The organism is Paraburkholderia antibiotica (assembly GCF_012927125.1).
Lineage (GTDB): Bacteria > Pseudomonadota > Gammaproteobacteria > Burkholderiales > Burkholderiaceae > Paraburkholderia > Paraburkholderia antibiotica.
In genome coordinates this window covers 1-50427 of sequence record NZ_JABBFZ010000031.1, presented here as the reverse complement: position 1 = coordinate 50427, position 50427 = coordinate 1, and the positions used below count along the sequence as shown (strand labels likewise).

The 50427-nt window shown below is 63.9% G+C and carries 44 protein-coding genes and 1 tRNA gene; 15 read left to right on the top strand and 30 right to left on the bottom strand.

The window, feature by feature from the left end; genetic code table 11:
* A partial coding sequence (locus HHL14_RS30710; protein ID WP_169495559.1) for an IS3 family transposase occupies positions 1-94 on the top strand: 94 nt, incomplete at its 5' end.
* A gap of 104 nt (positions 95-198) precedes the next feature.
* Here HHL14_RS30710 and HHL14_RS30705 read toward each other — a convergent pair.
* Both HHL14_RS30705 and HHL14_RS30700 read right to left on the bottom strand, forming a co-directional pair.
* On the bottom strand, positions 199-798 hold the full coding sequence (locus HHL14_RS30705) for a MarC family protein (RefSeq protein ID WP_169501364.1): 600 nt from the start codon (positions 796-798) through the stop codon (positions 199-201).
* A gap of 12 nt (positions 799-810) precedes the next feature.
* On the bottom strand, positions 811-2547 hold the full coding sequence (locus HHL14_RS30700) for a proline--tRNA ligase (protein ID WP_169501363.1): 1737 nt from the start codon (positions 2545-2547) through the stop codon (positions 811-813).
* Positions 2548-2851: 304 nt separating this feature from the next.
* On the opposite strand from HHL14_RS30700, the gene HHL14_RS30695 reads away from it, so the two are divergent.
* Together HHL14_RS30695 and HHL14_RS30690 are read left to right on the top strand one after the other, a co-directional pair.
* Complete coding sequence (locus tag HHL14_RS30695; protein WP_169501362.1) at positions 2852-3598, top strand: RNA pyrophosphohydrolase; 747 nt, start codon at positions 2852-2854, stop codon at positions 3596-3598.
* A 76-nt stretch (positions 3599-3674) separates the two neighbouring features.
* Positions 3675-4232: a CNP1-like family protein gene (locus tag HHL14_RS30690; RefSeq protein ID WP_169501361.1), complete on the top strand. Its 558-nt coding sequence runs from the start codon at positions 3675-3677 to the stop codon at positions 4230-4232.
* 132 nt (positions 4233-4364) lie between these two features.
* Here the strand turns inward: HHL14_RS30690 and proB are convergent, their stop codons facing one another.
* The 4 genes from proB to rplU all read right to left on the bottom strand — a co-directional run bounded on the left by proB (position 4365) and on the right by rplU (position 7520).
* Entirely contained in the window at positions 4365-5483 is a 1119-nt protein-coding gene (gene proB, locus HHL14_RS30685; RefSeq protein ID WP_169501360.1) for a glutamate 5-kinase, read from the bottom strand.
* A 69-nt stretch (positions 5484-5552) separates the two neighbouring features.
* A complete protein-coding gene (gene cgtA / locus HHL14_RS30680) occupies positions 5553-6674 on the bottom strand; it encodes an Obg family GTPase CgtA (protein ID WP_169501359.1) in 1122 nt (373 codons plus the stop codon).
* Positions 6675-6922: 248 nt separating this feature from the next.
* Positions 6923-7183, bottom strand: coding sequence for a 50S ribosomal protein L27 (gene rpmA, locus HHL14_RS30675; RefSeq protein WP_008923994.1), 261 nt, complete (start codon positions 7181-7183; stop codon positions 6923-6925).
* A gap of 25 nt (positions 7184-7208) precedes the next feature.
* The gene (gene rplU / locus HHL14_RS30670) at positions 7209-7520 is read right to left on the bottom strand and encodes a 50S ribosomal protein L21 (RefSeq protein ID WP_007180329.1); all 312 of its coding nucleotides are present in this window, start codon (positions 7518-7520) and stop codon (positions 7209-7211) included.
* A gap of 283 nt (positions 7521-7803) precedes the next feature.
* Here rplU and HHL14_RS30665 point away from each other — a divergent pair, with 283 nt between their 5' ends.
* From HHL14_RS30665 to yacG, 9 genes are all read left to right on the top strand, one after another.
* Positions 7804-8796, top strand: a complete 993-nt coding sequence (locus tag HHL14_RS30665; protein WP_169501358.1) for a polyprenyl synthetase family protein — start codon at positions 7804-7806, stop codon at positions 8794-8796.
* A gap of 49 nt (positions 8797-8845) precedes the next feature.
* Positions 8846-8922, top strand: a tRNA-Pro gene (locus HHL14_RS30660).
* 214 nt (positions 8923-9136) lie between these two features.
* Positions 9137-10435, top strand: coding sequence for an HlyC/CorC family transporter (locus HHL14_RS30655; RefSeq protein WP_169501357.1), 1299 nt, complete (start codon positions 9137-9139; stop codon positions 10433-10435).
* Positions 10436-10587: 152 nt separating this feature from the next.
* A complete protein-coding gene (locus HHL14_RS30650; protein ID WP_169501356.1) occupies positions 10588-11844 on the top strand; it encodes a GspE/PulE family protein in 1257 nt (418 codons plus the stop codon).
* Positions 11841-13073: a type II secretion system F family protein gene (locus tag HHL14_RS30645; RefSeq protein WP_169501355.1), complete on the top strand. Its 1233-nt coding sequence runs from the start codon at positions 11841-11843 to the stop codon at positions 13071-13073. Before HHL14_RS30650 ends, HHL14_RS30645 begins: the two co-directional genes overlap by 4 nt.
* 27 nt (positions 13074-13100) lie before the next feature.
* A complete protein-coding gene (locus tag HHL14_RS30640; RefSeq protein ID WP_169501354.1) occupies positions 13101-14042 on the top strand; it encodes a prepilin peptidase in 942 nt (313 codons plus the stop codon).
* Between the two features lie 2 nt (positions 14043-14044).
* Positions 14045-14647, top strand: a complete 603-nt coding sequence (gene coaE, locus HHL14_RS30635) for a dephospho-CoA kinase (RefSeq protein ID WP_169501353.1) — start codon at positions 14045-14047, stop codon at positions 14645-14647.
* Between the two features lie 343 nt (positions 14648-14990).
* Positions 14991-15746, top strand: coding sequence for a cell division protein ZapD (zapD, locus tag HHL14_RS30630; protein WP_169501352.1), 756 nt, complete (start codon positions 14991-14993; stop codon positions 15744-15746).
* A gap of 113 nt (positions 15747-15859) precedes the next feature.
* Positions 15860-16063 (top strand): DNA gyrase inhibitor YacG, encoded by a 204-nt coding sequence (gene yacG, locus HHL14_RS30625; protein WP_169501351.1) that lies wholly within the window; start codon positions 15860-15862, stop codon positions 16061-16063.
* 103 nt (positions 16064-16166) lie between these two features.
* Here yacG and HHL14_RS30620 read toward each other — a convergent pair whose 3' ends face one another.
* The 4 genes from HHL14_RS30620 to secA form a co-directional block, all read right to left on the bottom strand.
* The gene (locus HHL14_RS30620; protein WP_169501350.1) at positions 16167-16601 is read right to left on the bottom strand and encodes an NUDIX domain-containing protein; all 435 of its coding nucleotides are present in this window, start codon (positions 16599-16601) and stop codon (positions 16167-16169) included.
* Positions 16598-17467, bottom strand: coding sequence for an ATP-binding protein (locus HHL14_RS30615; protein ID WP_169501349.1), 870 nt, complete (start codon positions 17465-17467; stop codon positions 16598-16600). Before HHL14_RS30615 ends, HHL14_RS30620 begins: the two co-directional genes overlap by 4 nt.
* A 37-nt stretch (positions 17468-17504) precedes the next feature.
* On the bottom strand, positions 17505-18746 hold the full coding sequence (gene argJ, locus HHL14_RS30610) for a bifunctional glutamate N-acetyltransferase/amino-acid acetyltransferase ArgJ (protein WP_169501348.1): 1242 nt from the start codon (positions 18744-18746) through the stop codon (positions 17505-17507).
* Positions 18747-18900: 154 nt separating this feature from the next.
* A complete protein-coding gene (gene secA / locus HHL14_RS30605; RefSeq protein ID WP_169501347.1) occupies positions 18901-21711 on the bottom strand; it encodes a preprotein translocase subunit SecA in 2811 nt (936 codons plus the stop codon).
* Between the two features lie 287 nt (positions 21712-21998).
* Between secA and HHL14_RS30600 the strand changes: the two genes are divergently transcribed.
* Positions 21999-22481 carry a DciA family protein gene (locus HHL14_RS30600; protein WP_169501346.1) on the top strand — a complete coding sequence of 161 codons (483 nt, stop codon included), beginning with the start codon at positions 21999-22001 and terminating at the stop codon, positions 22479-22481.
* A gap of 89 nt (positions 22482-22570) precedes the next feature.
* On the opposite strand, the gene lpxC is transcribed toward HHL14_RS30600, so the two are convergent.
* The 18 genes from lpxC to coq7 all read right to left on the bottom strand — a co-directional run bounded on the left by lpxC (position 22571) and on the right by coq7 (position 43171).
* Positions 22571-23488 carry a UDP-3-O-acyl-N-acetylglucosamine deacetylase gene (lpxC, locus tag HHL14_RS30595; protein ID WP_169501345.1) on the bottom strand — a complete coding sequence of 306 codons (918 nt, stop codon included), beginning with the start codon at positions 23486-23488 and terminating at the stop codon, positions 22571-22573.
* Between the two features lie 289 nt (positions 23489-23777).
* Entirely contained in the window at positions 23778-24281 is a 504-nt protein-coding gene (locus HHL14_RS30590; protein WP_169501344.1) for a peroxiredoxin, read from the bottom strand.
* 263 nt (positions 24282-24544) lie between these two features.
* The gene (gene ftsZ / locus HHL14_RS30585; protein ID WP_169501343.1) at positions 24545-25747 is read right to left on the bottom strand and encodes a cell division protein FtsZ; all 1203 of its coding nucleotides are present in this window, start codon (positions 25745-25747) and stop codon (positions 24545-24547) included.
* 117 nt (positions 25748-25864) lie between these two features.
* Positions 25865-27097 (bottom strand): cell division protein FtsA, encoded by a 1233-nt coding sequence (gene ftsA, locus HHL14_RS30580; protein WP_013340575.1) that lies wholly within the window; start codon positions 27095-27097, stop codon positions 25865-25867.
* Between the two features lie 27 nt (positions 27098-27124).
* Positions 27125-27877 carry a cell division protein FtsQ/DivIB gene (locus HHL14_RS30575; RefSeq protein ID WP_169501342.1) on the bottom strand — a complete coding sequence of 251 codons (753 nt, stop codon included), beginning with the start codon at positions 27875-27877 and terminating at the stop codon, positions 27125-27127.
* 24 nt (positions 27878-27901) lie between these two features.
* Positions 27902-28846: a D-alanine--D-alanine ligase gene (locus HHL14_RS30570; protein WP_169501341.1), complete on the bottom strand. Its 945-nt coding sequence runs from the start codon at positions 28844-28846 to the stop codon at positions 27902-27904.
* Position 28847: 1 nt separating this feature from the next.
* Complete coding sequence (gene murC, locus HHL14_RS30565; RefSeq protein ID WP_169501340.1) at positions 28848-30251, bottom strand: UDP-N-acetylmuramate--L-alanine ligase; 1404 nt, start codon at positions 30249-30251, stop codon at positions 28848-28850.
* Positions 30248-31384 (bottom strand): undecaprenyldiphospho-muramoylpentapeptide beta-N-acetylglucosaminyltransferase, encoded by a 1137-nt coding sequence (gene murG / locus HHL14_RS30560; RefSeq protein WP_169501339.1) that lies wholly within the window; start codon positions 31382-31384, stop codon positions 30248-30250. Before murG ends, murC begins: the two co-directional genes overlap by 4 nt.
* A gap of 121 nt (positions 31385-31505) precedes the next feature.
* Positions 31506-32771 (bottom strand): putative lipid II flippase FtsW, encoded by a 1266-nt coding sequence (ftsW, locus tag HHL14_RS30555; protein WP_169501338.1) that lies wholly within the window; start codon positions 32769-32771, stop codon positions 31506-31508.
* Entirely contained in the window at positions 32768-34282 is a 1515-nt protein-coding gene (murD, locus tag HHL14_RS30550; protein WP_169501337.1) for a UDP-N-acetylmuramoyl-L-alanine--D-glutamate ligase, read from the bottom strand. The genes ftsW and murD overlap by 4 nt, the downstream gene beginning before the upstream one ends.
* Before the next feature lie 31 nt (positions 34283-34313).
* Positions 34314-35483 carry a phospho-N-acetylmuramoyl-pentapeptide-transferase gene (gene mraY / locus HHL14_RS30545; protein WP_169501336.1) on the bottom strand — a complete coding sequence of 390 codons (1170 nt, stop codon included), beginning with the start codon at positions 35481-35483 and terminating at the stop codon, positions 34314-34316.
* Between the two features lie 18 nt (positions 35484-35501).
* A complete protein-coding gene (locus tag HHL14_RS30540; RefSeq protein WP_169501335.1) occupies positions 35502-36914 on the bottom strand; it encodes a UDP-N-acetylmuramoyl-tripeptide--D-alanyl-D-alanine ligase in 1413 nt (470 codons plus the stop codon).
* Positions 36911-38479: a UDP-N-acetylmuramoyl-L-alanyl-D-glutamate--2,6-diaminopimelate ligase gene (locus HHL14_RS30535; protein ID WP_169501334.1), complete on the bottom strand. Its 1569-nt coding sequence runs from the start codon at positions 38477-38479 to the stop codon at positions 36911-36913. Before HHL14_RS30535 ends, HHL14_RS30540 begins: the two co-directional genes overlap by 4 nt.
* On the bottom strand, positions 38476-40341 hold the full coding sequence (locus HHL14_RS30530; RefSeq protein ID WP_169501333.1) for a peptidoglycan D,D-transpeptidase FtsI family protein: 1866 nt from the start codon (positions 40339-40341) through the stop codon (positions 38476-38478). Before HHL14_RS30530 ends, HHL14_RS30535 begins: the two co-directional genes overlap by 4 nt.
* The gene (gene ftsL, locus HHL14_RS30525; protein ID WP_169501332.1) at positions 40338-40685 is read right to left on the bottom strand and encodes a cell division protein FtsL; all 348 of its coding nucleotides are present in this window, start codon (positions 40683-40685) and stop codon (positions 40338-40340) included. The genes HHL14_RS30530 and ftsL overlap by 4 nt, the downstream gene beginning before the upstream one ends.
* The gene (gene rsmH / locus HHL14_RS30520) at positions 40682-41635 is read right to left on the bottom strand and encodes a 16S rRNA (cytosine(1402)-N(4))-methyltransferase RsmH (RefSeq protein ID WP_169501331.1); all 954 of its coding nucleotides are present in this window, start codon (positions 41633-41635) and stop codon (positions 40682-40684) included. Before rsmH ends, ftsL begins: the two co-directional genes overlap by 4 nt.
* A 15-nt stretch (positions 41636-41650) precedes the next feature.
* Complete coding sequence (gene mraZ, locus HHL14_RS30515; RefSeq protein ID WP_013090620.1) at positions 41651-42079, bottom strand: division/cell wall cluster transcriptional repressor MraZ; 429 nt, start codon at positions 42077-42079, stop codon at positions 41651-41653.
* 453 nt (positions 42080-42532) lie between these two features.
* Positions 42533-43171 (bottom strand): 2-polyprenyl-3-methyl-6-methoxy-1,4-benzoquinone monooxygenase, encoded by a 639-nt coding sequence (coq7, locus tag HHL14_RS30510; RefSeq protein WP_169501330.1) that lies wholly within the window; start codon positions 43169-43171, stop codon positions 42533-42535.
* 305 nt (positions 43172-43476) lie between these two features.
* Between coq7 and HHL14_RS30505 the strand changes: the two genes are divergently transcribed.
* Entirely contained in the window at positions 43477-44646 is a 1170-nt protein-coding gene (locus HHL14_RS30505) for a porin (RefSeq protein ID WP_169501329.1), read from the top strand.
* 172 nt (positions 44647-44818) lie between these two features.
* Here HHL14_RS30505 and HHL14_RS30500 read toward each other — a convergent pair whose 3' ends face one another.
* Positions 44819-46492: a long-chain fatty acid--CoA ligase gene (locus HHL14_RS30500; RefSeq protein WP_169501328.1), complete on the bottom strand. Its 1674-nt coding sequence runs from the start codon at positions 46490-46492 to the stop codon at positions 44819-44821.
* A 135-nt stretch (positions 46493-46627) separates the two neighbouring features.
* Entirely contained in the window at positions 46628-48724 is a 2097-nt protein-coding gene (locus HHL14_RS30495; RefSeq protein ID WP_169501327.1) for a molybdopterin-containing oxidoreductase family protein, read from the bottom strand.
* A gap of 194 nt (positions 48725-48918) precedes the next feature.
* Between HHL14_RS30495 and HHL14_RS30490 the strand changes: the two genes are divergently transcribed.
* Positions 48919-50115 carry a M20 aminoacylase family protein gene (locus HHL14_RS30490; RefSeq protein WP_169501326.1) on the top strand — a complete coding sequence of 399 codons (1197 nt, stop codon included), beginning with the start codon at positions 48919-48921 and terminating at the stop codon, positions 50113-50115.
* Positions 50116-50427: the final 312 nt, after the last annotated feature.

Below are 50427 nucleotides of genomic sequence, written 5' to 3'. Positions count from 1 at the left end.
TTATATCCATTACTACAACCACGAACGCATCAGGCTCAAGTTGAAAGGCCTGAGTCCCGTGCAATACAGGACCCAGGCCTCGCGTACCGTTTAATCTCTAACCGTCCAACTTCGCGGGGTCAGTTCATGGATGGCCGCTTTTTTCATGGCTGCGTGGGCAGCGCGTTAATACATGCACCGAGGCAACCGCCGACGCGTTCACAGGTGATGCACGAAAGAGCGGATCCCGCCGAGCATCATCTCGACCGAAATCGCCACCAGCACCAGCCCCATCAGCCGTTCGAACGCCGCCATCACGCGCTCGCCGAGCCACGCCTGAATGCGTTCGGCCAGCATCAGCACGATCGCGCAGACGATCATCGTGACGGTCAGCGCGCCGATCCATTCGAAGGTCTTGCCCGGTGCCTGCGAGCTCAGCAGCATCACCGTCGCCAACGCCGACGGGCCCGCCAGCGCCGGAATCGCGAGCGGCACGATCAGCGGCTCGCCGCCGCGCGCGTCGCCGCCGAACGGGCCGTCAGGATGCGGAAACACCATCCGCAGCGCGATCAGGAACAGCACGATGCCGCCGCCGATCCGCAGCGACTGGTCGCTCAGGCTCATCATCCGCAGAAAGCTCTGCCCGAGCACCATGAACACCAGCAGGATCACAAACGCGATCGCCACCTCGCGCAGGATCACGATCGTGCGCCGCTCGGGCGACACGCCGCGCAGACAGCTGATGAAGATCGGAATATTGCCGAGCGGATCGGTGATCAGGATCAGCAGCACCGTCGCGGACAGGAAGGTGTACTCCACTGCCCGCTCCGCTTAGCGCGCGAGTGCCGCGCGGACTTTGTCGATCACGGCCTGTGCGGCGCTCTCGACCGGCAGCAGCGTCGCTTCGGTGTCGCGACGGCCCTGATACTCGAGCTTGCCGTCCTTCAGACCACGATCGCCGATCACCAGACGATGCGGCACGCCGATCAGCTCCCAGTCGGCGAACATCACGCCCGGACGCTCGCCGCGATCGTCGAGGATCACGTCGATGCCAGCCGCGACGAGTTCCGCGTACAGCTTGTCGGCCTGCTCGCGCACCGCGTCGCTGCGGTCATAGCCCATCGGGCACAGCACGACTTCGAACGGTGCGATCGACTCCGGCCAGATGATGCCCTTGTCGTCGAAATTCTGTTCGATCGCGGCGCCGAGAATACGCGTGACGCCGATGCCGTAGCAGCCCATTTCCATCGGCCGCGGCTTGCCGGTTTCGTCGAGGCAGGTCGCGTTCATCGCTTCGGAGTACTTCGTGCCGAGCTGGAACACGTGGCCGACTTCGATGCCGCGGCAGATGTCGAGCACGCCCTTGCCGTCCGGCGACGGATCGCCCTTCTTCACGTTGCGGACGTCGGCGACGACCGGCTCCGGCAGGTCGCGGCCCCAGTTCACGCCGGTGATGTGATAGTCGACTTCGTTCGCGCCGACCACAAAGTCGCTCATGTTCGCGACCGTGCTGTCCGCGATCACCTTGACCGGCTTCTTCGTGTTGATCGGACCGAGGTAGCCCGGCGGCGTGCCGAACGTCTCGATGATCTCGGCTTCGGTCGCCATGCGGAAGTCGGCGAGACCGGGCAGCTTGCCGACCTTGATCTCGTTCAGATCGTGGTCGCCGCGCAGCATCAGCAGCCAGATGGTCGGCTCGGCGCCTTCGTTTTCAGTGGCGAGAATCACCGACTTGATGGTGCGCTCGAGCGGAATGTTCAGCAGTTCGGCGACGGCCTCGCACTTCGCCTTGCCCGGCGTCGCGGTCTTCTTCATGTCCTCGGTGGGTGCGGCGCGTTGCGCGATCAGCGGCAATGCGTCGGCGGCTTCGACGTTCGCCGCGAAGTCCGAGGTCGGGCAATAGGCGATTGCGTCCTCGCCGGTGTCGGCAATCACGTGGAACTCATGCGAGCCGCTGCCGCCGATCGAACCGTTGTCCGCCGCGACCGCGCGGAATTCGAGGCCGAGGCGCGTGAAGATGCGCACGTACGCGTCGTACATCTTGCGATACGACTCGCGCAGGCCATCCGCGTCCTTGTCGAACGAGTACGCGTCTTTCATGATGAATTCGCGGCCGCGCATCAAGCCGAAACGCGGACGGATCTCGTCGCGGAACTTGGTCTGGATCTGATAGAAGTTGACCGGCAGCTGACGGTAGCTCTTGATCTGGTTGCGCGCGATGTCGGTGACGACTTCCTCGTGCGTCGGGCCCATCACGAAATCGGCCTGCTTGCGGTCCTTGAAGCGCAGCAGCTCGGGACCGTATTTTTCCCAGCGGCCCGATTCCTGCCACAGTTCGGCCGGCTGCACCGCTGGCATCAGCAGTTCGATCCCGCCCGCCCGGTTCATTTCCTCGCGCACGATGGCTTCCACCTTGCGGATCGAACGCAGGCCGACCGGCAGGTAGTTATAGATACCGCCCGCGACGCGACGGATCATGCCCGCGCGCACCATGAGCTTGTGGCTGATGATTTCGGCGTCGGCGGGCGCTTCTTTCAGGGTGCCGATAAAGAAACGGGAGGCTTTCATTCAGATTGTCCAAAAGCGGCGGCTCCGGAGGGACCGCCCGAAAAGGTGAAAACGTTGGGGAAATCGACACAGATCCGTTGCGGGGCCGGCCCGCTTCGCCCGACCGACGGCACGCGCTGCCGCCCACGGCACCGAAACCGCCGCGCAAAGCCTCTCGCGCAAGGAACAGGGCACGGAAAAACCGACAGGCTACCGCAAACACGGGCCTGTTGCGGCGAATCGTTCCATTCTTATGCGATTCGGTGCGTAGGGTTCGTTATCTGTTTATAATCAAAGCAATTTTAAAGGATTCGAAGGTGGTTGTATGCTGGATCGTGAAGGCTTTCGCCCGAACGTCGGCATCATCCTCTTGAACGCGCACAACGAGGTGTTTTGGGGCAAACGGCTCCGTGAACATTCCTGGCAGTTTCCGCAAGGGGGCATCAAATATGGTGAGACCCCTGTGCAAGCGATGTATCGGGAGTTACACGAAGAGACCGGGCTGCACCCCGAGCACGTCAAGGTGATTGGTCGCACGCGCGACTGGTTGCGTTACGAGGTGCCTGACAAGTTCATCAAGCGCGAGGTCCGCGGTCATTATCGCGGCCAGAAGCAAATCTGGTTCTTGCTCCGGATGGTAGGACGCGACTGCGACATCTGCTTGCGCGCCACCGACCACCCTGAGTTCGATGCGTGGCGCTGGAACGAGTACTGGGTGCCGCTCGACTGTGTGATCGAGTTCAAGCGGGATGTGTATCAGTTGGCGCTGACGGAGCTGTCCCGTTTCATGCGCCGGCCTGCGCCGCGTACGGAAAAACCTGGCGGGCATCATGGGCCGCGTTATCCCCGGATAGCGTCGTCGATGCAAAGCCCACCGGATTCAACGGTAAGCACGGTAATCACCACCGTCACGACCGTGAGTTCGGTCAGCGTCGAAACCTCGACGCACGTGCTGATCCTGCCGGATTGCGGTTCCGGCGGCGCAAGCGCGGCGGGTCCTGAGCGCGAACGCGAAACGGCCGACGAGGCCGGCGCCCAGTTCCCTCTGGTCCGACGGGGCGGTCGCGATTAACCATTCCGGGCGGCTGTCCACGCTGCCTCTCTCCGGCGCGGCTTTCAAGCCGCGTCGGTCTTTCGAGGAAATCATATTGAAAGCATTTGCACTCGCCGTGGCGTGCGTCGCCACCGGCGCCCTGCTGGCAGGCTGTTCGAGCGCCGGCAAGCCGACCAATAAAGACGACAGCGCGTTCGTCTACCTGCTGGACCGCAAGGGCAACTGGGTGGAAAACAAAGTGGACACGTTGCCGCCACTGCCCACAGACGCGAATCTGCTGCCGTTCGAAGTGTCCGGCAACACGCCGCTGCAATTTGCGATCGATCCGAAGTCGCTCAGCGTCGGCGACGATGGCGTGGTGCGCTACACCGTGGTCGTCACGAGCCCGAGCGGGGCGCGCAATGTCAGCTACCAGGGCATTCGCTGCGACACCTACGAATGGCGTCAGTACGCGGGCCTGAACGCAGATCACGACGACTGGGACAAGACCGTCGTCAACGAGTTTTCGCGGATCGAAAACGGCGCGCTGAACGCCTATCAGGCGGTGCTGTATCAGGACTATATGTGCGCGAACAAGATGCCGACCGGCAGCGCGAAGCAGATCGTCGAGAACATTCGCTACAAGCGGACGCAGACGTCGCTGATTCACTGAAGCCGGCGCACGGATTCTCGCGGATAAAAGAAAGCCGTTCCAGCCTGGTGCTGGAACGGCTTTTTTCATGAGACTTTTTCGCGGGCTTTTAACGCCCTGTGCACGGTTTCTACCCGTGCTGCCGCCGAAACGTCAAATCAGCACGAGATTATCGCGATGAATCAGCTCCGGCTCGAGCATGTAGCCAAGCACCGATTCGATCTCGCCGCTCGGACGCCGCTGGATCAGCTTGGTTTCCGCGCTGCTGTAGTTCGTCAAACCACGCGCGACCTCGCGCCCCGACGCGCTCACGCAGGCAATCACCTCGCCGCGCACAAACGCGCCCTGCACGCCGACGATACCGATCGGCAGCAGGCTCTTGCCGCCTGCGGTCAGCTTTTCGACCGCGCCATCATCGATCACGACGTGGCCGCGCACCTGCAGGTGATCGGCCATCCACTGTTTGCGTGCGGCCATGCGCGCCGTACGCGCGATCAGTTGCGTGCCGATCGCCTCGCCCGCAGCGAGCCGCAACAGCACGTCCGCCTCGCGCCCGCTCGCGATCACCGTATTGGCGCCGCTATGAGCCGCGCGCTTGGCGGCGAGAATCTTGGTCAGCATCCCGCCGCGACCGAGGCTCGAACCCGCGCCGCCCGCCATCGCTTCGAGCTCCGGCGCGCCGGCATCGGCCTGCTGGACGAGCGTCGCGCTCGGGTCCTTGCGCGGATCGGCGGTGAAGAGGCCCTGCTGGTCCGTGAGAATGATCAGCGCATCGCCTTCGATCAGATTGGCAACCAGCGCGCCGAGCGTGTCGTTGTCGCCGAACTTGATTTCATCGGTGACGACCGTGTCGTTTTCGTTGATGATCGGCACGACGCCGAGGCGCAGTAACGTGAGCAGCGTGGAACGCGCATTCAGATAACGCTCGCGGTCGGCGAGGTCGGCGTGCGTGAGCAGGATCTGCGCGGTCTGGATCGAATGCTCGGCGAAGCGGCTCTCGTACACCTGCGCAAGGCCCATCTGGCCGACGGCCGCGGCCGCCTGCAATTCGTCGATTTCGCGTGGTCGCCTGGTCCAGCCGAGCCGCTGCATGCCCTCGGCGATCGCGCCCGAGCTGACCAGCACCACTTCCTTACCCTGCGCGCGGAGTGCGGCAATCTGCGCGGCCCAACGGCCGATCGCCGCGTGGTCGAGGCCGCGCCCGTCGTTGGTGACGAGGCTCGAGCCGACTTTCACTACCAATCGCCGTGAATCTGCGATGACGGAACGCATTGTGCGCTGTCTCCCAAGATGACGCCTGATGCATGCCGGCAGCCGCCGCTGGCGCCGGCGCTCGAGTTGTTATTCCTGCGGGTCGTTGTTCGCTTCGCCTGCCGCCGCCGAGACCTCCGGTCCGTCGCGGAAACGCACGTCGGCAGCGAGATCTTCGGCTTCGGCCGCGCGCTGCGCGTCGGAGTGCTCGGCGAGATAGTCGAACACCGCGTAGCACAGATTTTCGCAGCCCTGACCGGTCAGTGCCGAGATCTCGAACACCGGGCCGTCCCAGCCGAAGCCTTCGAGGAAGGCCGCCACGCGTGCTTCGCGCTGGTCTTCCGGCACCATGTCGAGCTTGTTCAGCACGAGCCAGCGCGGCTTCTTATAGAGCAGTTCGTCGTATTTGCGCAGCTCGTTGACGATCGCCTTCGCTTCCACGACCGGATCGACCGCGTCGTCGAACGGCGCAATGTCGACGATGTGCAGCAACAGCCCCGTACGCTGCAGGTGGCGCAGGAACTGATGGCCGAGGCCTGCACCTTCCGCCGCGCCTTCGATCAGCCCCGGAATATCGGCGATCACGAAGCTACGGCTCGGCCCGACGCGGACCACGCCGAGATTCGGCGCAAGCGTCGTGAACGGGTAATCGGCGATTTTCGGCTTCGCGTTCGACACCGACGAAATAAACGTCGATTTGCCCGCATTCGGCATGCCGAGCAGACCGACGTCAGCCAACACCTTCAGCTCGAGGCGCACCATGCGACGCTCGCCGGGCTTGCCGTCGGTCTTCTGACGCGGTGCGCGGTTGGTACTGGACTTGAAATGCAGGTTGCCGAGACCGCCCGCGCCACCCTGCGCGATTTGCACGCTCTGGTTGTGCTCGGTCAGATCGGCGATCAGCTCGCCGGTATCCATGTCGGTAATCGTGGTGCCGACCGGCATGCGCAGCGTGATGTCGTCGCCGCCCTTGCCATAGCAGTCCGAGCCGCGGCCGTTTTCGCCGTTGCGCGCCAGATGCTTTTTCGCGTAGCGGTAGTCGATCAACGTATTGATATTGCGATCCGCGACCGCGATCACGCTGCCGCCACGGCCACCGTCGCCGCCGTCCGGGCCGCCGAACGGAACGAATTTCTCGCGGCGCATCGACGCGCTGCCATCCCCTCCGTCGCCGGCGATGACTTCAATCCTCGCTTCGTCAATGAACTTCATGCGTAACTCCGTCCCGTATGTGCTACCTGATTGTGCTGCCGATGTGATGCAGGAATGCTGCCAGATGAATTCTGCTATTTTGCCGCGCGCGCCGCGCGTTGATCAATCGACCATATGGCATAGCTGCCAGTGATGCGTGGCCGGTCCCATCGCCCGAAGCGGCGCGATCAGGAAGGCGCCGCAATAAAAAAGGCCCCGCGAACTTCGCGGGGCCTTTTTCCGGTCCTGAAGCCCGTGCCTGATTAAACTCAGGCTGCCGGGACGACGGAAACGGTGTGCTTCTTCGCCGCGCCCTTGGTCGAGAACTGGACGTGGCCGTCCTTCAGCGCGAACAGGGTGTGATCCTTGCCCATGCCGACGTTCTCACCAGCGTGCATACGCGTACCGCGCTGACGCACGATGATGCCACCAGCGTTGATAGCCTGGCCGCCGTAAACCTTCACGCCGAGGCGCTTCGATTCGGAGTCGCGGCCGTTCCGGGACGATCCGCCTGCCTTTTTGTGTGCCATTTGATTTGCTCCTTAACCGGTGCGCTTACGCGTTGATCGCGTCGATGCGCAGTTCGGTATAGTTCTGGCGGTGGCCGCCATGCTTCTGGTAGTGCTTCCGGCGACGCATCTTGAAGATGGTCACTTTTGCGTGACGACCTTGCGACACGACGGTAGCCTTGACGGAAGCCCCACTGACCAGCGGCGTACCGAACTTAATCGATTCGCCTTCGCCCACTGCGAGAACCTGGTCGAGCGTGATTTCAGCGTCAATGTCTGCCGGTATCTGTTCTACTTTAAGTTTTTCGCCGACGGCAACCTTGTACTGCTTGCCACCGGTTTTTATGACCGCGTACATTGAGAACCTCACTCTGTGTTCATTTTTCCCACGCACCGCGCGCGGAAACTGTCGATTATACATAGAGTTAGCTTCGCGGTCAAAACCCGCATACTAATCCGCCCGCATCCCCCGCTTCGCCTGCCTGGCCCCCGCCGGAGCGGCCACAAACAGCGCCCGACGCCTGCGCAAGCAACCCCGCCGGGCCAGTCCGCGACGCCGCAAACACGGCCGCGCAGCAGCCAAACGACCCGGAACTGCCTCGATCGCCTTATAATTCGCGGCACTACCCAATTCAGCCATCATGTCGTCGACCGCCACCCCCTCCCCCAACGTCGCCAGCCTGCTTGCTCCGATCGCCGAAGACATGCAGCAGGTCAATCGCGTCATCCGGCAACGTCTTGCGTCGGACGTGATGCTGATCAACCAGATTTCCGAGTACATCATCGGTGCCGGCGGCAAGCGGCTGCGTCCCGCGCTGCTGTTGCTGGTGGCCGGCGCTCTGGGCGATACGACGGGGCACCGGCATGAACTGGCGGCGGTCGTCGAATTCATTCACACGGCTACGCTGCTGCATGACGATGTAGTCGACGAATCCGACCTGCGGCGCGGCCGCCAGACCGCCAACGCGCTGTTCGGCAACGCGGCCAGCGTGCTGGTCGGCGACTTCCTCTATTCGCGCTCGTTCCAGATGATGGTCGGCGTGGGCAAGATGCGCGTGATGGAGATTCTGTCGGAGGCGACCAACATCATCTCCGAAGGCGAAGTGCTGCAGTTGCTGAACATGCACGACGCCGACGTCGACGAAGCCCGCTATATGCAGGTGATCCGCTACAAGACCGCCAAGCTGTTCGAAGCCGCAGCCCAGCTCGGCGCAGTGCTGGCGGGCGCCGACGCGAAAATCGAAGCGGCCGCCGCCGAGTACGGTCGCCGCATCGGCACCGCGTTCCAGATCATGGACGACTGGCTCGACTACACGGGCACGGCCGAGTCGATGGGCAAGAATGCCGGCGACGATCTGCGCGAAGGCAAGCCGACGCTGCCGCTCATCTATCTGATCGAGCGCGGTACGCCGGAACAGTCGGCCCTCGCGCGTGAAGCAATCGAGCAGGGCGGCACCGATCGTTTCGACACGATTTTCGAGGCGATCACGCGTTCGGGCGCGCTCGATCACACGCTCGAATGTGCGAAACAGGAAGCGCAGGCAGCCGCAGCAGCGATTTCTTCATTTCCCCATTCCATTTTCAAAGAGAGCCTGCTAGAATTATGTTCTTACTCGACGGCAAGACAGTCTTGAACGAGACTGAAACACCGAATTAGTCTGAATCGAGTCAGCAGTACCTAATCGGGGTGTAGCTTAGCCTGGTAGAGCGCTACGTTCGGGACGTAGAGGCCGGAGGTTCGAATCCTCTCACCCCGACCAGATTCTCCTTGTTAGTTCAAGGTTCAAAAACCGCCTCAGCGATGCTCGGCGGTTTTTTGTTTTGCGCGACAGCTTTTTACATTACTCGCGTACAGCGAGCCTTCGCGAGACGAAGCGAGAAATGGCCAGCGTGCCGCTCGCCCTGCCGTCGGAGCGGTACGCGCATGCCCCTCTGCTATATTCTCTCCATCCTTTCCCTTATTTTTCACGACGCGTGGAACAACTTCCCTTATGGGCGCAGATCGGCGCCGTCCTTCTGCTGCTCATCTGCTCCGCCTTCTTTTCCATTTCCGAGACAGCGATGATGGCGCTCAACCGCCATCGCCTGAAACACCTCGCCAGTAAAAACGCGCTCGGCGCGAAAACGACCCAAGGCCTGCTCGCGCGCACCGATCAACTGCTGAGCGTGATCCTGATCGGCAACAATCTGTTCAACACGATCATTCCGGTGCTGACCACGTCGATCGCGCTGCACACGTTCGGCCGCAATAACCTGGTGCTGTCGATCGCAACCGGCATTGTCGCGTTCCTGATCATCGTGTTTGCGGAAATCACACCGAAGATCGTGGGCGCCACCTTCCCCGAAAAAATCGCGCTGCCGGCGAGTTTGCTGATCGGACCGCTGATGCGCGCCGCGAAGCCGCTCATCTGGTTCGTCAATCTGTTCGCCAACGGCATCCTCCGCGTACTGCACATCAATACGAAAGGCGCGCGCGATCAGCGGCTCTCCACGGAAGAGCTACGCACCATCGTGCTCGAAGCCGGCAGCTTCATGCCGACCAAGCACCGCAGCATCCTGCTGAACCTGTTCGACCTCGAAAACATCTCCGTCGACGACGTGATGATCCCGCGCCGCCGCATCGAGGCGCTCGACTTCGACGCGCCGTTCGAGCAAATCCTGCATCAGCTCGAAACCTGCTACCACAACAAGCTGATCGTCTACCAGGGCGACATCGATCGCGTGCTGGGCGTGCTGCACGTGCGCAAGACACTCGCGGCGCTGCACAACCAGGAGCTCGAACGCGACACCCTGCGCGAACTGCTCGCCGAGCCGTATTTCGTGCCGAGCGGCACGCCGGTATTCCAGCAGTTGCAGTACTTCCAGGAGAGCCGTCAGCGCATCGCGCTCGTCGTCGACGAATACGGCGAGCTGCAGGGTATGGTCACGCCGGAAGACATCATCGAGGAACTGATCGGCGAATTCACCACATCGATTCCGCGCAGCGCGAGTTCGCGCGGCGGCTGGAACGAAGCGGGCGAATGCATCGTCGCGGGCAGCATGCCGTTGCGTGAACTGAACCGCTGGCTGCAACTGACGCTGCCCACCGACGGCCCGAAAACGCTCAACGGCCTGATTCTCGAAATCCTCGAAGACATCCCCGATGGCGACGTCTGCGTGCAGATCGGCGACGTCAAGCTCGAAGTGATGCGCAGCGACGACCAGGCGATCCGCACCGTCAAGCTGTTCAGGCCGCCCTCGCGCGCGAAGGGCAGTAAAGCGCGATCGGCCTGAAGACCGCGCCGTCGCCCGCGTCGCCGAGTCACAGTCAGCATCGCACGCAGTTGCGACGCGCGCCATTAGCCGAACGGCCGAATGGCGTTCAGACGTCCATAGCTGGAAGATGAAGCCGTCACGATTCACAGGCGGCTCATCCCCGGTCTCACATGCAAACGTCTTTTTCAGCTACGGCAACCTCGCCGCGCCCTCTCGCCTTCGACGGTGACCACCACTCCTCCGCTCTCACCGATCCCGACAATGCTCCGGCAGTACGTCTGCTGACCGACACGCTGCAGGAAGCAACACGGCGTAACGCGTCGGATATCCACGTCGAACCGGCAGAGCATGGCTGGCGCCTGCGTCTGCGGATCGACGGCGTGCTGCACGAAATTCCGCGGCCGCCCGCGCATCTGCGCGATGCATTCGTCACGCGCGTGAAAGTGCTCGCGCGCATGGACATCGCCGAACGGCGCGTGCCGCAGGATGGTCGACTCCGTATCGCGACTTCGCCAGGGCGGCTCGAAGACTATCGCGTCAATTCGCTGCCGACGCTGTTCGGCGAAAAACTCGTGCTACGCCGGCTCGACGCGCTGCCCGCCGATCTTTCACTCGACGCGCTCGGTCTCGATCCGCAGCAACGCGACACAGTCGATGCCGCGATTCGCGCTCCCCATGGCCTCATGCTCGTCACCGGCCCGACGGGCAGCGGCAAAACGCTGTCGCTGTATTGCTTTCTGAATCTGCTGAACGGCGAAGCGCGCAACCTCTGCTCGGTCGAGGATCCGGCGGAAATCCAGCTTGCCGGTATCAATCAGGTGAGCGTGCGCGAGAAGGCGGGGCTGACGTTCGCGGTCGCGTTGCGCGCGTTTCTGCGTCAGGATCCGGACGTGATCATGGTCGGCGAAATCCGCGACAACGAAACCGCCGACGTCGCGGTGAAGGCCGCGCAAACCGGCCACCTGGTGCTGTCCACGCTGCATACGAACGACGCCCCCGCAGCGATCGCACGACTGATCGACATCGGCGTCGAGCCGTATAACCTCGCGGCCGCGCTGCGGATGGTGACCGCGCAACGGCTCGTGCGACGGCTTTGCATCGCGTGCCGTGCGCCTGAGCCGCATTCGGCGGCCGCCCTCAAGGCGGCGGGCTTTGCCGAGCCTCAGCTGGAAGGCTGGCAGCCCTACGCGGCGACCGGTTGCGCGGCCTGCCACGGCATCGGCTACCGGGGACGCGTCGGCATCCATCAGGTCATGCCGGTCTCCGATGCAATGCGCGAGATGATCGTCGCGGGCGCGGGCGCGCATGAACTGGCCCGGCTCGCGCAAACCGAACAGGTCGCGACGTTGCGCGACGCCGCGCTTGCGCGGGTGCGCGACGGCACCACGAGTCTCGCCGAGGCGCTCGCCGCCACCGAGGTCGCATGAGCACCGCCACGCTCCCGCCACCAGTTGCGACCGACCTGCGCTTCAGATGGCGCGGCGTCAACGCCGACGGCACACGTCAAAGCGGCACGCTGATCGCGCCGGATGCGAGCACCGCACGCACGCTGCTCAAACGCGACAACCTGTTCATCGTCGAACTCGCAACACAAGGGCCCGCGCCGCGACCGAAGACTCGCGCGGCGGACGTCACGCTGTTCACGCGCCAACTTGCGAGCCTGTTGCGCGCCGGCTTGCCGCTCGCCCCGGCGCTCGAACTGCTCGCGCAAGCGCCTGCATCGAACCAACGCCAGGGGATGCCGCGTATCGTCGGTACGATCGCACGCGACATCACCGCCGGCCTGCGATTCTCGGCGGCCTTGCAGCGGCATCCCGCGCAATTCAATGCGCTCTACTGTCAGCTCGTCGAAGTCGGCGAAGCAGCGGGCGCTCTCGCTACGGTACTCGCCCGTCTCGCCGACGATCGCGAACGCGCCGCCGCGCAGCGCGCGAAGGTGCGTGCGGCCCTCACCTATCCGGTCGCGATCCTGCTGCTCGCCGTCGCGATTACCGCGGCGCTGCTCGTGTGGGTGGTCCCGACCTTCAAACAGATCTTCGACGGCTTCGGCGCGAAGCTGCCCGCGCCGACGCAGTTCGTGCTGGCGTTATCGGCCGGCGCGGCGCGCTGGAGCGTGCCGGTGTTCGTACTGATGTGCGCGGCGAGTTCAGCGCTGACGTTCGTGTTGCGGCGCTCTGCCAGCGCACGCATTCGCTTCTCGCACGCGTCGCTCAACCTGCCGGTGGCCGGTCCGCTGCTGCGCACGCTGTGCGCGGCGCGCTGGAGCCGCGCGCTCGGCACGCTGCTGTCGGCCGGCACGCCGCTCGCGGACGCGTTCGACTCGCTCACCCATGCGACCGGCAACGCCTTCTTCGATAGCGCGACCGCCAGTATCGCGACGAGACTACGGCGCGGCGAACGGCTCGCCGCGGCGATGCGCGCGGCCCGCTGCTTTCCGCCCGAGGTCGTGCAGCCCGTCGCGGTCGCCGAGGAATCGGGCGCGCTCGACAGCATGCTGCTCGACGTCGCGTCGCTCGCCGATCGTCAGGTCGACGAAAAGATCGGCACACTGTCGAGCCTGTGTGAACCGCTCGTGATCGTCGTGCTCGGCACGCTGGTCGGCGGCCTCGTGATCGCGATGTATCTCCCCATTATTCAACTCGGCAACGTGGTGTAGCATCGCAGCCGAATCCATTCCATCACCATGCAGAGTCCCGTTCCGCTCGTGTCAGAAACTTCTTCCAGCCTGTTTGCGGGCGTCTTGTCGGGCCGCTTTGCCAGCGGTTTCGGCTTCGCGTTCGCCAGCCTGCCCAGCGGCGTGCAGATCGCGTTTGCGGTCGTGTTCGGCCTCGTGATCGGCAGCTTCCTGAACGTGGTCGTGCATCGGCTACCGATCATGCTCGAGCGCGCATGGCGTGCCGAAGTCAGCGAAGCCGCCGACGAACCGCCGCCCGACGACGGACTGCCGGCGCACTATAACCTGTGGGTGCCGCGCAGTGCATGCCCGCATTGCGGCCACGTGCTGCGCGCGTGGGAAAACCTGCCGGTTCTGAGCTACCTGCTGTTGCGCGGACGTTGCTCCGCCTGCGGCACACGCGTGAGCCTGCGCTACCCGTTGCTCGAAATCGCCAGCGCCGCGTTGGCGACCGGCGCGCTCGTCGTGTTCGGTCCGACCTCAATGGCGCTCGCCGCATTCGGCCTGTGCGCAGCCCTGCTCGCGATGAGCGCCATCGACATCGACACGCACCTGCTGCCCGATTCGCTGACACTGCCGCTGCTGTGGGCCGGTCTCATCGTCAATTTCAACGGCCTGTTCGCGAGCCTGCACGACGCAGTGCTCGGCGCGATCTTCGGCTATCTGTCGCTGTGGGCCGTGCATTGGCTGTTCCGGCTCGTACGCGGCGTCGAGGGGATGGGCTATGGCGACTTCAAGCTGCTGGCCGCGCTCGGCGCGTGGCTCGGCTGGGCCGCGCTGCCGCAGATCGTGCTGATCGCCGCGGTGTCCGGTGCGGTGATCGGCCTCGCAGCCACGTGGCGCGGTCGCATGCGCTTCGAAGAGCCGCTGCCGTTCGGACCGTTTCTCGCGGCGGGCGGAGCGCTCACGCTGTTTGTCGGCACGCCGCTTTATCTGGCATTGGGAGGCTGAATATGTTCGTTGTGGGACTGACCGGCGGCATCGGCAGCGGTAAATCGACCGTGGCCAATCTGTTCGCCATGCGCGGCGTGCCGCTCATCGACACCGACCTGATCGCGCATCGCATCACCGCACCGCGGGGCATCGCGATGCCGCACATCGCCGCCGAATTCGGCGAAGAGTTCGTCGCTGCCGACGGCTCGCTCGACCGCGCGCGCATGCGCTCGCTCGTATTCAGCGACGAAGCCGCGCGCAAGCGTCTCGAAGGCATCACGCATCCGCTGATTCGCGCGGAAACCGAGCGCGAGCAGCACGAAGCGCATGGGCCGTACGTGATGGTCGTCGTACCGCTGCTGGTCGAGTCGGGCACGTGGAAGGAACGCGTGAATCGCGTGCTCACCGTCGATTGCACCGTCGAAACGCAGATCGCGCGCGTGATGAATCGCAACGGCTTCAGCCGCGAACAGGTGCTGGCGATCATCGCGCGCCAGGCCACGCGTGAAGCGCGCCTCGCCGCCGCCGACGACGTGATCTTCAACGACAATGTGCCGCTCGAAGAACTCGAGATGCAAGTGGATGCGACGCATCACGCCTACCTGGCCGACGCAATGAAATGACGCCGAAGCCGAGCCCCCGCCTCGGCCGGGGCGTGAAGCACACGCCCACCGCGCGCACGAAGCACGAAGTACAAGTGCACAACACAAACGCGTAGCACTGACGCAAAGCGCCGACGCTAAGCACGGATGAAGCGCAACCGCACCCCGCACACGTACATGTACACGCACCACTCAGCGACGCATTGAACTTTGCGCGCACGCACGAGCCGAAGCGCTCAGAACACCGTGAACTCACGAAAAAAGTTGCGAAAGCGCGCTGAAAAAGTGCGTGATTGCTTGGGTAGTCCCACGGCATTAGAATGTTTTGCATTCCTGTCACCGACCACGCCCGAGGCGACCCCGCTTGATCCTTTACGAGTACCCCTTCAATGAGCGAATCCGGACGCTGCTGCGCCTCGAAGATCTGTTCGAGCGCTTCACGTTCTTTCTGACTCAGGAAGACGCGCGGGAACATCACGTCGCACTGACAACGTTGTTCGAAATCTCCGAAGTCGCGGGTCGTGCGGATCTGAAATCGGATCTGATGAAAGAGCTCGAACGGCAGCGGCAAACGCTCGCGCCGTTTCGCGGTAATCCGGGCATCGAGCAGAACGCGCTCGAAGCCGTGCTCGGCGAAATCGAACAGACGCTCGCGGGGCTCGCGCAGATGCAAGGCAAAACCGGCCAGCATCTTGCAGACAACGAATGGCTCGCGAGCATTCGCAGCCGCGCAATCATCCCCGGCGGTACCTGTAAATTCGATCTGCCGTCGTATTACGCGTGGCAACAGTTGCATCCCGATCAGCGCCGTCAGGACATCGCCAAATGGGTGACGCCGCTGCTGCCGCTGCGCGACGCGGCCACGATCGTACTGCGCCTCGCGCGCGAGTCGGGTCAGGCGTCGAAAGTAATGGCAATGCAAGGCAGCTATCAGCAGATGCTGTCGGGCCGCTCGTATCAATTGATGCAGGTTCGTGTGGCACCGGAATTGCGCGTGATCCCCGAAGCGAGCGCCAACAAATACATGCTGTGGGTGCGCTTCACGGTGCAGGACGGCGATTTGCGGCCGCGCGCGGTCGACATCGAAGTGCCGTTCCAGCTCACGCTCTGCAGCCTGTAAGTCACCGCTGCATCGGGCGGCCCACCTCGTATTTCGGGGATCGCGCCTTTGAAGCGGCGCGAAATCGCCCTATATTCGTTACTTGTTCCGTTTTCGATTAAGCATCCGACCGTATGTCTACCGTCGTCAAATGTCCCACCTGTGGTAAAGATGTCCGCTGGACTCCCGAGAACCGCTTCCGCCCTTTCTGCTCTGAGCGCTGCAAACAGATCGATCTCGGCGCATGGGCCGCCGAGAAATACAAGATCGGCGGCAACGAACAGGAAGGCGCGTCATCGGACGAGGAAACGCCGCGCGGCGATTACAACCCGCATTGAGCGCGGCGCGCCGGCAACGCAGGCGTCATCCCCAAAAAACACGCGGTAGCGCTCGCTGCCAACACAGCGCCCGCTACCGCGTGTCCTGTTCGAGCACTGCGTATTAGTTCTTTTCGGCCGCCAGCCACTCCAGCACCGGAATCGTTGCCGGCAGCAACGGCGATACGTCAGCGGGCAGGCTCTGCCACACGAACGCCTGACCTTCCCGTCCATGCGGCTCGCCCGACCACTGCGTCACCTTGCAGAAAAAGAGACGCACATACGCGTGCGGATAATCGTGTTCGAGCGTATGCCACAGATGGCTCGCCTCGACCTCGATTCCCAGCTCCTCGTGCAGCTCGCGCGCGAGCGCGGCTTCGACCGATTCACCCGTCTCCAGCTTGCCGCCCGGAAACTCCCAGTAGCCCTCGTACGGCTTGCCCGCGGGGCGCTGGGCGAGCAGATAGCGGCCGTCCGGCTGCACCAGCACGCCGACCGCGACCTCGGTGACTGGCCGGCCGGCTGCATTGCCGGCCGCGTTTTTGCTTGCGTCGCTCATGCCGAGGTCTTGCGGCCCGACCAGTCGCGCGCGAACTGCCATGCGACCCGTCCCGAGCGCGATCCGCGTTCGAGTGCCCACACCAGCGCATCGCCGCGCGCGGCTTCGATTTCGGCGTCGTCGCAGCCGAAATGGCGCAGCCAGTGCGCGATGATGGTCAGATAGTCGTCCTGCTTGAACGGATAGAAGCTGACCCACAGCCCGAAACGCTCGGACAGCGAAATCTTTTCCTCCACCAGTTCGCCCGGATGAATCTCACCGTCCGACGTGTGCTTGTACGTCTCGTTGTCGCTCATGTACTCGGGCAACAGATGGCGGCGATTCGACGTCGCGTAGATCAGCACGTTGTCCGACTGCGCGGCGACCGAGCCGTCGAGCGCGACCTTCAGCGCCTTGTAGCCCGACTCGCCGTCTTCGAACGAGAGGTCGTCGCAAAACACGATGAAGCGCTCAGGGCGCTGCGCGATCAGATCGACGATATCGCCGAGATCGTGCAGATCATCCTTGTCCACTTCGATCAGACGTAGGCCGTCCTGCGCGAACGCGTTCAGGCACGCCTTGATCAGCGACGACTTGCCGGTGCCGCGCGCGCCCGTCAGCAGCACGTTGTTGGCCGGCTGCTTGCGCACGAACTGGCGCGTGTTCTGTTCGATCAGCCCTTTCTGGCGATCGATGTTCTGCAGGTCGTCGAGCGTGATCGACGAAATGGCGGGCACCGGCTGCAGGTAGCCGCGCCCCTGGCGCTTGCGCCAGCGAAAGGCGACCGCGGCCGACCAGTCGATTTCCGGTGCGGCGGGCGGAAGCATCGCTTCCAGGCGGCCGAGCACGGCTTCGGCCCGGGTCAGAAACTGTTCGAGTTTGTCCATGATAAGTAGGCGGCCCGAGGCCGCGCATTGACCCTGATTACGAGCGATAGTCGGCGTTGATGCTGACGTAGTCGTGCGACAGATCGCAGGTCCAGATCGTGGCTTGCGCATTGCCGCGGCCGAGCACGACGCGAATGCCGATCTCGCTCTTTTTCATCACGCGCTGGCCGTCTTCTTCACGGTAGGCCGGATTGCGGCCACCGGCGGTCGCGACCAGCACGTCGTCGAGGTACAGATCGATCTTGCCGACGTCGAGATCGTCGATGCCGGCGTAGCCGATCGCCGCCAGAATGCGGCCGAGGTTCGGGTCCGATGCATAGAAGGCCGTCTTCACGAGCGGCGAGTGGCCGATCGCATACGCGATCTGGCGGCATTCGCCGACGCTCGAACCGCCTTCGACCTGCACGGTCATGAATTTGGTCGCGCCTTCGCCGTCGCGCACGATCAGTTGCGCGAGGGTCTGGGCGACTTCGGTCACCGCGTCGCGCAGCGCTGCATAAGCGGGCGAGTCGGTGGACGTGATCGCCGGCAGGCTCGATTTGCCCGACGCGATCAGGATGAACGAATCGTTGGTCGACGTATCGCCATCGATCGTGATGCAGTTGAACGAGCGGTCCGCGACGTGCTTGACCAGTTCGTCGAGCACCGGCTGCGCGACGTTCGCGTCGAACGCGAGGAAGCCGAGCATGGTCGCCATGTTCGGCTTGATCATGCCGGCGCCCTTGCTGATGCCGGTCAGCGTGACCGTGTGACCGTCGATCGTGACCTGGCGCGAGGTGGCCTTCGGCAGCGTGTCGGTCGTCATGATCGCCTGCGCGGCGTCGTACCAGTTCGCTTCCTTGCGGTTCGCGAGCGCAGCCGGCAAACCGGCCTTCAGACGATCGACCGGCAGCGGCTCGAGAATCACGCCGGTCGAGAACGGCAGCACCTGCTCGGGCGCGAGGTCGGTCAGACGCGCGAGCTCCGCGCAGGTTTCGCGGGTCGCCGCGAGGCCCGGCTCGCCGGTGCCCGCGTTCGCGTTGCCGGTGTTGATCACCAGCGCGCGAATCGGCTTGCCGCCCGCGCGCATGCGCTGCAGGTTCTCGCGACACACAGTGACAGGCGCCGCGCAGAAGCGGTTCTGCGTGAACACGCCGCCGACCGTCGCGCCTTCGTCGACGGAAATGACCAGCACGTCCTTGCGGTTCGGCTTGCGGATATTCGCTTCCGCCCAGCCGAGCGTGACGCCGGCGATCGGGTGGAGTTGAGCGGGATCGATCGAGGGAAAGTTGACAGCCATGGTCGCGACCTGTCGAAGAAAATGCCGGCGGGCGCCGGCATTAGGGGAAACGGAACGGGTGATCCGGGCGTGCTGCCGGGTCACCTACGAAATCAACACGGCAAGGCGGCGCTCAGAAACGACGCGGCGCGCCCGGAAGCGCGCCGCGTCGGCATCAGGCGATCTTGCCGTGGCACTGCTTGTACTTCTTGCCGCTGCCGCATGGGCACGGGTCGTTGCGACCGACCTTCGGCACGTTGTCGGTATTGACGTGCACCGCTGCCTGCGGGGTCGCGCTGTGGCCGTGGTTCATCGCGTCGCCGATCATCGCGGCGGCGGCCGCTTCGGCCGCGACCGGCGCGGCGGCTTCCGCGAACTCGGCATGACGGAACTCGACGTTCTCGAGATGACCGCCCTGCTCTTCCATCTGCTCGGCGGCCGCTTCGAGCTGCTCCGGCGACTGGATCTGCACGTTCATCACGATGCGCGTGACTTCGAGCTTCACGGCGTCGAGCATCGCGGCGAACAGTTCGAACGCCTCGCGCTTATATTCCTGTTTCGGGTTCTTCTGCGCATAGCCGCGCAGATGGATGCCCTGACGCAGATGGTCGAGCGCGGCCAGATGTTCGCGCCACGCGCGGTCGAGCGTCTGCAGCATGATCGAGCGTTCGAAGCCGCTGAACGATTCGCGACCGACCAGTTCGACCTTCGCTTCGTAGGCCTCGTCCGCGGCGGCTTCGACCGCTTCGAGAATCTCTTCGGCGTTGATCGAGTTCGACTCGTTGATCATTTCCTGGATCGCGAGGTCGAGCTGCCAGTCGTTGCGCAGCAATTCCTCCAGCTCGGGCACGTCCCACTGTTCCTCGATGCTGCCCACCGGCACGAACTGATGCACGATGTCGGCGATCACGCCGTGACGCATCGCGGAGATGGTCTCGGTGATGTCGTTCGCTTCGAGCAATTCGTTGCGCTGCTGGTAGATCACCTTGCGCTGATCGTTCGACACATCGTCGTATTCGAGCAATTGCTTACGAATATCGAAGTTGCGCGCCTCGACCTTGCGCTGCGCCGATTCGATCGAGCGCGACACGATGCCCGCTTCGATCGCCTCGCCTTCCGGCATCTTCAGGCGGTCCATGATCGCGCGCACGCGGTCGCCCGCGAAAATGCGCAGCAGCGGATCTTCCAGCGACAGATAGAAGCGCGACGAACCCGGGTCGCCCTGACGGCCGGCACGGCCGCGCAGCTGATTGTCGATCCGGCGCGACTCGTGACGCTCGGTACCGATGATGTGCAGACCGCCCGAGGCCTTCACCTGATCGTGCAGCGTCTGCCATTCGTCGTGCAGCTTCTGGATGCGACGCTGCTTTTCGTCGTCGGACAGCGTTTCGTCCTGCTCGATGAACGACGCCTGCTTCTCCGCATTGCCGCCGAGCACGATGTCGGTACCGCGGCCGGCCATGTTGGTTGCGATCGTGATGCGCTGCGGACGGCCCGCCTCCGCGACGATCGCCGCTTCGCGCGCGTGCTGCTTCGCGTTCAGCACTTCGTGCGGCAAATCGGCCTGCTTCAGCAGATGCGACAGCAGTTCCGAGTTTTCGATCGAGGTCGTGCCGACCAGCACCGGCTGACCGCGTTCATAACATTCGCGGATGTCGCGGATCACCGCGTCATAGCGTTCCTTCGCGGTCTTGTAGATCTGATCCTGCTTGTCGATCCGCTTGGGCTGACGGTTGGTCGGGATCACAACCGTTTCGAGACCGTAGATCTCGTTGAATTCGTACGCTTCGGTGTCGGCCGTGCCGGTCATGCCGGCCAGCTTCGCGTACATGCGGAAGTAGTTCTGGAACGTGATCGAGGCGAGCGTCTGGTTCTCGCTCTGGATCTTCACATGCTCCTTCGCCTCGACCGCCTGATGCAGGCCATCCGACCAGCGGCGGCCGGCCATCAGACGACCGGTGAATTCGTCGACGATGATCACTTCGCCGTTCTGCACGACGTAGTGCTGATCCTTGAAGAACAGCGTGTGCGCACGCAGCGCCGCGTACACGTGGTGCATCAGCGTGATGTTCTGCGGCGCGTACAGGCTCTCGCCCTCGCCGATCAGGCCCCACTCGGCGAGCAGACGCTCGGCCTTTTCGTGGCCCGACTCGGTCAGGAACACCTGACGGCCTTTTTCGTCCAGCGTGTAGTCGCCCGGCTTCTCGACGCCGGTGCCGTCCGCCTTCTCCTCGCCGATCTGGCGCTCGAGCAGCGGCGGCAGCGCGTTCATGCGCACGTAGAGTTCGGTGTGGTCTTCAGCCTGACCGGAGATGATCAGCGGCGTACGCGCTTCGTCGATCAGGATCGAGTCGACCTCGTCGACGACCGCGAAGTTGAGCGCTCGCTGCACGCGCGCGTCGGTCTCGTAGACCATGTTGTCGCGCAGGTAGTCAAAGCCGAATTCGTTGTTGGTGCCGTAGGTGATGTCCGAAGCGTAGGCGGCCTGCTTCGACTCATGATCCATCTGCGACAGGTTGATACCGACCGACAGACCGAGGAAGTTGTACAGGCGCGCCATCCATTCGGCGTCGCGCTGGGCGAGGTAGTCGTTGACCGTGACCACGTGGACGCCGCGGCCCGACAGCGCGTTCAGGTACACCGGCAGCGTGGCGACGAGCGTCTTGCCTTCGCCCGTGCGCATTTCGCTGATCTTGCCGTAGTGCAGTGCCATACCGCCGATCAGCTGCACGTCGAAGTGCCGCATCTTCAGCACCCGCTTGCTGGCCTCGCGGCAAACCGCGAATGCTTCGGGCAGGATCTTGTCGAGCGATTCGCCGCTCGCGACGCGCTGGCGGAATTCACCCGTTTTGGCGCGCAGTTGCTCATCCGTCAATTGCTCGATCTGCGGTTCGAGCGCATTGATCGCCGCGACGGTCTTTTGATATTGCTTGACTAGCCGCTGATTGCGGCTGCCAAAAATCTTCTGTAGAAAACCGGTGGTCATCGGATCGGTGTCTGCGTCGCGGCTTCGGCTGGCTCGCGGTGTGCGCTTCGCGCATACCGCACCTTGGTCGGAAAGTCCTCGGCGGCTTAGTCCAAGAGTGAATTCGAATCGGGCATTTTAGCACGCGCCTCCGGCTGCGCTCGTGTCGGCGGCGTGACGGCACAAGCCGCTCCCAGCCTGCCCGCCAAGCGCCGGCGACGCGCCGCCGGGCGGTTCCGCGCCCTGCCCGCGGGGTACAATCGCGACGTGAACGCACATCGGGTGCACTCACGTCGTCTATCCCAAACATGAGCCGTTTTCCATCCTTTTCAAGGCAGCCGAAGCAGTTCGATCTGCGCCGCCCACAGCCGCTCGCCGAGGTGCTCGGGCGCACGGATGCGTTCGCCGCGTTGCGCGCGGGCGTCGAGCAGATCGCCGCGCTCGAGAAGGATCTGCGCGCGTTGCTGCCCGATTACCTGGCGACGAGCGTCGAGCCCGGCTTCATCAAGGAAGGTGTGCTGGCCCTTTTTGCCGCGCATAACGCGCTCGCGGCGCGCCTGCGGCATCTTGAACCACGGCTGCTGTCGGACTTGCAGCAGCGCGGCTGGCCGGTTCACGCGCTGAGGATTCGCGTGCGGCCGCAGCCGCTCAAGGAGCCGCCGCCCGTCAAGCAGGCGCGCATGACCCCGGCCGGCGCCGCCGCGTTGCAGGCCTTGAGCGAATCGCTCGAGCCATCGCCGTTGCAGGAAGCACTCGCGCGCATGGCGGCCCGACACCGGCGTAATCGCTGAAACGCGCGCTGAACGCGCTGAACGAAAAAAAAACGGCCCGAATGGGCCGTTTTTGCTGGTTTTCCTATCCGCGCCATCCGGCGCGAACGTTAGGCGAACGCCGTCTGCGTTTCGTACGCGAAGCCGCGCGGCGCCTTCTGCGTGTCGTCGAAAGTGACGATTTCGTACGAGTCTTCGTGCGCAAGCAGTTCGCGCAGCAGCGCGTTGTTCAGGCCGTGGCCCGACTTGTACGCGGTGTACGAAGCCAGCAGCGGATGGCCGACCACATACAGGTCGCCGATCGCGTCGAGCATCTTGTGCTTGACGAACTCGTCGTCGTAACGCAGGCCGTCGTTGTTGAGGATGCGGTACTCGTCGAGCACGATCGCGTTGTCCATGCTGCCGCCGCGCGCGAGGCCCAGCTCGCGCATCATTTCCACTTCGTGCGCGAAGCCGAACGTACGCGCACGCGCGATTTCGCGCACATACGACGTGTTGGCGAAATCCACTTCCAGCGCCTGACCGGTTTTGTCCACAGCCGGGTGACGGAAGTCGATCGTGAACTTGAGCTTGAAGCCGAAGAACGGATCGAGACGCGCGAACTTGTCGCCGTCGCGGATTTCGACCGGCTTCGTGACCTTGATGAATTTCTTCGGCGCGTTCTGCTCTTCGATGCCGGCCGACTGGATCAGGAACACGAACGAACCCGCGCTGCCGTCCATGATCGGGATTTCCTCGGCGGTGACGTCGACATACAGATTGTCGATGCCGAGACCGGCGCAGGCGGACATCAGGTGCTCGACGGTCGATACGCGCGCGCCGTCCTTCTGCAACACCGAAGCCAGACGCGTATCGCCAATCGCCATCGCCGACGCAGGAATGTCCACCGGCGTGGGCAGATCCACGCGCGAAAATACGATGCCAGTGCCCGGCGCCGCCGGACGGAGCGTCAGGTCGACCTTGCGGCCCGAGTGCAGGCCGATGCCGACAGTCTTGACGATCGATTTGATTGTGCGCTGCTTCAACATGGTGATCTTCTATTCGATTGAAAATCCCAATCGGGACTTTTTATTCCATAGCCCGAATTATACTCCACTCCCCAGACAAGCGTCTTTACAGGGAACGTATCAATCTGTTTCGCTGCATTACCCTCGGGGCCTCGCGAGGGAAAGCGTGACGGGCCGATGCACCGGAACGGAGGCGTTCCCGGTCATCGGCCCGCGTAACGGCCTGTCACAAAAGCGTCGTAATCGCCGTTGCCGTATCGCTACGCGACATAAGCGCGCAGGGTCATGGGCGAAGGCGAGACGCCAGCAACTAGCTCAACGTCGCGAGAATACTCGCTGCATCGCTGACTTCGAATTTGCCGGCAGCTTCGACGTTCAGCGTCTTGACCACGCCGTCGTCGACCACCATCGCATAGCGCAGGGAACGGATCCCCATGCCACGCGCCGACAGATCCTGCTCCAGACCAAGCGCCCGCGTGAAAGCCGCACTACCGTCCGCCATCATGCGCACCTTGCCCGAGGTGTGCTGATCGCGTCCCCACGCGCCCATGACGAACGCGTCGTTGACGGACACGCACCAGATTTCGTCGATACCGGCAGCGCGCAACTGCTCGGCATGTTCGACATAGCCCGGCACATGTTTGGCCGAACAGGTCGGCGTGAAGGCGCCGGGCAATCCGAAGATCACCACGCGCTTGCCCGCCGTCTGCCCGTGCACGTCGAAACTGTTCGGTCCGATCGTGCAGCCCGCCCGGTCGTCTTCGACATACTCGAAGAGCGTCGCGTCGGGCAGCTTGTCACCTGCCTTGATCATGCTCAGTCCTTTGCATCGATGCGAAGCACGCCCGCACGTTTTCGTGTCGCAGTGAAATCCGGCATGAGCCAATTCACTCCAGGCCCAGCCATCCGGCGACGATCCCTCCGCCCGCCTCGCGAAATCGCAGAGGGCAGTTGCCCCTGCCGCGAATCAGACGATACGCGACCTCGTTGCCGTTCACCCGCCACGCTCGTGCATTCGTCCGCCAGCGCTGCACTGCGAACATCTTTCGCAGCGCGGCAACGAAAGCCTGCCCGCGCTCAGTCCGCCTGCTTGCGCAGGAACGCCGGAATGTCGTACGTATCGACGCCCTTTTCCTGCAGCGCCTGCACGTGCGATGCCGCCGTGTCGCGCGAGGTGCGCCACACCGCCGGCGTGTCCAGCGCGCCGTAGTCGGCCGTGCTCGCCTGCGCCGCCGACGGTGCGTACGCAGCATGCTGCATCGTGCCGATCGGCTGGTTGTCGGTGCCGGTACGCAACAGCGTCATCGGTGCCGACTGCTGCTTCTTCGCCGCGCGGCCCAGCCCCGTTGCCACGACCGTCACGCGCAGCGCGTCGCCCATCGCATCGTCGTACACCGCGCCGAAGATCACGGTGGCGTCTTCCGCAGCATAGCTCTTGATCGTGTTCATCACTTCGCGCGTTTCCGACAGACGCAGCGAACGGCTCGACGTGATGTTGACCAGCACGCCACGCGCGCCCGACAGATCGACGCCTTCCAGCAGCGGGCTCGCAACAGCCTGTTCGGCCGCGAGACGCGCGCGATCGACGCCGGCGACCGTCGCCGTGCCCATCATCGCCTTGCCCTGCTCGCCCATCACGGTCTTCACGTCTTCGAAGTCGACGTTCACCAGACCGTCGACGTTGATGATTTCCGCAATGCCCGCAACCGCGTTGTTCAGAACGTCGTCAGCGCACTGGAAGCACTTGTCCATCTCGGCGTCGTCGCCCATCACCTCGAACAGCTTGTCGTTCAGCACGACGATCAGCGAGTCGACGTGATCCTCCAGTTGCTGCGAGCCGGCTTCCGCGACGCGCATGCGCTTGCCGCCTTCGAACTCGAACGGCTTGCTGACCACACCGACGGTCAGAATGCCCATTTCCTTGGCGATCTGCGCGACCACCGGTGCCGCGCCCGTGCCGGTGCCGCCACCCATGCCCGCGGTGATGAACACCATGTGCGCGCCGCGCAGTGCGTCGGCGATGCGCTCGCGTGCTTCTTCAGCGGCAGCGCGGCCCATTTCCGGCTTAGCTCCTGCGCCCAGACCCGTGTTACCGAGCTGGATTACGGCGGTCGCGCGCGAACGCGAGAGCGCTTGCGCGTCCGTGTTCATCACGATGAAGTCGACGCCTTGCACGCCTTTGTTGATCATGTGCTGAACGGCATTGCCGCCAGCGCCACCGACTCCGACGACCTTGATGATGGTGCCGTTCGTTTCGGTTTCCAGCATCTGGAATTCCATGTTGCCTCCGTCAAGATAAAAAAGTACCGCTACTCGGCCGTTATCCGGCAGGAGATCGGGCAACCCCCTGTCGCGCGCCAGCCGCCGGCACCAGCGCGAATTACTCGAAACCTGTCATCAGAAGTTGCCGAGGAACCAGTCCTTCATGCGCGTGAACACCTGGCCCATCGACCCCGACTGCACCGCAACCTTGCGCCCGCGCATGCGCTGCGAGCGTCCTTCGACGAGCAGGCCCATCGCCGTCGAATAGCGCGGATTGCGCACGACGTCGGCGAGACCGCCCGCATACTCCGGCACGCCGATGCGCACCGGCTTCAGGAAAATGTCCTCGCCGAGCTCGACCATGCCGAGCATCATCGACGCGCCGCCCGTCAGCACGACGCCGGAGCTCAGCAGTTCTTCGTAACCCGACTCGCGCACCACCTGCTGCACGAGCGAAAACAGTTCTTCGACGCGCGGCTCGATCACCGCCGCCAGCGCCTGGCGCGACAGCGTGCGCGGACCGCGCTCGCCGAGCCCCGGCACTTCGATCATCTCGTCCGGATCGGCGAGCGCCTGCTTGGCGATGCCGTAGTCGACCTTGATGTCTTCGGCGTCCGGCGTCGGCGTGCGCAGCGCCATCGCGATGTCGCTGGTGATCTGGTCGCCGGCGATCGGAATCACGGCCGTGTGGCGGATCGCGCCTTCGCTGAAGATCGCGATGTCCGTCGTGCCGCCGCCGATGTCGACCAGCACCACGCCCAGTTCCTTCTCGTCTTCCGTCAGCACCGCGAGCGACGACGCGAGCGGCTGCAGGATCAGATCGTTCACTTCGAGGCCGCAGCGACGCACGCACTTGACGATGTTCTGCGCCGCGCTGACCGCGCCGGTGACGATATGCACCTTCACTTCGAGGCGGATGCCGCTCATGCCGATCGGCTCGCGCACATCCTCCTGACCGTCGATGATGAATTCCTGCGTGAGGATATGCAGCACCTGCTGGTCGGTCGGGATGTTGATCGCCTTGGCCGTTTCGATCACGCGCGCCACATCCGCCTGCGTGACTTCCTTCTCCTTGATCGCGACCATGCCGCTCGAATTGAAGCTGCGGATATGGCTGCCGGCGATGCCGGTGAATACGTTCGTGATCTTGCAGTCGGCCATCAGCTCGGCTTCCTCGAGCGCGCGCTGAATCGACTGCACGGTGGCTTCGATGTTCACCACCACGCCCTTCTTGAGCCCCTTCGATTCGCTCTGACCGAGACCGATCACCTCGTAGTGCCCCTCGCCCTTCAACTCGGCGACGATGGCCACGACCTTCGACGTTCCAATGTCGAGGGCGACCAGCAGATCCTTATAGTCTTTACTCATAGCGTGCTCAGTGCGTGTGATGTCCGTTTACTTCTTGCCCTTGTCGGGTTCGCTGATGAAACGCATGCCAGCGGCACGAATCGCGAAACCGTTCGGATAGCGCAAGTCCGCATACTCGATATCCTTTCCCCAACGTTGCGTCACCGCGCTCCATGCCGCAGTCAGGCGTTTGCTGCGATCGGCCAGCGTGTCCTGATTGCGCTCGCGCCCCAGCTCCACCTGCGTACCGTTCGACAACTTCACCGTCCATGCGTAGCGCGGCGACAGCGTGACTTCCTCGGGCGTCGCGTTGATCGCCCCGAACCACTTCTGGAAGTCGTGATAACGCGCGACGACTTCCTTCGCCGTGCCGTCCGGACCGTCGAACGCCGGCAGCTCTTCGTCGAGTTCGCCCTGGTTCGCGGTGAACAGCTCGCCGTCGACGCTCACCAGCTGATCGCTGCCCCACGTCCCCAGCGGTTTGTACTCCTCGAGCGTGACAGCCAGCGCGTTCGGCCAGACGCGCCGCACGCTAGCGTGACGCACCCACGGCATCTGCTCGAACGCCTGCCGCGCGACGTCGAGATCGACCGTGAAGAAGTTGCCCTTCAACTTGCCGACCACGCCCGCGCGCACCGTCGGCGAATTGATGTGCTCGGTATCGCCGTCGATCTGGATTTCGCGCAACGCGAAATTCGGGCGCTGGATCAGCCAGTAACCGCCCGCCGCCAGCAGCACGAGCACCAGCAACGCGTGCAGCGCGTTGGTGGCGAGATTGAGCTGGCGAACGTTGTTCCACATGGTGTTGCTTTGCGCTTGCCTTGGTTAATCCTGCAGCGTCAGCGCCAACACGCCGACGACCAGTTCCTGATAGCTGATGCCCACCGCGCGCGCCGCTTTCGGCGGCAGCGAGTGATCGGTCATGCCAGGCGCCGTGTTCACTTCGAGGAAGTACGGCTTGCCTTCGCCATCGAGCATGAAGTCCGCGCGGCCCCAGTCGGTGCAGCCGAGCACGTCGAACGCGCGGCGCGCGAGCACCTTCAGGCGCGCTTCCTCTTCGGCGGCAAGACCGCACGGAATCAGATACTGCGTGTCGTTGGCGATGTACTTCGCGTGGTAGTCGTAGAACTCGCCAGCCGGCACGATGCGGATCACCGGCAGGTCCAGCTTGCCAGCGATGCACGCGGTGTACTCGCCGCCGCCTTCGATGCTCTTCTCGACCACGACGATGCGGTCGTACTTCACCGCTTCGACGAGTGCCGCCGGCAACGCGTCCGCGCTCTTCACCTTGATCACCGCGACGCTCGAGCCTTCGCTCGCCGGCTTCACGAACAGCGGCAGACCGAGCTTCGCGACGATCTCTTTCGCGCGCGCCTCGTAGTCGTCGCCGCGCAGCACCGCTTCGAACGGCGGCGTCGGAATGCCGAGCTGCTGCCACACGAGCTTGGTGCGGAACTTGTCGAGACCGAGCGCCGAGCCGAGCACGCCGCTGCCGGTGTACTTGATGCCGTAGAAGTCGAGCGCGCCCTGGATCTGGCCGTTCTCGCCGTAGCCGCCATGCAGCGCGTTGAACGCGCGCACGAAGCCTTCGTCCTTCAACGCGGACAGCGGACGCTCGGCCGGGTCGAACGGATGCGCGTCGACGCCCGCATCGCGCAGACCCTGCAACACGAGGCGCCCCGAATTGAGCGACACTTCGCGCTCGGCGGAATGACCGCCGAGCAGCACGGCCACCTTGCCGAATTTTTTCGGATCGATACTGCTGCTCATCTCACACCTTCAGTTCCTGAGCGAGGCGACCCGGCACACCGCCGATCGAGCCCGCGCCCATCGTAATCACCACATCGCCGTCGCGCACCACCGTAGAGAGAGCGTCCGGCACTTCATCCACCGTATCGACGAACACCGGCTCGACCTTGCCCGCGACCCGCAGCGCGCGCGCCAACGCGCGGCCATCCGCCGCGACGATCGGCGCTTCGCCGGCCGCATAGACTTCGGTCAGCACGAGCGCGTCGACAGTCGACAGCACCTTCACGAAATCCTCGAAGCAATCGCGCGTGCGCGTGAAGCGGTGCGGCTGGAATGCCAGCACCAGACGCCGGCCCGGAAAGGCGCCGCGCGCCGCCGCCACCGTGGCGGCCATTTCGACCGGGTGATGACCGTAGTCGTCCACCAGCGTGTAGGCGCCCGCGGCCTCGCCGTTGCTGATCACCGGCACTTCGCCATAGCGCTGGAAGCGTCGGCCGACGCCGTTGAAATCCGCCAGCGCTCGCTGGATATCGGCATCTTTCACTTCAAGTTCAGTCGCAATTGCAATGGCGGCCAGTGCGTTCTGCACGTTGTGCTCGCCCGGCAGGTTCAGCACGATGTCGAGCGGCGCCGCGTCTTCGCGCATCGCGGTGAAATGCATGCGACCTTCGCGCGCCTCGACGTTGACCGCGCGCACCTGCGCATCGGCCGCGAAACCGTAGCGGATGATCGGCTTCGACACGAACGGCAGGATCTCCTTCACGTTCGGATCGTCGACGCACAGCACCGCGATGCCGTAGAACGGCAGACGGTGCGTGAACTCGATGAATGCCTGCTTCAGACGCGCGAAGTCGTGACCATAGGTGTCCATATGATCGGCGTCGATGTTCGTGATGACTTCGATCACCGGGAACAGGTTCAGGAACGACGCGTCCGATTCGTCCGCCTCGGCGACGATGAAGTCGCCAGTGCCCAGACGCGCATTCGCGCCCGCGCTGATCAGCCGGCCGCCGATCACGAAGGTGGGGTCGAGCCCGCCCGCGGCGAGCACGCTCGCGACCAGCGACGTGGTCGTGGTCTTGCCGTGCGTGCCGGCAATCGCGATGCCCTGCTTCAGCCGCATCAGTTCTGCGAGCATCACCGCGCGCGGCACGATCGGAATCCGGCGATGACGCGCCTCGAGCACTTCGGGGTTATCGCTGCGCACCGCGGTCGACACGACCACCGCGTTCGCGCCTTCGATGTTCTCCGCCGCATGGCCGATCGAGATACGCGCGCCGAGTTTGGCGAGACGTTCGGTCACCGCGTTGCCCGACAGGTCCGAGCCGCTCACCTGATAGCCGAGGTTGACCAGCACCTCGGCGATGCCGCTCATGCCGACGCCGCCGATGCCGACAAAATGAATGTGTTTGACGATGTGTTTCATTGCTTTCCTTCTGGGCTCACGCCCGCCGTCGAACCCGCACCCGCCACCGTCGCGCAGATCTGCGCGACCTGTTCGGTGGCATCCGGTTTCGCGAGCGAGCGCGAACGCTCCGCCATGTCCGCGAGACTTTCCCGCGTCTGGCTGCGCAACCAGTCGGCGAGCTTTTGCGCCGACAGATCGCGTTGTTGCACGACCAGCGCCGCGCCGTTGCCGGCGAGAAACGCTGCATTAGTAGTCTGGTGATCGTCGACCGCGTACGGGAACGGCACGAACAGCGCGGCGACGCCGACCGCCGAAATCTCCGACACCGTCATCGCGCCCGAGCGGCAGATCACCAGATCGGCTGCTTCGTACGCGCTCGTCATGTCGTCGATGAACGGCACGAGCGACACGTCCGGGTGCTCACCGTTATCGGCCTGCAAACCCGCGGCCGCGTAGTTCTCGCGCAGCGCGTCGATATGCTTCGCGCCCGCCTGATGCACGATGCGCGGCCGCTCGTCGGTGCCGAGCAGCGCGACCGCGCGCGGCACGACTTCGTTCAACGCCGCGGCGCCGAGACTGCCGCCCACCACCAACACGTTCAACGGACCGCTGCGTTGCGCGTAGCGTGCTTTGGGTGCATTCGCGCGCGCAAGTTCCTCACGGATCGGATTGCCGGTCCACTCGGCGTGCGGCAGCGCATTCGGAAACGCGACGAGTACGCGCTTCGCGAGTTTCGCGAGCACCTTGTTCGCGAGACCGGCGATCGAATTCTGTTCGTGCAGCACCAGCGGCCGGCCGCTCAATGCGGTCATCAAGCCGGCCGGAAACGTGATGTAGCCGCCCATGCCGAGCACGACGTCGGGCTTCACGCGACGCAGCACACTCAAGCTCTGCGTGCAGGCGCGCAGCAGGTTCACCGGCAGCATCAGCTTGGTCTTGATGCCCTTGCCGCGCACGCCGCCGAAGCGCACGTACTCCATCGGGATCCCATGCTTCGGCACCAGTGTCGCTTCCATGCCCGCCGGGTTGCCGAGCCACACGACGTTCCAGCCCCACGCCTGCATCCGATGCGCGACCGCGAGCCCCGGGAACACGTGTCCCCCGGTGCCGCCGGCCATCACCATCAGCGTGGGTTGACGCGCGAGGGTCATACCTTGCCTCCGCGCATCAGCAAGAAAAACGAGACGTTCTGGCTACGGCCGCTTCGCTTAACTTCGCGCGCGTTGCGCACGAAGTTAGCCTGCGCCGAAATCGTGTGCTGCTGCATGGGGGTCATACCTTCCCCCCACGCATCAGCACACGATTTTCATAGTCCACCCGCATCAACACCGCGATCGCCACACAGTTCAGCAAAATGCCCGACCCACCGTAGCTGACGAGCGGCAGCGTGAGACCCTTGGTCGGCAGCAGGCCGAGATTCACGCCCATGTTGATGAAGGTCTGCGCGCCGAACCAGATGCCGACGCCCTTCGCGACCAGACCCGCGAACGTGCGATCGAGCGCGAGCGCCTGACGGCCGATCTCGAACGAACGGCGCACGATCCAGTAGAACATCAGGATCACGACCAGCACGCCGACGAAACCGAGCTCTTCGCCGATCACCGCGAGAATGAAGTCGGTATGCGCTTCCGGCAGATAGTTGAGCTTCTCGACGCTGCCGCCGAGGCCCACGCCGAACCACTCGCCGCGCCCGAACGCGATCAGCGAGTGCGTCAACTGATAGGCCTTGCCCTGCGCGTAGCGGTCGTCCCACGGATCGAGGTAGGCGAAGATCCGCTCGCGCCGCCACGGGGACGCCCACACCAGCAGCGTGAACGTGCCCACCGCGGTCGCCACGAGGCCGCCGAACAGCTTGCCGTTCACGCCGCCGAGGAACAGCACGCCCATCGCGATCGCCGCGATCACCATGAACGCGCCCATGTCCGGCTCGAGCAGCAGCAGCATGCCGACGAGGCCGACCGCGACCGCCATCGGCAGAAAGCCCTTGGCGAAGCTGTGCATGTATTCCTGCTTGCGCACCGTGTAGTTCGCCGCGTAGATCGTCACCGCGAGCTTCATGATTTCCGACGGCTGCATGTTCGTGATGCCGAGCGGAATCCAGCGACGCGCGCCGTTCACGCCCTTGCCGACGTGCGGAATCAGCACGATCACGAGCGCGACGAGCGAGATCAGGAAGAGCTTCGGCGCGTACTTGTCCCACGTCGAAATCGGCACGCGGAACGACGCCACGCCGATCGCCGCGCCCAGCACGACGAAAATGATCTGGCGCACGAGGAACGCCCAGTCGCGATACGACGAGTACTTCGGCGAGTCAGGCATCGCGATCGACGCCGAATACACCATCACGATCCCGAGCCCGAGCAGCGCGACGACCACCCACAGCAGCGAGTGATCGTAGTCGAGCATGCGCGAGCGCAACGGCCGTACGCCGTTGACCGCGCTCGCGAGACCGCTGCCGCCCGTGCGGGTCGACGTGCGGGTGGCGGTGCCGTTGCTGCCGCCCGCTTCGCGCGAGCCGAAACGTTCCGACCAGCTCATATCATCGTCCCCCGTTCGGCCGCGATGTCTTCGACCGTGCCGCGAAATACCGCCGCACGGTGCGCGTAACCCTTGAACATGTCGAAGCTGGCGCACGCGGGCGACAGCAGCACCACGTCGCCGGGCTGCGCGAGCGCAGTGGCCGCGCGCGTCGCGTCTTCCAGCGTGGCGTGATCGGTCATCGCGACGCCGCTATGTTCGAGCGCCGCGCGAATCTGCGGCGCGTCCCGCCCGATCAGCATCACCGCGCGGCACCAGCGCATCACGGGTGCTGCGAGCGGCTCGAATTCCTGGCCCTTGCCGTCGCCGCCGGCGATCAGCACGACGCGCTGCGCGAGGCCATCGAGCGCGGCAACCGTCGCGCCGACGTTGGTACCCTTGCTGTCGTCGACGTAGTCAATGCCGTCGATCGACGCGATCAGCTCCACCCGATGCGGCTCGCCGCGATACTCGCGCAGACCGTGCAGCAGCGGCGCGCCGGGCAGGCCGCTCGCGCGCGCGAGCGCATACGCGGCCAGCGCGTTCGCGGCGTTGTGCAGACCGCGGATACGCAGTGCGTCGGCGGGCATCAGGCGCTTCAGCGCGAGGTCCGGCGTCGCGGCAGCTTCGTTCTTGCGACGGCGCTTCGGCGCGGGTTCGTCGGTTGCGTCGCGATCGTGCGCTTCGACCAGCCACACCATGCCGTTGTCGCGCAGCAAGCCGTAGTCGCCGGGGTTCTTCGGTTCGGTGACGCCGAACGTGATCACGTCCGCTTCGCTCGAGCCGGAAGGCGCGAGCGACATCACGCGCGCGTCGTCGCGATTCAGCACGCGCACCGTCTGTGTACCGAAGATGCGACCCTTCGCGGCCGCGTAGGCATCGAGGCCGCCGTGCCAGTCCAGGTGATCCTGCGTGATATTCAGCACCACCGCCGCATCCGGCGAGAACGTGTGCGAGGTCTCCAGCTGGAAGCTCGACAGTTCGAGCACCCACACGTCGGGCAGCGCGGTCTGGTCGATCGCTTCGGACAGCTTGTCGAGCAGCGACGGGCTGATGTTGCCCGCCACCGCGACCCTCTTGCCCGCGCGTTCGCACAGCAGGCCGGTCAGGCTCGTGGTCGTGGTCTTGCCGTTGGTGCCGGTGATCGCGATCACCTTCGGCGCGTAGCCGGACTCGCCGAGCGTGCGCAGCGCCTGCGAAAACAGTTCGAGCTCGCCCCACACCGGAATGCCCTGCTCGCGCGCGGCCGTGATCAGCGGCAGCAGTTCGGCGGCAAGCGGCGACAGGCCCGGACTGATCGCGACCAGTTCGACGCCGTCGAGCAGCGCCGAACCGAACGGACCGCCGACGAAATCGGCATCGACGCCATGCGCTTCGAGCGCCGACAGGTTCGGCGGCACCTCGCGCGTATCCGCCACGCGCAGCCGACAGCCGTGCCTGGCGCACCAACGCGCCATCGCGAGACCGGATTCACCCAGTCCCAGCACGAGCACCATCGGCTTTTGCCGATCCCGAAACTTCTCGCCGAACATCGCCTTCCTTTTCCTTAACTTCGCGCGCCGCTTAACGCAGCTTGAGTGTGGACAAACCGAACAGACACAACATCAACGTGATGATCCAGAAACGCACGACCACCTGCGTTTCCTTCCAGCCCGACAATTCGAAATGGTGATGCAGCGGCGCCATCTTGAAGAAGCGCCGCCCTTCGCCGAACCGGCGCTTGGTGTATTTGAACCACGTGACCTGCAGCATCACTGACAGCGTTTCCGCGACGAAAATGCCGCCCATGATGAACAGCACGATTTCCTGACGCACGATCACCGCGACCGTGCCGAGCGCACCGCCGAGTGCGAGCGCGCCGACATCGCCCATGAACATCTGCGCCGGGTGCGTGTTGAACCACAGGAACGCCAGACCCGCGCCCCCCATCGCCGAACAGAAGATCAGCAATTCACCCGCGCCGGGAATGTGCGGAAACAGCAGGTACTTCGAATAGACCGAGCTGCCCATCACGTATGCGAACACGCCGAGCGAGGCGCCGACCAGCACGACCGGCATGATCACGAGGCCGTCGAGGCCGTCGGTCAGGTTCACCGCGTTGCTCGCGCCGACGATCACCAGATACGTGAGCACGATGAAGCCCCACACGCCGAGCGGATAGGTGATCGACTTGAAGAACGGCACCAGCAGGTCGGCGCGCGCGGGCAGGCCCATCGACAGGCCGCTGCGCACCCATGCCATGAACAGGTCGAACACCCGCACGTTGCTCGCCTCGGAAACGCTGAACGCGAGATAAACCGCCGCGAACAGACCGATCACCGATTGCCAGAAATACTTCTCGCGCGACGACATGCCGCGCGGGTCCTTGTAGACGACCTTGCGGTAATCGTCGACCCAGCCGATCACGCCGAAGCCGAACGTGACGAGTATCACGATCCAGATGAAGCGGTTGGTCAGATCGGCCCACAGCAGCGTGGCCACGCCGATGCCGAGCAGGATCAGCACGCCGCCCATCGTCGGCGTGCCGGATTTGACGAGGTGGGTTTGCGGACCGTCCTTGCGGACGGCCTGGCCGACCTTCATCGCGGTCAGCTTGCGAATCACCGCCGGGCCGCAGACGAGCCCGATCAGCAACGCGGTGATGGTCGCCATCACCGCGCGAAACGTCAGATAACTGAACACGCGCAAGAAGCTTGCGTCATTCTGCAGCCATTGCGCCAGCGCCAGTAGCATGCTTCGGTCCTTCTTATTTCAATGTGCCGCGGGCGTCGTGCCCGCGGCGTTGGGTTGTGGACTCGTAACGGCGTCCACCACGCGCTCCATCTGCATGAAGCGCGAGCCTTTCACGAGAAACGTTGCGGCCGGACCGAAGCCGGCCTGTTCCAGTTGCGCGACCAGCGCGCCGACATCGGCGACGTGCTGCGCGCCCGCGCCGTACGCGGTACAGGCGTCGCGCGACGCGTCGCCCATCGCATACAGCGCATCGATCCCGCGCTCTTTCGCGTACGCACCGATTTCGCGGTGAAACGCCGGACCGTTGTCGCCGACCTCGCCCATGTCGCCCATCACGAGCACACGCGGCGACGCACGCGATGCGAGCACGTCGATCGCCGCGCGCATCGAATCGGGATTGGCGTTGTAGGTGTCGTCGATCACGGTCGCGCCGGCGAGCGCGCCGAGCGCCGCCTGCTTGACCTGCAGACGGCCCTTCACCGCGCCGAACGATTCGAGCCCGCGCTGGATCGCGTCGAGCGACACGCCCGCGGCGAGCGCGGCCGCGGTTGCGGCGAGCGCGTTGTGCGCGTTGTGATCGCCGAGCACCTGCAGCGTGACGTCGAGGTGGCCTTGCGGCGTGTCGATGCTCAGGCGCTTGCCGTCGAACCGGCCCGTCACTGCGGCTTCGGTCGTGCGCTCGGCGTTGTTCAGCGCGAAATCGAGGATGCGGTTGCCGGTCGCGGCGACGCGCCAGATGCTCGCGTACGCGTCGTCGGCGGGGAACACGGCCGTGCCGTCCGGCGCCAGCGCGTGAATCACGCTCGCGTGTTCGAGCGCGACCGCTTCGACGGTCGCCATGAATTCCTGGTGCTCGCGCTGCGCGTTGTTGACGACGGCAACCGTCGGCTCGGCGAGCTTCGCGAGTAGTTCGGTTTCACCCGGATGATTCATGCCGAGTTCGACCACCGCGAGCCGATGCGCGGCGTGCAGACGAAACAGCGTAAGCGGCAGACCGATGTCGTTGTTGAAGTTGCCGGCCGTGGCGAGCCGCGCGTCGGCGCCGACCGCGGCCGCGAAGATCGACGCGATCATTTCCTTGACCGTGGTCTTGCCGTTGCTGCCCGTCACCGCGACGAGCGGCAGGCTGAACTGACGACGCCAGCCACGCGCGAGCGCGCCGAGCGCGGCGCGCGTATCGGCGACGCGGATCGTCGGCACGTTCCAGTTTTCCGGCGTGCGCGCGGCCAGCACGGCCGCGACGTTGCGCGTCGCGACTTGCGGCAGGAAGTCGTGCGCGTCGAAGCGATCGCCCTTGATCGCGATAAACAGGTCGCCGGGGCCGGCGCTGCGGCTGTCGGTCGACACGCGCTCGAAACGCACGCTGTCGTCACCGAGCACGGTGGCGCCGGGAATCTGCGCGGCAGCCGCGCGCAACGAGAACATGCTCATTCGCCACCTCCGCGTGCGTGCGTGGCCCGCGCGGCGAGCGCGAGGCGGGCGTGATCCTGATCGGAGAAAGCGCGTTTCTTGCCCATGATTTCCTGTGTGGCTTCGTGCCCCTTGCCGGCCAGCACGATCACGTCTTCGCGTGCCGCGCCGCGGATCGCCTGCAGGATCGCGCTCGCGCGGTCCTCGATGCGGCGTGCCTTCGACGCGTCCGCCATGCCGGCGGTAATTTGCCCGATGATCGCGAGCGGATCTTCGCCGCGCGGGTTGTCGCTCGTCACGACGACACTGTCCGCCAGGCGCTCGGCAATCGCGCCCATCAGCGGACGCTTGGTCGCATCGCGGTCGCCGCCGCAGCCGAACATGCAGACGAGTTCGCCGCCGCGCGCGGTGGCGATCGGGCGCAGTGCTTCGAGCGTTTTTTCGAGTGCGTCGGGCGTGTGCGCGTAATCGATCACGACGAGCGGTTCGTCGTTCTGCAGACGGCCGCCCAAGCGCTGCATGCGGCCGTTCACCGGCTCGAGCTTCGCGAGTTCGGCGAGCGCGACGTTGAACGGCACATCGGCGGCGAGCAGCACGCCGAGCACCGCGAGCAGATTGCTGACGTTGAAGAGGCCGAGCGTTTGTACTTCGACTTCGGTCTTGCCCCAATCCGACGTGTCGAGATGGAACGCGGTGCCGGTGGCCATCGCGCGCACGTTCGACGCGACGAGCCAGGCGTCGGCTTGCGGCGCGTCGTTGGCGTTGGCTCCGGCGTTGCCTTGTCCGGCTTCGACGCCGTACGCGATCGTGCGCGCATGACCGCGCGTGCTCGCGAGCAGACGCCGGCCGGCGACATCGTCGCGATTGATCACGGCCGCGCGCAGCTCAGGCCACGCGAACAGACGCGCCTTCGCGGCTTCGTACGCGTCGAACGTGCCGTGATAGTCGAGATGGTCCTGCGTCAGATTCGTGAACACGGCGATGTCGAACGACGTGCCGTTCACGCGCCCCTGATGCAGCGCATGCGACGACACTTCCATCGCCACCGCTCTCGCGCCCGCTTCACGCAATTGCGCGAGGCTGCGTTGCAGTTGCGGCGCGTCGGGCGTCGTGAAACCGGTGTGCGCCAGCTGGCCCGGAAAACCGCTGCCGAGCGTGCCGACAATCGCGCAGCGCGTGCCGACCGCGCAGAGCGCCGACGCGATCCACTGGCTGCACGAGGTCTTGCCGTTGGTGCCGGTAATGCCGACCGCGAGCATCGCGTCGCTCGGATCGCGATACCACGCGCTCGCGATCGTGCCGGCGAGTTCGTTCAGCGCCGGCACCGCGTGCGCGACCGAAGCGTCGAGCGTGCCGCCGAAGCCTTCCGGTTGCACCAGCACGGCGAGCGCGCCGCGCTCGAGCGCGTTGGCGATGTGCGGGCGGTTGTCCGCGCCGTCGACCGCGTACGCGAAGAACGCGTCACCGGCCGCGATCGTGCGCGTGTCGGCGTGCAGATGCGCGCCTGGCTGCACGTGCGCGTGCAGCCAGGCGAGGGCGTCGGCGATTTGCCGGTGCGCTGGATGTTGCTCGCGCAGCGCGCTCATCGCTCGACTCCCGGATGATTCTTCGTATTGGCGGAAATGGTCATCTTCTTCACGCCGGCACTGGTCGGCAGCTTCTTCGCCTGCGCTTGCGTGGCCGGCGCGCCGGGCGCGGGCGGCGCCGAATCGTCAGACACCACCATCTGCTTGACCGGCATGTCGGGCGGCACATTCAGCGCGCGCAGCGTATCGCCGACGATGCCCGAGAACACCGGGCCCGACACCTGGCCGCCGAAGTGGCTGCCGGCCGTCGGTTCGTCGACCGATACCGCGACGACGATGCGCGGATTCGGCATCGGCGCCATGCCGACGAACGACGCGCGGTATTTGGAGTGGTCGTAGCCGTGCGGACCGTGCTTGTACGCGGTACCGCTCTTGCCGCCGACGCGATAGCCGGGCACCGCCGCGTCCGGCGACGTGCCTTGCGCCGACACCACGGTTTCGAGCATCGCGCGCACTTCGCGCGCGGTCGTCGGCGAGAAGATCTGCGGACCGGTGGCCGGCTGATCGCCCGGCTGATGGAAGATCGTCACCGGCATGATTTCGCCGTCGTGTGCGATCGCGGTGTACGCGCGGCCGAGCTGGAACAGCGACACCGACAGGCCATAGCCGTACGACATCGTCGCCTGCTCGATGCGGCGCCAGCTTTTCCACGGACGCAGACGGCCCGCCGCCGCGCCGGGGAAACCGACCTTCGGCGCCTGGCCGAGACCGATGCTGGTATACATATTCCACATCTCTTCGGGCCGCAGCTGCATCGCGATCTTGGTCGCGCCGATGTTGCTCGACTTCTGGATCACGCCGCCGACCGTCAGCACGCCGAAGCCGCTGTCGTCGGTAATCGGCGCACCGTCGAGAACGAAGTGCCCGTTGCCCGTATCCACCAGTGTAGTCGGCGTTACGCGGTGCAGATCGAGCGCGAGCGACACCGTGAACGGCTTCATGATCGAGCCCGGCTCGAACGTGTCGGTCAGGATGCGGTTGCGCAGCTGGTCGCCGGTCAGATGCGAGCGGTCGTTCGGGTTGTAGGTCGGATAATTGACGAGCGCGAGCACTTCGCCGGTGCGCACGTCGATCACCATCGCCGCGCCGGCCTTCGCCTTGAATTTCTCGACCGACGCTTTCAGGTTCGTGTAGGCGATGTACTGGATCTTGCTGTCGATCGACAGATCGACGTCCTGGCCGTTGTGCGGCACGACCTGCTCGTCCACGTCCTCGATGATGTGGCCCATCCGGTCCTTGATCACACGACGGCTGCCGGACATGCCCGCGAGCAGCTTCTGGTCGCCGAGCTCGACGCCCTCCTGGCCCTCGTCCTCGACGTTCGTGAAGCCGATCAGGTGAGCGGTGATCTCGCCTTCCGGATAGAAGCGCTTGTATTCGTCGCGCGCGTAGATGCCGGGGATGTCGAGCGCGGCGACTTTTTCCGCGACGTCGACCGGCACCTGGCGCTTCACGTAGACGAAGGTCTTGTCTTCCGACAGCTTGGTGCGCAACTCCTTCTGGCTCATGCCGAGCAGCTTGCCGAGCGCGGCGAGCTTGTCCGCGCCGAGGTCGTCGGGCACCGATTCGGGAATCGCCCAGATGGCGCGCACCGGCAGACTCGTGGCGAGCACGAGGCCGTTGCGGTCGAGAATCTTGCCGCGCGTGGCCGGCAGTTCGATGCGGCGCTGGTAGCGGATTTCGCCCTGCTTCAGATAGAACGCGTTGCCCGGGCCCTGAATCCAGAACGCGCGCGCGGCGAGCGCGACGAACGCCATGAACAGCATGAACACGACGAGCTTCGAGCGCCACATCGGCAGACGCACCGACAGGATCGGGTTAGCCGAAAACGCGACGCTCTTGTGCCCCGACGATTTTTTCATCGCGCGCCTCCGCGACGGGTCGCCGGCGCCGAGGCCGGAGCGGAAGTCGGAATGGGCGCGTCCTCGGCTTTCGCGGCGCCCGGGTCGAGCGTCAGGTATTGGGTGCGGCCTGTCGTGACCGATTGCATCTTCAGCGACGCGGTGGCGATCTGTTCGATGCGCGAGGTTTTGGACAGCGCGCTCTGCTGATATTGAAGCTGCGAATAGTCCTGCTGCAGCTGGCGCTCCTGCGACTGGGCGCGCTGCAACTGGATAAAGATCTGACGCTGCTGATTGGTCGCGTTGACCACCGACAAAGCACAGCCCATCACGATGATCAGCAGGAAGATATTGAGACGGTTCATGGCGCGATCCGCTCCGCCACACGCATCACGGCAGAGCGGGCGCGCGGGTTGTCGGCGACTTCGGCGTCGCTCGCGAATACACGGCCGATGATCTTGAGCGGAGGGCTCGGCAGGTCGACTGCGCGGATCGGCAGGCGGCGATCGACCGCCGGCGCGCTTGCGTGCGCCTGCAGGAATCGCTTGACGATCCGGTCCTCGAGCGAATGAAAGCTGATGACCACCAGCCGCCCCCCTTGCTCCAACAACGACAATGCTGCTTCTAGAACGACTTGCAGCTCCGCAAGCTCTTGATTGACGTGAATCCGTATAGCCTGAAAGGTGCGGGTTGCCGGGTCCTTGCCCTTCTCACGGGTTTTGACGACGTTAGCCACGATTTGGGCAAGCTCGCCCGTGCTGACGAGAGGCCCAAGACGGTCGGACTCTGCCCGGCGAGCAACAAGCGCCTTTGCAATCTGAAAAGCAAACCGTTCTTCCCCATAATCTCGTATCACCTCCGTCAATTCCTGCACCGTGGCCCGCGCGAGCCAGTCAGCCGCCGACTCGCCGCGCGTCGGGTCCATCCGCATGTCGAGCGGGCCGTCGGCGCGGAAACTGAAACCCCGCTCCGGATCGTCGATTTGCGGCGACGATATGCCCAGGTCCAGCAAAACGCCCGACACCCGCCCTACCCCGCGCTCCGCCATCGCGGCGCGCAGTGAAGCAAAACTCTCGTGCACGATGGCAAAGCGCGGATCGGCGATCTTCTGCGCCGTCGCGATCGCGAGCGGATCCTTGTCGAACGAGATCAGCCGCCCCGCTTCGCCCAGCCGCTCCAGCACGAGGCGGCTATGGCCGCCACGGCCGAAGGTGCCGTCCACATACGTGCCGTCGGCGCGCGTGATCAGCGCATCGACCGCTTCGTTCAACAGCACCGTGCGATGCTGCAATTCATTTCCCATCGCAGATGCCATAAAGTTAAGCCGCGATCAGAACGTGAAGTCTTTCAACGCGTCGGGCATGCCCTCGGCGATCGCCGCCTGTTCCTTCGCGGCGTAAATCTGTGCGTCCCATAATTCGAAGTGACGACCCATGCCGAGCAAGGTCACTTCTTTCTCCAGCGAGCCCGCCGCACGCAACTCCGGCGACACGAGCACACGGCCTGCGCCGTCCATATCCACATCCATTGCGTTGCCGAGAAAAATGCGTTTCCACCAGGCTGCGTTCATGGGCAGCTTGTCGACCTTGTCACGGAAGATTTCCCATTCGGGGCGAGGAAAGAGCAACAGGCAGCCGTCCGGGTGCTTGGTGATCGTCACCCGGCCCTCTGCCTGTGTCTGCAGCGCATCCCGATAACGAGAGGGAATCGACATCCGCCCTTTCGCATCGAGCGTCAGCGCCGACGCCCCTTGGAACACTTCGCTCTCCCCTCTTGCGACGCTGTTGCGCCGGCTGTCCGATCCGTGAAAATCTACCCGAAAGTGGTGCTGAGATCACACAAAAATACACTTTCTCACACTGTCTCCCACTTTAGAGGAACGCTAAACAGGGGTCAAGGGAGCGGCCCGCTTTTCGAGTGGATTTTGTTTGATAGAACAAGGACTTAGCGCGACTCGTACACGTCATACACAAAACGGAAAACCGTTATAAATGAACGAGCTAGTGCAAGTTGTGAAGGTGATACGTGAAAAGTGCGAGGGAACAGCGCGGATTGAAAGAGATCGTTAAGACAGTGTGGAGGAGGTAAAGCGGCGTTGCGGGGACGGATGAAGGGCGGCACGCGCGGTGCCGTCTCACTGCCGGAAAAGAGGTTAAATGAGGTTAAACACGCGCCGATTTGCGCGCGGTGCTCGGACGATCCGGACGCGCTGTTATATGTAGTAGGCCGTGCGCGTCATCACTTTCGACATGGCACGCATGAGCGAGCGCGCGGGAAATGGCAACTCGATACCGCCCGCATCCATCGCGGCCTTGCCGTGCTGCACTTCGTCAGCGCGCATCTGTTCGACGATCGCGCGCGATTCGTGATCGGCGGCAGGCAACTGCTCGAGATGGCTGTCCAGATGCTGTTCGACCTGACGCTCGGTTTCGGCCATGAAGCCGAGACTCACGCGATCCCCCATGCGCCCGGCAGCGAGACCGACCGCAAGCGCGCCGGCGTACCACAGCGGATTGAGCAGACTCGGACGGGAGTCGAGCGCTTCGAGGCGCTTCGCAGTCCAGGCGAGATGGTCTTCTTCCTCGGTCGCGGCGTGATCGAACATAGCGCGCAACGACGGCGAGCGAGTCGCGAATTTTTGCGCCTGATAAAGCGCCTGCGCACACACCTCACCGACGTGATTTACGCGCATCAGTCCAGCCGAGTGCGCGCGCTCCGCCGCTGACAATTCCGGCGCCTCGATCACCGCCGCGGATACCTGCGGAACGGGCAGCGGACGACTCATCCGCGACACGCCAGTCAGTGAGCGTAAACCCCGATCAAACTCGCTAATCAACTCATCCAGCAACATAAAGCACTCCCAGATTCGACAACCGACCGATCGATCCGCAAGCTCCGCGCGACAAGGCTTTGCGGCGCAAAACCGGTTTCCCGGGAACCTCGAATTCGCATGAAATTAGCGGCCGATTTCCGATTTTAGACCATGTTGCGTAAACGAAACAGGCGCGTTCCTGGTCGCTTCCTTTTTCTTTGTGCCATGTATGCCTTTTGTTACATTACGTGGCAACTTCTCGCGAAGTTGGACAAGCAAGGCCCTCAGCACTAATTAAATATTTTGCCTTGTACAAAAGATTCGTAATCCTTGGAGATCATTCGATGAAAAAGTCGCTTCTCGCTCTCGCAGCACTGGGCGCATTCGCAGGCGTCGCACATGCTCAGAGCAGCGTGACCCTGTACGGTATCGTCGACGTTGGTATCAACATGAACACCAACTCGGGCGGCTACCATAAGTACGACATGTCCAGCGGCGTCCTGCAAGGCTCGCGTTTCGGCCTGCGCGGCACGGAAGATCTGGGCGGCGGTCTGAAGGCTCTGTTCGTGTTGGAAAACGGCTTTGACACGACGAACGGCAAGCTCGGTCAAGGCGGTCTGATGTTCGGTCGTCAGGCATACGTCGGCCTGTCGAGCCAGTTCGGTACGGTCACGCTGGGTCGTCAGTACGACTCCGTCGTCGACTACGTCGGTCCGTTCGAAGCGGGCGACCAGTGGGGCGGCTACATCGCTGCTCACCCGGGCGACATCGACAACTTCAACAACGCGTATCGCACCAACAACACGATCAAGTACACGAGCGCGAACTACGGCGGCCTGACGTTCGGCGGCACGTACAGCCTCGGCGGCCAGGCAGGCAACTTCACCGGCAACCAGATCTGGTCGTTGGGTGCTGGCTATAACAACGGCCCGTTGGCTTTGGGCGTTGGTTACTTGAACGCACGTACGCCGGCAGCTTCGGGCGGCCTGTTCAACAACGGCGGCACGATCGCTGCACCGAATGCTGCAGTGACGAGCGCGGTGTACTCGGGCTTCACGTCGGCTAACACGTACCAGGTCATCGGTGCAGGCGGCGCATACACGTTCGGCGCGGCAACGGTCGGCCTGACGTATTCGAACATCCAGTTCGGCAACCTCGGCAAGACGTTCGCGTCGCCGTTCGCTGGCCAGAAGGCAACGTTCAACAACGCCGAACTGAACTTCAAGTACCAGTTGACCCCGGCACTGCTGATCGGCGCAGCGTATGACTACACGCGCGGCACCGAAATCGAAGGCAACTCGCGTGCTCAGTACCACCAGGGCGCAGTGGGCGTGGACTACTTCCTGTCCAAGCGTACCGACGTCTACGTGATCGGCGTGTACCAGCATGCTCTGGGCGACACCGTCAACGCAGCTGGCAACGTTGTCGAAGCAACGGCAAACATCAACGGCCTGACGAGCTCGACGACGAACAACCAGTTCGCCGCTCGCATCGGTATCCGCCACAAGTTCTAATAAGTCGTAAAAACGCAGTTTGTCTCAAAGGCGCCTTCGGGCGCCTTTTTTTATGCGCCGGCGTTTGCGCTGCGTGCGGTTCGGGATCTCCCGGAGTACGCAACAAAAAGCCCGGCGGACTTTACGTCCGCCGGGCTTTTTCTTTGACACGCGATGAGCGCGCGTGCGCTTATTACGCCGTGCCGTCGCGCAACTCGCGGCGCAGAATCTTGCCGACGTTGCTCTTTGGTAGCTCCGTGCGGAATTCGACGTGCTTGGGCCGCTTGTAGCCGGTCAGCTGCGTTTTGCAGTACGCGAAGATCTGTTCGTCCGTCAGCGCCGGATCCTTCTTTACGACGAACAGCTTGACCGCCTCGCCCGAATGCTGATCGGGCACACCGACGGCCGCGACTTCGAATACGCCCGGCAGCTTCGCGACGACATCCTCGATCTCGTTCGGATAGACGTTGAAGCCGGACACCAGAATCATGTCCTTCTTGCGATCGACGATCTTCACGAAGCCGTCCGCGTTCATCATGCCGACGTCGCCCGATTTGAAGAAGCCGTCCGGTGTCATCACCTTCGCGGTTTCGTCCGGACGATTCCAGTAGCCAGCCATCACCTGCGGCCCACGGATGCAGATCTCGCCGGGTTGGCCGAGCGGGACTTCGTTGCCGTCGTCGTCGCGGATCGAGATTTCGGTGGACGGCAGCGGCAGACCGATCGTGCCGCTGTACTCCGTTGCGGTGACCGGATTGCAGGTCGCGCACGGCGACGTTTCCGACAGCCCGTAACCTTCGACGATCGGCGTACGCGTCAACTCGAACCAGCGCTTCGCGACCGCTTCCTGCACGGCCATGCCGCCGCCGTTCGCGGCCAGCAGCTTCGAGAAATTGAGCTTGTGGAAGTCCGGGCTATTCAGAAACGCGTTGTACAGCGTGTTGACGGCCGGGAACGTGTTGATCGCGTAACCTTCGAGTGCCTTGATCGTCCCGGGAATGTCGCGCGGATTCGGAATCAGCACGCCGAGACCACCGGTGCGGATCGTCAGCAGCCCGCATACGGTCAACGCGAACACGTGATACAGCGGCAGCGCGACGACGGTGATGAACTGATCGATATCGGTACGGTTCGCGCGCACCGGATTGAGCCAGACCTCGGACTGCAGCACGTTGGCGATCAGATTCCGGTGCAGCAGCGTTGCGCCCTTGGCCACGCCGGTCGTGCCGCCGGTGTACTGCAGAAACGCGATGTCGTCCGGCCCTTGCTGGACCGGCTTGAACGTCGCGCGCGCGCCCTGTGCGACGGCGTCGTTGAATCTGACGTGGCCCGGCAGACTCCACGCCGGCACCATCTTTTTCACCTTACGCACGACGAAGTTCACGAGCGGGCCCTTGATGCCCATCAGGTCGCCCATCGCCGCGACGATCACATGCTTGACCGCCGTATTACGCACGATGGCCTGCAGGGTGCCCGCGAAATTTTCGAGCAGGATAATCGCTTCGGCGCCGCTGTCCTTCAGTTGATGCTCGAGTTCACGCGGCGTGTAGAGCGGATTCACGTTCACGACCACATAGCCTGCGCGTAGGATCGCGGCAATCGCGACCGGATATTGCAGCACGTTCGGCATCATGATCGCGACGCGCGCGCCGCGGGCGAGGCCCTTCGACTGCAGCCACGCAGCAAGATTGCGCGACTGCGTGTCGAGTTCGCCGTAGCTGATCTCCTTGCCCATGCAGACGAACGCCGGCTTGGCGCGGTGTTCGCGAAAGGCTTCCTCCAGCAACTCGGCCACCGACGCATAGCGCGTCGGGTCGATCTCTGCGGGAACGCCGGGCGGATAAGATTTCAGCCAGATTTTCTCCATGCAGCGTCTCCTGAATTATTTTCGAATGATCGTGCTAAAAACGAATCGTAGCATGGGCATATTGTGGCCAATGGTGAAAGCGACGAGGTTAGACTGCGGCCTCGAACCTCTAGCGGGTAAAGGCCGCACGCAGACTCAATCTGCAGCGTGGTTTCCGGCTCGCTCGACCTCGACGAGGCAGTCATAAAACGTGGCCGAACCGCCGAGGTCCGTGAGCGCCTGGCTCGTCAACTGATTGGCGTTGCGGCCGTCCGGCGCGAGTTTTTTCCACCAGATCGACAAACCGACCACCAGCCCTTCGCGTGCCCGGTCGGTCACACGGGCGCGAGCCTGCATCGAGCCGCGGTCGTTGAAGATACGCACGGGCTCGCCGTCGCGAATGTTGCGTGCGTGCGCGTCGGTCGGATGGATGTCGAGATGCGGCTCGCCCTCCGTCGCGCGCAGACTTTCGATGTTCACGAAGGTACTGTTCAGGAAATTGCGGGCGGGTGGCGAAATCATCGCGAGTGGATAGCGGGCCGCGAGTTCGGGTGCGCCGTCGGCGGATTCATAGGGCGGTAGATAGTCCGGCAGCGGGTCGAGGCCCTGCTGCGCGAGGCGTTCGCTGTAGAACTCGCATTTGCCCGACGGCGTGCGGAAACCGCCGTCGGCGAACGGCGCGTCGGGCAGGTTGAGCCGCGCCCAGCCATTGCGCTTGAGCGTCGGCCAGTCCACGCCTTCGAGCATCTTGTCGTCCCAACGGAATGCGGCCTCGGCGACGGCTTCGTCGCTATCGAATAGCGCCGGCTCGGTGAGGCTCATCTGGCGCGCGAGGCCGCGGAAAATTTCGGTGTTCGGACGCGCATCGCCGATGGGCGCGACCGCCGGCAGATTGGCCATCACATAGGTATGGCCGTAGGACTTGTGCACGTCGAGATGTTCGAGCTGCGTCGTGGCGGGCAGCAGCAGATCGGCATAGTCCGCCGTATCGGTCTGGAAGTGCTCGAGCACGATCGTGAACAGATCCTCGCGCGCGAAGCCCGCCGCGACACGCTCGGAATCCGGCGCGACCGCCACAGGATTCGAGTTGTAGACGACGAGCGCCTCGATTTTCGGGCCGAACGTCGCGTCACCCGGATGCAGCAGCGCGTCGCCGATTGCATTCATATTGACGACGCGGCTGGGCTTCGACGGCCAGCCGGGCATCAGATCGGGACGCTGCAGCGCATGCGAATCGACCGGCGCCCAACCGCCCGATGACAGCAGCATCCCACCCGAGCGCTCGCGCCACGCACCGGTCAGCGATGGCAGACACGCGATAGCGCGTACCGCGTTACCCCCGCCGCGCACGCGTTGCAGACCGTAGTTCAAACGGATCGAAGCTTTCTTCGTATCGCCATAAAGTCGCGCAAGATCGGCGATTACCTGCTCTTCGACTCCACAAATTTCGCTAACGCGTGATAGCGGATAACTGAGCGCGCGGGCCTTCAATTCAGCGAAACCCAACGTGTGGGCCGCGATGTATTCGTGATCGAGCAGGTCTTCGGTGATCAGCACGTTCATCATGCCGAGCGCCAACGCGCCGTCGGTACCGGGCTTCGGCGCAATGTGCTGATGGCATTTCTCCGCGGTCAGCGAGCGATACGGATCGATGGCGATCAGGCGAGCGCCGCGACGCTTCGCTTCCTGAGCGCGCGTCCAGAAATGCAGGTTCGACGCAATCGGATTCGCGCCCCAGATCAGGATCAGTTCGCTTTCCGCGAAAAATTCTGTGTGCATGCCGATGCCCGCGCCGTACGTGTATTTCAGGCCGGCGGCGCCGGCGGCCGCGCAGATCGTGCGATCCAGCTGCGACGCACCGAGCTTGTGGAAGAAACGTTGCGCGATGCTGTCGCCCTGCACTAGCCCCATCGTGCCCGCATAGCTGTACGGCAGGATCGCTTCCGGCGCGCGGCGGGCAATTTCCCCGAGACGGCTTGCGGCAAGCTTGAGCGCCTCGTCCCAACCGATCGGCTCGAAACGGCCTTCCCCCTTGCGACCGATGCGTTTCATCGGCGTGGTGAGCCGGTTCGGATGATTCACGCGCTCGGCGTAGCGGCTGACCTTCGTGCACAGCACGCCTTGCGTGGGAGGATGGTCAGGATCGCCGACGACCTTGATCGCCCGTCCGTTGTCGACGGTTACGCGCATCGCGCAGGTGTCGGGGCAATCGTGCGGGCATACGGCGCGCGCGAATTCGGTCGGGGCGTTCATCGGCAATCTGTCCTCGCGAGCGGTGCGCAGTGAGTGGTCGGGCTAAACAGAATTTTATTACGTCAATCGGCCACTGACCTGGGTGGTGCCGCCAAAAAGGCCTTCGGCGTAGAATGAATTATCCCAAGTGCCCGGGCCGGCGAGGCCCCGAGCGATCCCACGCAAGTCAAGCACAAACCCATCACCACTCCATCATGAAACTGATCCCCGAAATCCAGGCCGCCCGCGGCGAAATCCAGACCCTCCGACGAACCATCCACGCCCATCCGGAACTGCGCTACGAAGAAACGGCAACGGCCGATCTCGTCGCGCGGACGCTTGAGTCCTGGGGCATCGAGACTCATCGCGGGTTGGGCAAAACCGGTGTGGTCGGCGTATTGAAGCGCGGCAATGGCTCGCGCGCGATTGGTCTGCGAGCCGACATGGATGCACTGCCGATTCAGGAGCTCAACAGCTTCGATCACCGCTCGAAAAACGATGGCAAGATGCACGCGTGCGGTCACGATGGGCATACCGCAATGCTGCTCGGCGCCGCGCACTATCTGGCAAAACACGGCGATTTCGACGGCACGATCGTATTCATTTTCCAGCCGGCAGAAGAAGGCGGCGCCGGCGCGAAGGCGATGATCGACGACGGTCTGTTCGCGAAATTCCCTGTGGATGCAGTGTTCGGCATCCACAACTGGCCGGGCATGCCGGCAGGGCACTTTGGCGTTACCGAAGGTCCGATCATGGCCTCGAGCAACGAGTTTCGTATCGAAATCAAAGGCGTCGGCGCGCATGCGGCGCTGCCCCACAATGGCCGCGATCCGGTCTTTACGGCTGTGCAGATCGCCAATGGGCTGCAGAGCATCATCACGCGGAACAAGAAGCCACTCGACACCGCAGTGCTGTCAATTACGCAAATTCACGCTGGCGATGCGGTTAATGTCGTCCCGAACGATGCATGGATCGCCGGCACCGTCCGCACCTTCACCACCGAAACACTCGATCTGATCGAATCGCGCATGCGCAAGATCGCGACGAGCACTGCCGAGGCATACGATTGCTCCGTCGAAGTCCACTTCCATCGGAATTACCCGCCGACCATTAACAGCGGCGAGGAAGCGCGTTTTGCGGCGTCGGTGATGAAAGAGATCGTCGGCGCGGAAAACGTCGACGATGCGGTCGAACCGACAATGGGCGCAGAAGACTTCTCGTTCATGCTGCTGGCGAAGCCGGGTTGCTACGCGTTTTTGGGCAACGGCGAGGGCGGCCACCGCGAAGCAGGCCATGGAGCCGGTCCGTGCATGTTGCACAACGCGAGCTATGACTTCAACGATGAGCTCTTGCCGGTTGGGTCAACGTATTGGGTTCGGCTGGCGCAGAAGTTTCTTGCGCAGGGGAAGTAACGGATGAGGCAGTATGGGGCGGCTGGGTGGACTATCCTGGCGCCCTGATACTGTTTATGAGCGCTTTCGCTTGCGGAGCACAAATGTTGTGTGATCGATAAGCAGTGGCGTGCGGACGCGCTGCGGTAAAGAGAGGTGTGGTGCTAGAGATGATACGTTTCGCAGCGCATGCGCTGGTTGCCAGTTCAGCGTCCGCTTTATGGCGGCCGTAAACGCAAAAACCCCACCTTTTCGGGGTGGGGTTTCTGACTGAGGAGAAGCCTGACGATTACCTACTTTCACACGGGCAATCCGCACTATCATCGGCGTAGA

Excerpts from the sequence above, each read along its gene's own strand:
- secA (WP_169501347.1), bottom strand. The coding sequence starts at position 21,711 with ATGACCACCGGTTTTCTACAGAAGATTTTTGGCAGCCGCAATCAGCGG.
- HHL14_RS30695 (WP_169501362.1), top strand. The coding sequence starts at position 2,852 with ATGCTGGATCGTGAAGGCTTTCGCCCGAACGTCGGCATCATCCTCTTG.
- ftsA (WP_013340575.1), bottom strand. The coding sequence starts at position 27,097 with ATGAGTAAAGACTATAAGGATCTGCTGGTCGCCCTCGACATTGGAACG.
- HHL14_RS30640 (WP_169501354.1), top strand. The coding sequence starts at position 13,101 with ATGCAGAGTCCCGTTCCGCTCGTGTCAGAAACTTCTTCCAGCCTGTTT.
- HHL14_RS30505 (WP_169501329.1), top strand. The coding sequence starts at position 43,477 with ATGAAAAAGTCGCTTCTCGCTCTCGCAGCACTGGGCGCATTCGCAGGC.
- ftsW (WP_169501338.1), bottom strand. The coding sequence starts at position 32,771 with ATGAGCTGGTCGGAACGTTTCGGCTCGCGCGAAGCGGGCGGCAGCAAC.
- ftsZ (WP_169501343.1), bottom strand. The coding sequence starts at position 25,747 with ATGGAATTCCAGATGCTGGAAACCGAAACGAACGGCACCATCATCAAG.
- HHL14_RS30665 (WP_169501358.1), top strand. The coding sequence starts at position 7,804 with ATGTCGTCGACCGCCACCCCCTCCCCCAACGTCGCCAGCCTGCTTGCT.
- argJ (WP_169501348.1), bottom strand. The coding sequence starts at position 18,746 with ATGGCTGTCAACTTTCCCTCGATCGATCCCGCTCAACTCCACCCGATC.
- proB (WP_169501360.1), bottom strand. The coding sequence starts at position 5,483 with ATGCGTTCCGTCATCGCAGATTCACGGCGATTGGTAGTGAAAGTCGGC.
- cgtA (WP_169501359.1), bottom strand. The coding sequence starts at position 6,674 with ATGAAGTTCATTGACGAAGCGAGGATTGAAGTCATCGCCGGCGACGGA.
- mraY (WP_169501336.1), bottom strand. The coding sequence starts at position 35,483 with ATGCTACTGGCGCTGGCGCAATGGCTGCAGAATGACGCAAGCTTCTTG.
- HHL14_RS30650 (WP_169501356.1), top strand. The coding sequence starts at position 10,588 with ATGCAAACGTCTTTTTCAGCTACGGCAACCTCGCCGCGCCCTCTCGCC.
- rplU (WP_007180329.1), bottom strand. The coding sequence starts at position 7,520 with ATGTACGCGGTCATAAAAACCGGTGGCAAGCAGTACAAGGTTGCCGTC.
- HHL14_RS30495 (WP_169501327.1), bottom strand. The coding sequence starts at position 48,724 with ATGAACGCCCCGACCGAATTCGCGCGCGCCGTATGCCCGCACGATTGC.
- coq7 (WP_169501330.1), bottom strand. The coding sequence starts at position 43,171 with ATGTTGCTGGATGAGTTGATTAGCGAGTTTGATCGGGGTTTACGCTCA.
- HHL14_RS30535 (WP_169501334.1), bottom strand. The coding sequence starts at position 38,479 with ATGAGCGCGCTGCGCGAGCAACATCCAGCGCACCGGCAAATCGCCGAC.
- HHL14_RS30700 (WP_169501363.1), bottom strand. The coding sequence starts at position 2,547 with ATGAAAGCCTCCCGTTTCTTTATCGGCACCCTGAAAGAAGCGCCCGCC.
- HHL14_RS30570 (WP_169501341.1), bottom strand. The coding sequence starts at position 28,846 with ATGAGCAGCAGTATCGATCCGAAAAAATTCGGCAAGGTGGCCGTGCTG.
- HHL14_RS30600 (WP_169501346.1), top strand. The coding sequence starts at position 21,999 with ATGAGCCGTTTTCCATCCTTTTCAAGGCAGCCGAAGCAGTTCGATCTG.
- ftsL (WP_169501332.1), bottom strand. The coding sequence starts at position 40,685 with ATGAACCGTCTCAATATCTTCCTGCTGATCATCGTGATGGGCTGTGCT.
- murC (WP_169501340.1), bottom strand. The coding sequence starts at position 30,251 with ATGAAACACATCGTCAAACACATTCATTTTGTCGGCATCGGCGGCGTC.
- HHL14_RS30530 (WP_169501333.1), bottom strand. The coding sequence starts at position 40,341 with ATGAAAAAATCGTCGGGGCACAAGAGCGTCGCGTTTTCGGCTAACCCG.
- HHL14_RS30575 (WP_169501342.1), bottom strand. The coding sequence starts at position 27,877 with ATGTGGAACAACGTTCGCCAGCTCAATCTCGCCACCAACGCGCTGCAC.
- rsmH (WP_169501331.1), bottom strand. The coding sequence starts at position 41,635 with ATGGCATCTGCGATGGGAAATGAATTGCAGCATCGCACGGTGCTGTTG.
- HHL14_RS30615 (WP_169501349.1), bottom strand. The coding sequence starts at position 17,467 with ATGGACAAACTCGAACAGTTTCTGACCCGGGCCGAAGCCGTGCTCGGC.
- HHL14_RS30620 (WP_169501350.1), bottom strand. The coding sequence starts at position 16,601 with ATGAGCGACGCAAGCAAAAACGCGGCCGGCAATGCAGCCGGCCGGCCA.
- murD (WP_169501337.1), bottom strand. The coding sequence starts at position 34,282 with ATGTTCGGCGAGAAGTTTCGGGATCGGCAAAAGCCGATGGTGCTCGTG.
- lpxC (WP_169501345.1), bottom strand. The coding sequence starts at position 23,488 with ATGTTGAAGCAGCGCACAATCAAATCGATCGTCAAGACTGTCGGCATC.
- HHL14_RS30645 (WP_169501355.1), top strand. The coding sequence starts at position 11,841 with ATGAGCACCGCCACGCTCCCGCCACCAGTTGCGACCGACCTGCGCTTC.
- yacG (WP_169501351.1), top strand. The coding sequence starts at position 15,860 with ATGTCTACCGTCGTCAAATGTCCCACCTGTGGTAAAGATGTCCGCTGG.
- HHL14_RS30490 (WP_169501326.1), top strand. The coding sequence starts at position 48,919 with ATGAAACTGATCCCCGAAATCCAGGCCGCCCGCGGCGAAATCCAGACC.
- HHL14_RS30590 (WP_169501344.1), bottom strand. The coding sequence starts at position 24,281 with ATGATCAAGGCAGGTGACAAGCTGCCCGACGCGACGCTCTTCGAGTAT.
- HHL14_RS30540 (WP_169501335.1), bottom strand. The coding sequence starts at position 36,914 with ATGAGCATGTTCTCGTTGCGCGCGGCTGCCGCGCAGATTCCCGGCGCC.
- rpmA (WP_008923994.1), bottom strand. The coding sequence starts at position 7,183 with ATGGCACACAAAAAGGCAGGCGGATCGTCCCGGAACGGCCGCGACTCC.
- HHL14_RS30500 (WP_169501328.1), bottom strand. The coding sequence starts at position 46,492 with ATGGAGAAAATCTGGCTGAAATCTTATCCGCCCGGCGTTCCCGCAGAG.
- murG (WP_169501339.1), bottom strand. The coding sequence starts at position 31,384 with ATGACCCTCGCGCGTCAACCCACGCTGATGGTGATGGCCGGCGGCACC.
- coaE (WP_169501353.1), top strand. The coding sequence starts at position 14,045 with ATGTTCGTTGTGGGACTGACCGGCGGCATCGGCAGCGGTAAATCGACC.